54 protein-coding genes (2 of these 54 running past the window's edge) are annotated in these 57,144 nt (G+C 54.5%); 21 read left to right on the top strand and 33 right to left on the bottom strand.

What is annotated here, in order from left to right; all coding sequences use genetic code 11:
- Positions 1–727: the 5' portion of an FKBP-type peptidyl-prolyl cis-trans isomerase gene (fkpA, locus tag ACQE3Z_RS12575; RefSeq protein ID WP_426974065.1), read on the bottom strand. 92 nt of this gene lie to the left of the window's left edge; only the first 727 of its 819 coding nucleotides appear in the window; its start codon is at positions 725–727; its stop codon lies off the left edge, out of view.
- 274 nt (positions 728–1,001) lie between these two features.
- Here fkpA and ACQE3Z_RS12570 point away from each other — a divergent pair, with 274 nt between their 5' ends.
- Positions 1,002–1,220, top strand: a complete 219-nt coding sequence (locus ACQE3Z_RS12570) for a protein SlyX (protein WP_085068499.1) — start codon at positions 1,002–1,004, stop codon at positions 1,218–1,220.
- Between the two features lie 299 nt (positions 1,221–1,519).
- On the opposite strand, the gene slyD is transcribed toward ACQE3Z_RS12570, so the two are convergent.
- The 4 genes from slyD to kefG form a co-directional block, all read right to left on the bottom strand.
- The gene (slyD, locus tag ACQE3Z_RS12565) at positions 1,520–2,065 is read right to left on the bottom strand and encodes a peptidylprolyl isomerase (protein ID WP_426974064.1); all 546 of its coding nucleotides are present in this window, start codon (positions 2,063–2,065) and stop codon (positions 1,520–1,522) included.
- 198 nt (positions 2,066–2,263) lie between these two features.
- Positions 2,264–2,458: a YheV family putative zinc ribbon protein gene (locus ACQE3Z_RS12560; RefSeq protein ID WP_085068503.1), complete on the bottom strand. Its 195-nt coding sequence runs from the start codon at positions 2,456–2,458 to the stop codon at positions 2,264–2,266.
- Between the two features lie 44 nt (positions 2,459–2,502).
- A complete protein-coding gene (gene kefB, locus ACQE3Z_RS12555; protein ID WP_426974063.1) occupies positions 2,503–4,308 on the bottom strand; it encodes a glutathione-regulated potassium-efflux system protein KefB in 1,806 nt (601 codons plus the stop codon).
- A complete protein-coding gene (gene kefG / locus ACQE3Z_RS12550; protein WP_426974062.1) occupies positions 4,309–4,860 on the bottom strand; it encodes a glutathione-regulated potassium-efflux system ancillary protein KefG in 552 nt (183 codons plus the stop codon).
- Positions 4,861–4,983: 123 nt separating this feature from the next.
- Between kefG and ACQE3Z_RS12545 the strand changes: the two genes are divergently transcribed.
- Together ACQE3Z_RS12545 and ACQE3Z_RS12540 are read left to right on the top strand one after the other, a co-directional pair.
- The gene (locus ACQE3Z_RS12545; RefSeq protein WP_426974061.1) at positions 4,984–6,885 is read left to right on the top strand and encodes an ABC transporter ATP-binding protein; all 1,902 of its coding nucleotides are present in this window, start codon (positions 4,984–4,986) and stop codon (positions 6,883–6,885) included.
- A gap of 289 nt (positions 6,886–7,174) precedes the next feature.
- The gene (locus tag ACQE3Z_RS12540; RefSeq protein ID WP_426974060.1) at positions 7,175–9,361 is read left to right on the top strand and encodes an EAL domain-containing protein; all 2,187 of its coding nucleotides are present in this window, start codon (positions 7,175–7,177) and stop codon (positions 9,359–9,361) included.
- 5 nt (positions 9,362–9,366) lie between these two features.
- Here ACQE3Z_RS12540 and tauD read toward each other — a convergent pair whose 3' ends face one another.
- The 4 genes from tauD to tauA are packed head-to-tail and all read right to left on the bottom strand — an operon-like array spanning position 9,367 to position 12,791.
- Entirely contained in the window at positions 9,367–10,218 is an 852-nt protein-coding gene (tauD, locus tag ACQE3Z_RS12535) for a taurine dioxygenase (RefSeq protein WP_426974059.1), read from the bottom strand.
- On the bottom strand, positions 10,215–11,036 hold the full coding sequence (gene tauC / locus ACQE3Z_RS12530; RefSeq protein WP_426974058.1) for a taurine ABC transporter permease TauC: 822 nt from the start codon (positions 11,034–11,036) through the stop codon (positions 10,215–10,217). The genes tauD and tauC overlap by 4 nt, the downstream gene beginning before the upstream one ends.
- Positions 11,033–11,800, bottom strand: coding sequence for a taurine ABC transporter ATP-binding subunit (tauB, locus tag ACQE3Z_RS12525; RefSeq protein ID WP_426974057.1), 768 nt, complete (start codon positions 11,798–11,800; stop codon positions 11,033–11,035). The genes tauC and tauB overlap by 4 nt, the downstream gene beginning before the upstream one ends.
- Positions 11,801–11,810: 10 nt before the next feature.
- Entirely contained in the window at positions 11,811–12,791 is a 981-nt protein-coding gene (tauA, locus tag ACQE3Z_RS12520; protein ID WP_426974056.1) for a taurine ABC transporter substrate-binding protein, read from the bottom strand.
- Positions 12,792–13,025: 234 nt separating this feature from the next.
- Between tauA and ACQE3Z_RS12515 the strand changes: the two genes are divergently transcribed.
- Complete coding sequence (locus ACQE3Z_RS12515) at positions 13,026–14,006, top strand: LacI family DNA-binding transcriptional regulator (protein ID WP_426974055.1); 981 nt, start codon at positions 13,026–13,028, stop codon at positions 14,004–14,006.
- Here ACQE3Z_RS12515 and ACQE3Z_RS12510 read toward each other — a convergent pair whose 3' ends face one another.
- The gene (locus tag ACQE3Z_RS12510; RefSeq protein ID WP_250651540.1) at positions 14,007–14,609 is read right to left on the bottom strand and encodes a LysE family translocator; all 603 of its coding nucleotides are present in this window, start codon (positions 14,607–14,609) and stop codon (positions 14,007–14,009) included.
- A 79-nt stretch (positions 14,610–14,688) separates the two neighbouring features.
- Here ACQE3Z_RS12510 and ACQE3Z_RS12505 point away from each other — a divergent pair, with 79 nt between their 5' ends.
- The 5 genes from ACQE3Z_RS12505 (at position 14,689) to ACQE3Z_RS12485 (ending at position 19,982) form a co-directional block, all read left to right on the top strand.
- Complete coding sequence (locus tag ACQE3Z_RS12505; protein WP_250651539.1) at positions 14,689–15,678, top strand: hydrolase; 990 nt, start codon at positions 14,689–14,691, stop codon at positions 15,676–15,678.
- A gap of 3 nt (positions 15,679–15,681) precedes the next feature.
- On the top strand, positions 15,682–15,903 hold the full coding sequence (locus tag ACQE3Z_RS12500) for a YheU family protein (protein ID WP_426974054.1): 222 nt from the start codon (positions 15,682–15,684) through the stop codon (positions 15,901–15,903).
- A 123-nt stretch (positions 15,904–16,026) separates the two neighbouring features.
- Positions 16,027–16,896: a phosphoribulokinase gene (locus ACQE3Z_RS12495; RefSeq protein WP_085068519.1), complete on the top strand. Its 870-nt coding sequence runs from the start codon at positions 16,027–16,029 to the stop codon at positions 16,894–16,896.
- 315 nt (positions 16,897–17,211) lie between these two features.
- Positions 17,212–17,844 (top strand): cAMP-activated global transcriptional regulator CRP, encoded by a 633-nt coding sequence (gene crp, locus ACQE3Z_RS12490; protein WP_017803012.1) that lies wholly within the window; start codon positions 17,212–17,214, stop codon positions 17,842–17,844.
- Positions 17,845–17,906: 62 nt separating this feature from the next.
- Positions 17,907–19,982, top strand: coding sequence for a YccS/YhfK family putative transporter (locus ACQE3Z_RS12485; RefSeq protein ID WP_426974053.1), 2,076 nt, complete (start codon positions 17,907–17,909; stop codon positions 19,980–19,982).
- A gap of 29 nt (positions 19,983–20,011) precedes the next feature.
- On the opposite strand, the gene argD is transcribed toward ACQE3Z_RS12485, so the two are convergent.
- The 5 genes from argD to ppiA form a co-directional block, all read right to left on the bottom strand.
- Positions 20,012–21,235: a bifunctional acetylornithine/succinyldiaminopimelate transaminase gene (argD, locus tag ACQE3Z_RS12480; protein WP_426974052.1), complete on the bottom strand. Its 1,224-nt coding sequence runs from the start codon at positions 21,233–21,235 to the stop codon at positions 20,012–20,014.
- 91 nt (positions 21,236–21,326) lie between these two features.
- Complete coding sequence (locus tag ACQE3Z_RS12475) at positions 21,327–21,914, bottom strand: aminodeoxychorismate synthase component II (protein ID WP_426974051.1); 588 nt, start codon at positions 21,912–21,914, stop codon at positions 21,327–21,329.
- A 40-nt stretch (positions 21,915–21,954) separates the two neighbouring features.
- Positions 21,955–22,548, bottom strand: coding sequence for a putative adenosine monophosphate-protein transferase Fic (locus ACQE3Z_RS12470; protein ID WP_426974050.1), 594 nt, complete (start codon positions 22,546–22,548; stop codon positions 21,955–21,957).
- Complete coding sequence (locus ACQE3Z_RS12465) at positions 22,538–22,708, bottom strand: YhfG family protein (RefSeq protein ID WP_085068529.1); 171 nt, start codon at positions 22,706–22,708, stop codon at positions 22,538–22,540. Before ACQE3Z_RS12465 ends, ACQE3Z_RS12470 begins: the two co-directional genes overlap by 11 nt.
- A 97-nt stretch (positions 22,709–22,805) precedes the next feature.
- Positions 22,806–23,378 (bottom strand): peptidylprolyl isomerase A, encoded by a 573-nt coding sequence (gene ppiA, locus ACQE3Z_RS12460; protein WP_426974049.1) that lies wholly within the window; start codon positions 23,376–23,378, stop codon positions 22,806–22,808.
- Between the two features lie 273 nt (positions 23,379–23,651).
- On the opposite strand from ppiA, the gene tsgA reads away from it, so the two are divergent.
- Positions 23,652–24,833 (top strand): MFS transporter TsgA, encoded by a 1,182-nt coding sequence (gene tsgA / locus ACQE3Z_RS12455; RefSeq protein ID WP_426974048.1) that lies wholly within the window; start codon positions 23,652–23,654, stop codon positions 24,831–24,833.
- A 135-nt stretch (positions 24,834–24,968) separates the two neighbouring features.
- Here the strand turns inward: tsgA and ACQE3Z_RS12450 are convergent, their stop codons facing one another.
- Complete coding sequence (locus tag ACQE3Z_RS12450) at positions 24,969–26,255, bottom strand: cytosine deaminase (protein WP_426974047.1); 1,287 nt, start codon at positions 26,253–26,255, stop codon at positions 24,969–24,971.
- Positions 26,256–26,481: 226 nt separating this feature from the next.
- Between ACQE3Z_RS12450 and nirB the strand changes: the two genes are divergently transcribed.
- From nirB to cysG, 3 genes are all read left to right on the top strand, one after another.
- Positions 26,482–29,025 (top strand): nitrite reductase large subunit NirB, encoded by a 2,544-nt coding sequence (gene nirB / locus ACQE3Z_RS12445; RefSeq protein WP_426974046.1) that lies wholly within the window; start codon positions 26,482–26,484, stop codon positions 29,023–29,025.
- A complete protein-coding gene (gene nirD / locus ACQE3Z_RS12440) occupies positions 29,022–29,351 on the top strand; it encodes a nitrite reductase small subunit NirD (protein ID WP_250651531.1) in 330 nt (109 codons plus the stop codon). Before nirB ends, nirD begins: the two co-directional genes overlap by 4 nt.
- A 113-nt stretch (positions 29,352–29,464) precedes the next feature.
- Positions 29,465–30,835, top strand: a complete 1,371-nt coding sequence (gene cysG, locus ACQE3Z_RS12435; protein WP_426974045.1) for a siroheme synthase CysG — start codon at positions 29,465–29,467, stop codon at positions 30,833–30,835.
- Positions 30,836–30,969: 134 nt separating this feature from the next.
- On the opposite strand, the gene trpS is transcribed toward cysG, so the two are convergent.
- From trpS to pilM, 12 genes are all read right to left on the bottom strand, one after another.
- Positions 30,970–31,974: a tryptophan--tRNA ligase gene (gene trpS / locus ACQE3Z_RS12430; RefSeq protein WP_085068543.1), complete on the bottom strand. Its 1,005-nt coding sequence runs from the start codon at positions 31,972–31,974 to the stop codon at positions 30,970–30,972.
- Positions 31,975–31,992: 18 nt separating this feature from the next.
- Positions 31,993–32,670 carry a phosphoglycolate phosphatase gene (locus tag ACQE3Z_RS12425; protein WP_426974044.1) on the bottom strand — a complete coding sequence of 226 codons (678 nt, stop codon included), beginning with the start codon at positions 32,668–32,670 and terminating at the stop codon, positions 31,993–31,995.
- Positions 32,654–33,340, bottom strand: coding sequence for a ribulose-phosphate 3-epimerase (gene rpe / locus ACQE3Z_RS12420; protein ID WP_426974043.1), 687 nt, complete (start codon positions 33,338–33,340; stop codon positions 32,654–32,656). Before rpe ends, ACQE3Z_RS12425 begins: the two co-directional genes overlap by 17 nt.
- Before the next feature lie 66 nt (positions 33,341–33,406).
- A complete protein-coding gene (gene dam, locus ACQE3Z_RS12415; RefSeq protein ID WP_250651528.1) occupies positions 33,407–34,219 on the bottom strand; it encodes an adenine-specific DNA-methyltransferase in 813 nt (270 codons plus the stop codon).
- A 176-nt stretch (positions 34,220–34,395) separates the two neighbouring features.
- Positions 34,396–35,379, bottom strand: a complete 984-nt coding sequence (locus ACQE3Z_RS12410; protein WP_426974042.1) for an SPOR domain-containing protein — start codon at positions 35,377–35,379, stop codon at positions 34,396–34,398.
- 59 nt (positions 35,380–35,438) lie between these two features.
- A complete protein-coding gene (gene aroB, locus ACQE3Z_RS12405) occupies positions 35,439–36,527 on the bottom strand; it encodes a 3-dehydroquinate synthase (RefSeq protein ID WP_426974041.1) in 1,089 nt (362 codons plus the stop codon).
- A gap of 40 nt (positions 36,528–36,567) precedes the next feature.
- A complete protein-coding gene (aroK, locus tag ACQE3Z_RS12400) occupies positions 36,568–37,089 on the bottom strand; it encodes a shikimate kinase AroK (protein ID WP_085068555.1) in 522 nt (173 codons plus the stop codon).
- Between the two features lie 359 nt (positions 37,090–37,448).
- Positions 37,449–38,672, bottom strand: coding sequence for a DNA uptake porin HofQ (gene hofQ / locus ACQE3Z_RS12395; protein WP_426974040.1), 1,224 nt, complete (start codon positions 38,670–38,672; stop codon positions 37,449–37,451).
- Entirely contained in the window at positions 38,617–38,997 is a 381-nt protein-coding gene (locus ACQE3Z_RS12390; RefSeq protein WP_426974039.1) for a HofP DNA utilization family protein, read from the bottom strand. The genes hofQ and ACQE3Z_RS12390 overlap by 56 nt, the downstream gene beginning before the upstream one ends.
- The gene (locus ACQE3Z_RS12385) at positions 38,978–39,487 is read right to left on the bottom strand and encodes a hypothetical protein (RefSeq protein WP_426974038.1); all 510 of its coding nucleotides are present in this window, start codon (positions 39,485–39,487) and stop codon (positions 38,978–38,980) included. The genes ACQE3Z_RS12390 and ACQE3Z_RS12385 overlap by 20 nt, the downstream gene beginning before the upstream one ends.
- A complete protein-coding gene (locus tag ACQE3Z_RS12380) occupies positions 39,477–40,025 on the bottom strand; it encodes a PilN domain-containing protein (protein ID WP_426974037.1) in 549 nt (182 codons plus the stop codon). The genes ACQE3Z_RS12385 and ACQE3Z_RS12380 overlap by 11 nt, the downstream gene beginning before the upstream one ends.
- Positions 40,025–40,849, bottom strand: a complete 825-nt coding sequence (gene pilM / locus ACQE3Z_RS12375) for a pilus assembly protein PilM (protein WP_426974036.1) — start codon at positions 40,847–40,849, stop codon at positions 40,025–40,027. The genes ACQE3Z_RS12380 and pilM overlap by 1 nt, the downstream gene beginning before the upstream one ends.
- Before the next feature lie 121 nt (positions 40,850–40,970).
- Between pilM and mrcA the strand changes: the two genes are divergently transcribed.
- Positions 40,971–43,520, top strand: coding sequence for a peptidoglycan glycosyltransferase/peptidoglycan DD-transpeptidase MrcA (gene mrcA / locus ACQE3Z_RS12370; protein ID WP_426974035.1), 2,550 nt, complete (start codon positions 40,971–40,973; stop codon positions 43,518–43,520).
- Positions 43,521–43,573: 53 nt separating this feature from the next.
- Here the strand turns inward: mrcA and nudE are convergent, their stop codons facing one another.
- Positions 43,574–44,140, bottom strand: a complete 567-nt coding sequence (gene nudE / locus ACQE3Z_RS12365) for an ADP compounds hydrolase NudE (RefSeq protein ID WP_426974034.1) — start codon at positions 44,138–44,140, stop codon at positions 43,574–43,576.
- A gap of 407 nt (positions 44,141–44,547) precedes the next feature.
- Here nudE and ACQE3Z_RS12360 point away from each other — a divergent pair, with 407 nt between their 5' ends.
- From ACQE3Z_RS12360 to hslO, 4 genes are read left to right on the top strand one after another with little or no spacing between them, the layout of a single operon-like run.
- Positions 44,548–46,686 (top strand): intracellular growth attenuator family protein, encoded by a 2,139-nt coding sequence (locus ACQE3Z_RS12360; protein ID WP_426974033.1) that lies wholly within the window; start codon positions 44,548–44,550, stop codon positions 46,684–46,686.
- A 47-nt stretch (positions 46,687–46,733) separates the two neighbouring features.
- Complete coding sequence (gene yrfG / locus ACQE3Z_RS12355) at positions 46,734–47,405, top strand: GMP/IMP nucleotidase (protein WP_426974032.1); 672 nt, start codon at positions 46,734–46,736, stop codon at positions 47,403–47,405.
- A 25-nt stretch (positions 47,406–47,430) separates the two neighbouring features.
- On the top strand, positions 47,431–47,832 hold the full coding sequence (gene hslR / locus ACQE3Z_RS12350; protein ID WP_250651519.1) for a ribosome-associated heat shock protein Hsp15: 402 nt from the start codon (positions 47,431–47,433) through the stop codon (positions 47,830–47,832).
- A 26-nt stretch (positions 47,833–47,858) separates the two neighbouring features.
- Positions 47,859–48,737 (top strand): Hsp33 family molecular chaperone HslO, encoded by an 879-nt coding sequence (hslO, locus tag ACQE3Z_RS12345; protein ID WP_426974031.1) that lies wholly within the window; start codon positions 47,859–47,861, stop codon positions 48,735–48,737.
- A 652-nt stretch (positions 48,738–49,389) separates the two neighbouring features.
- Here the strand turns inward: hslO and ACQE3Z_RS12340 are convergent.
- Complete coding sequence (locus ACQE3Z_RS12340) at positions 49,390–49,611, bottom strand: hypothetical protein (RefSeq protein WP_250651517.1); 222 nt, start codon at positions 49,609–49,611, stop codon at positions 49,390–49,392.
- A gap of 426 nt (positions 49,612–50,037) precedes the next feature.
- Between ACQE3Z_RS12340 and pckA the strand changes: the two genes are divergently transcribed.
- Positions 50,038–51,657, top strand: a complete 1,620-nt coding sequence (gene pckA, locus ACQE3Z_RS12335; protein ID WP_426974030.1) for a phosphoenolpyruvate carboxykinase (ATP) — start codon at positions 50,038–50,040, stop codon at positions 51,655–51,657.
- Positions 51,658–51,725: 68 nt separating this feature from the next.
- Here pckA and envZ read toward each other — a convergent pair whose 3' ends face one another.
- Positions 51,726–53,102 (bottom strand): two-component system sensor histidine kinase EnvZ, encoded by a 1,377-nt coding sequence (gene envZ / locus ACQE3Z_RS12330; protein WP_250651514.1) that lies wholly within the window; start codon positions 53,100–53,102, stop codon positions 51,726–51,728.
- A complete protein-coding gene (gene ompR / locus ACQE3Z_RS12325; RefSeq protein ID WP_038629697.1) occupies positions 53,099–53,818 on the bottom strand; it encodes a two-component system response regulator OmpR in 720 nt (239 codons plus the stop codon). The genes envZ and ompR overlap by 4 nt, the downstream gene beginning before the upstream one ends.
- Before the next feature lie 538 nt (positions 53,819–54,356).
- Between ompR and yjbE the strand changes: the two genes are divergently transcribed.
- A complete protein-coding gene (gene yjbE / locus ACQE3Z_RS12320; RefSeq protein WP_426974029.1) occupies positions 54,357–54,596 on the top strand; it encodes an exopolysaccharide production protein YjbE in 240 nt (79 codons plus the stop codon).
- A gap of 132 nt (positions 54,597–54,728) precedes the next feature.
- Here the strand turns inward: yjbE and greB are convergent, their stop codons facing one another.
- Positions 54,729–55,229 carry a transcription elongation factor GreB gene (gene greB, locus ACQE3Z_RS12315; RefSeq protein WP_426974028.1) on the bottom strand — a complete coding sequence of 167 codons (501 nt, stop codon included), beginning with the start codon at positions 55,227–55,229 and terminating at the stop codon, positions 54,729–54,731.
- 201 nt (positions 55,230–55,430) lie between these two features.
- Between greB and ACQE3Z_RS12310 the strand changes: the two genes are divergently transcribed.
- Positions 55,431–57,144, top strand: partial view of a Tex family protein gene (locus ACQE3Z_RS12310; RefSeq protein WP_426974027.1) — the 5' portion only. 611 nt of this gene lie beyond the right edge of the window; the window shows 1,714 of its 2,325 coding nt (coding positions 1–1,714); the start codon lies at positions 55,431–55,433; the stop codon falls past the right edge of the window.

The following is a 57,144-nucleotide window of genomic DNA, read 5'->3' as shown; positions in this document are numbered from 1 at the left end:
CCAGCGTGGAGTTAGCCGGAATTCCCGGCACGCCATTTTTACCATAAGCGAGCTGCGGTGGAATAACCAACTTGATTTTCCCGCCTTTCTTCACGTGCTTCAGGCCTTCGGTCCAGCCCGGGATCACGCCGTCAAGACGGAAAGAGAGCGGCTCGCCACGCGTGTAAGAGTTATCGAACTCCGTACCGTCAATCAGCGTGCCTTTATAGTTAACCACAACGGTATCGCTATCTTTCGGCGCGTCGCCGCTACCCGCTTTTTCTACCAGATAGAGCAGGCCGCTGTCGGTTTTCTTCACGCCCTTCTGTTTAGCGAATTTCGCGGTGTAGGCATCCCCTTTCTCCGCGTTTTCTTTCGCATCTTTTTCCATCTTCGCCTGAGCGGCACCCTTCACACGGCCTTCAAAAGACTGCAGGGTTTGTTCAATTTCCTGATCGGATAATTTGCTCTTACCGGCGAAAGCGTCCTGAACGCCAGCAATCAGCTGTGCTTTATCTAACTGAATGCCCAGTTTTTCCTGTTCTTTCAGCGAATTTTCCATATAGCGGCCCAGCGATGCGCCCAGTGCATAAGCGGACTGCTGGTCTTCGTTATTGAAAGCCGCATTTTTAGGGGCCTGAGGCGCAGCTTGTTCAGCCGGTGCGGAGTCTGCTGCCAATGCCACTGGTGCATTGAGCGTGGCGGCCATCGTGGCGGCTAACAGCGTAATTTTAAACAGTGATTTCATCCATTATCTCCAAAACCGAAGCCTCTCACCTCGGCAATCGTTGCAGACCATCAGGTCTGTACTATAACTGTGCGGAACAACTTATCATGCCCGCCCGGCAAACTTAAGTGTACATCCGACCCTTTTTTGTGTCGGGAAGTTCCAACGGATATGACGATAAGACTGTGCTTTTTCAACCATCGCGGGCAAAATCGGACAATCTAACGTTGGATATGCGGTTTTATCTTACACAAGGCAAGCCGACATGTCTGGCATGGGCAACAGGGGAACAGCTATGCAGCAATATACCTTTGAACAACAGTTGGAACGGCTGGAAAGTAAACTCGCCTTTCAGGAACAAACCATTGAAGATCTGAACCAAACGGTTGTACAGCACGAAATGGAAATGGCGAAGATGCGTGAGCAAATACGGCTGCTGATAGATAAACTTAAAGCTGCGGCACCTTCAATGGTCGCACATCCATCGGAAGAAACGCCGCCACCGCACTATTAACTGTCCCGCAGTCACTAACGCTGCGGCACCTTATTACGGGGTCGCTGCATAGCTTGCTTGCTGCCAGCTCTGTTAGTTAGCGGTGGTAGGTTTTCTTTCAGAGGAGGCCAACGGCGGGCATAAAATGGAAGGATCGATGCGGCCTGACGCATTTTCTTGCGTTTAATGCGAGGGATATACTGAAAGGAAACCGTACTATTGGGCTGTGCAAAATGCCCCCGTTCTGGAAAGCGTTAAGGCAAAAATAATAAGGGCAGAGCGCGCACCGCACTCTGCCCCCTGTCATGCTGTACGTACGATTAGTGACAGCCGCAGCCGCCAGTACCGCAGCCGCCTTTACCATGTTCATGACCGTGGTCATGGTCATGATGGTGATCGTGTTCGCCGTGTACATGACCATGAGCCAGTTCTTCCGGCGTCGCTTCACGGATAGCAACCACTTCTACGTGGAAGTTCAGGTCCTGACCCGCCAGCATATGGTTACCATCAACCACAACGTGATCGTCTTCCACTTCGGTGATTTCTACCGGTACCGGACCCTGATCGGTTTCAGCCAGGAAGCGCATGCCAACCTGCAGTTCATCCACGCCCATAAACACATCTTTAGGCACACGCTGAACCAGGTTGTCATCATACTGGCCGTAAGCGTCATTGGCGGCAATATGCACGTCAAAGTTGTCGCCGACTTCATGATCTTCCAGTGCCTTTTCCAGACCAGAAATCAGGGAACCATGACCGTGCAGATAGTCCAACGGCGCGCTCACCGGAGACTCGTCGACCAACACACCGTCTTCTGTACGTACCTGGTAAGCCAGGCTGACCACCAGGTCTTTTGCTACTTTCATGATATCTCCTAACCGTTGAGAGCTTTGATCCCGACTCATTGGTCTATTTTTGCGTGCAATAACACCAACCAGAAAGATCCAGATGCTGACCCTTTGCGTGCCATACAGGCAATACGCTCAGGCAATGTTAACGATGCCGATTGTAACGGAATTCAGTGCCGCTGTAAGGGTAAGCTTAAAAAAAGCTGCGCTGTTCCGCTACTCTGGATGAAAAATTCCGATGACTTGCTCCTGACTGCGGATCTGATCGCGTACCTGCTTATCCGCCTCGCGCATTTGATGACCGCATTTCACGCACTCCACCACATCGACATTATTTTCACGCCACATTGCCAACGTATCTTTCTGTTGGCAGTGCGGGCAGGTTGCATCAGCAATAAAACGTTTACGCATTTCTCTTTCCTGCAGTTTTGGGTCAACGCGCTCAGCAGCGCCAGTTATTCAAATTCATCCCAGCTGTCCAGCTGGCGCTTCTCCTGCTGCATCTCGCGCTGGAAAATATCTTCAAGCTCGCGCCGCGCCTCACGCGCACGGGAGATTTGCGCATTATCCGTATGGACAGGCATCAGCTCGCGTAGCATACGCATATCCAGCCGCCGGAAGTGCTCCTGCGCGCGGTGCGCCTGATGCGGATGCATGCCCAACGACATCAATGTTTTACGTCCCAGCTCCAGTGCGCTGGAGAACGTCTCGCGGGAAAATTGCGTCACCCCCGCCTGCAGCAGTTCATGGGCCTCAACGCGCCCGCGCGCCCGCGCCAGAATATGCAGGTGGGGGAAATGCTGCTGACAGAGATGAACAATATTCATGGTGTCTTCTGGCGTGTTACAGGTAATCACGATCGACTGCGCGCTGGCAGCGCCTGCGGCCCGTAGCAGCTCCAGTTCTGTTGCATCTCCATAGTATACTTTATAACCATAATTGCGCATCAGACTCACGGCGCTGATGTCCCGCTCAAGCACGGTAATGCGTTTTTTATTCGCCATCAGCAGACGTCCAATCACCTGACCGAAACGACCAAATCCCACCACAATCACCTGCGGCTGATCGTCATCTACCCAGGGTTTTTCCGTTTGCTCATCCCCATCGTTAAAGCGCCGCACCAGAATGCGGTCTACGCCCCGCATCAGTAACGGCGTGGTCATCATAGAGAGGGTAACGGTCACCAGCAGCAGCGGCAGTTGATCGTCATGAAACAGCCGCACTGCCGAGGCGGCAGAAAACAGTACAAACGCGAACTCACCGCCCTGACTCAGCACGCTGGCGAACTGCAAACGCTCCGAGCTACCCAGGCCATAAATCCGCGCCAGCAGATAAAGCACCAGCGTTTTGACCGCCACCAGCACCAGCACACCGAGCAGCACCGTAAAAATATGCGTATAGAGCACGCCCAAATTCAGCGCCATGCCAACGGAAATAAAAAACAGCCCAAGCAGCAAACCTTTAAATGGCTCAATGGCGATCTCCAGCTCATGGCGATATTCGCTTTCCGCCAGCAGAATGCCGGAAATAAAGGTGCCCAGCGCCATCGACAGCCCCAACGCATCCATAAACAGTGCCGAACTCAGCACCAGCAGCAGCGCCGCAGCGGTAAAAACTTCGCGTACGCCGGAAGCGGCGATATAGCGGAAGATCGGTCGCAGCAGTAGCCTGCCGCCAATCAGCATGCCCGCAAAAGCCAGCACCTTGATGCCTACCTTCATCCAGTCGGTATGGCCGCTATCAGTGCCAGCCAGCAGCGGCACCAGCGCCAGCGCCGGGATCACCGCCAGGTCCTGAAACAGCAGTACGGAAAAGCCCAGTTGCCCCGCCTCGCTGCGATTCATTCCCTTATCGCGCATCAGCTGTAAAGCCATCGCCGTTGAAGACATCGCCAGGCCGATCCCGCCAACCACTGCCGCCTGCCATGAAAAATCGGTTAACAGCAGCAGCCCGGCCAGCACCGCAGTGCTAAAGATAACCTGAGCGGCACCTACGCCGAAAATCGAGCGGCGCAGCGCCCATAGCTTGGAAGGATTCAGCTCCAGGCCAATCAGGAACATCAGGAATACCACGCCGATTTCCGAAAAGTGCAGGATCTCGTCAACGTCACTGATAAAGCCCAGGCCCCAGGGACCAATCGCAATACCCGCCAGCAAATAGCCCAGTACCGCGCCAATTCCCAGCCGGGCGGCGATGGGGACAGCGACCACGGCGGCGAACAGATAGACCACGCCCGCCGACAGTAAAGTATGCCCTTCCATTTATAATGCTCCAGCAGACAAAGGAGAGGAAAGCCAGCTGCCATAGGCCTCGGCATAATTTTTCATGATTTCCGGCGGTTGACGACGCGCCCAGTAAACAACCATCGGCGATAACCAGTGCATACGACACATCTGAGCCGTCAGCTCAAAGGGCCGCATAATCTCCGTCATGGGATAGCGATTAAGGCCATCCTGATGATAGGCCGTCTCCGGTTCGCCGGTGGTAATCACGCTGCGCCAATATTTTCCCTTTAGCGCATCACCGCCGACGCCGCTGGCAAAGCCACGCGAAAGCACGCGATCCAGCCACTCTTTCAGCAATGCCGGACAGCTCCAGGTATAAAGAGGATGCTGGAAAATAATGATCTGATGCTCCCGCAGCAACTGCTGTTCAAAATGAATATCGATAAAAAAATCGGGATAGTGTGCATACAGGTCGTGTACGGTAACGTGGGATAATTGCTGCGCCGGCTGCAGCAAGATCCGATTGGCTATCGAATCTTGTGATTCCGGATGGGCATACAGCAGCAAAACCTTAGGCGGCTGCGCCATCTCTCTCCTCCAAATCGTCGTCATGATGCAGGATTTCCGCTACCATGCACGACATAACGGAATCTATGATTCCTGACTGATTATGATGACAATAAATTAACATATTCTGACAATACGGCGCTTATGATTGTATTCTCTTCGTTACAGATCCGACGCGGTACCCGCGTGCTGCTGGACAATGCCACTGCCACCATCAATCCTGGTCAAAAAGTTGGGCTGGTGGGTAAAAACGGCTGTGGCAAATCGACGCTGCTGTCGCTGTTAAAAAATGAGCTCAGCGCCGATGCGGGCAGCGTCACCTTTCCCGGCACCTGGTCGCTGGCCTGGGTTAACCAGGAAACGCCAGCGCTGTCAGTGGCCGCCATTGAGTACGTTATTGATGGCGATCGTGAATATCGACAGCTTGAAGCCGAGCTACAGCGCGCCAATGAAAAAAACGACGGCAACGCAATCGCGCTGCTGCACGGCAAGCTGGATGCGATACAGGCATGGAGCATACAGGCGCGCGCTGCCAGTCTGCTTCACGGTTTGGGTTTTAGCCAGCAACAGCTGCAGCGCCCGGTCAGCGACTTTTCCGGCGGCTGGCGCATGCGTCTCAATCTGGCGCAGGCGTTGATATGCCGTTCCGATCTGCTGCTGCTGGATGAACCCACCAACCACCTCGACCTGGATGCGGTTATCTGGCTGGAGCGCTGGCTGAAGAGTTACGACGGCACGCTGCTTCTGATTTCGCACGATCGCGATTTTCTCGATCCGGTGGTGGATAAAATCCTGCATATCGAACAGCAGTCCCTGTTTGAATATACCGGCAACTACAGCTCTTTTGAGCAGCAGCGAGCCACCAGGCTTTCTCAGCAGCAGTCGCAGTATGAGCATCAGCAGCGTAAAGTGGCGCATCTGCAAAGCTATATCGATCGTTTCCGCGCCAAAGCCAGTAAAGCGAAACAGGCGCAGAGCCGTATCAAAATGCTTGAGCGCATGGAGTTTCTCTCCCCCGCACATGTGGATAATCCCTTTAGTTTCAGCTTCCGCCCGCCGGAAAACTTGCCTAATCCGATACTGAATATGGAGAAGGTCACCGCTGGCTATGATGATCGTGTTGTGCTGGATTCGATCAAACTGAATCTGGTGCCCGGCTCGCGTATTGGCCTGCTCGGCCGCAACGGTGCGGGGAAATCCACGCTAATTAAACTGCTGGCAGGCGAACTCGCGCCGCAAAAAGGGGAGATCGGCCTGGCGAAAGGCGTCCAGCTGGGTTATTTCGCCCAGCATCAGCTGGAATTTTTACGCGCCGGAGAGTCTCCTCTACAGCATCTGGCGCGTCTGGCGTCAAAACTGCCGGAGCAGCAGTTGCGCGATTACCTGGGCGGCTTCGGCTTCCAGGGCGATAAAGTCAGCGAACCGACCGAGCGTTTCTCCGGCGGCGAAAAAGCGCGTCTGGTGCTGGCGCTAATCGTCTGGCAGCGTCCCAATCTGCTGCTGCTGGATGAACCAACCAACCATCTCGATCTTGATATGCGGCAGGCATTAACCGAAGCGCTGATCGATTTTGAGGGCGCGCTGGTGGTGGTTTCGCACGATCGTCATTTGCTGCGTTCCACCACTGACGATCTTTATCTGGTGCATGACGGCAAAGTGGAAGTGTTCGCCGGCGATCTGGATGATTACCAGCAGTGGTTAAACGATTTACAAAAACGGCAGACGCAAGAGAGCGAGCCAAAACAGGATAACGGCAACAGTGCTCAGGCGCGTAAAGATCAGAAGCGTCGCGAAGCCGAGCTGCGCGCGCAAACGCAACCGCTGCGTAAACAGATAGAAAAGCTGGAAAAAGAGATGGAGACGTTTAACGCTCAGCTCTCCGCTGCAGAGGCGAAGCTGGCCGATGCGGCTATTTACGATGCGAGTCGTAAAACCGATCTGACCGCCGCGTTACAGCAGCAGGCCGCGGCGAAATCGGCGCTGGAAGAGTGCGAAATGGCCTGGCTGGATGCTCAGGAACAGCTGGAAGCCATGCTGACTCATTAACTCTTGCTACGGCCTTATTTTGCTGAGGTTTTTAAATGCAAAATAAGGCCGGGCTTTCGACTGGCGAGCAGCGCCTGTTAACAATTCAAAGCGGCGAAGCGCTTTTCAAATAAAAAGAAACGGTTCGCTGAACTTCACCTGGCTGCGTTGTACCTTTTCCGCATCATTTTCTTCATAAACAACCAACGTTTATCAAATTTTTTACGTTCTGTTTCCTTGTGCGCAGAGTTCAATGTTTTTACTATTGCGCCCTGCATAAATTGCTTATTTTTTGAACTCAGGGTAAACCGTGTCAGAGCGCTGCGTAAATCTGCTGAAAAAAAAACTGACGGCTTTTGGGCTGTTGATTTTTTTCACGCCCCTTGCCCATTTTTTATCACCTTTGTACCTGGTTGCAGATCGCACTGTTTACCTTTGCTATTTGCCCTACGGTTTAGCGATCGCCGCCATCTATATTTTCGGCCGCTCCGCCGTGGTTCCCCTTTATCTGGCTTTCTTTATTACGTTCCAGCTCTGCTTTTCGCTATTCTCGCTGGCGGCGGCGCTCGCCTTTGCTTTTTTAACGCCATTGTTTGTTAGCTGTTGGCTGATTCGCCGCTGGTCTGGCCGCCGCTGGCGCTATAACCTCGGTAACCAGGGACTGGGTGTCCGGCTGCTCCTGCTGAATACGCTGGCCCCTGTCCTGACGATGCTGCTGCTGGCAGCGCTTGGGCAAAAACTGCCGGTGATCCCAGAGATGCCCGGCAGCTATTTTACCGGCAGGCTGGATATGTTCAGCATACTCAGTCTGCAAAACCTGATGCTCTCTGCGACGCTATTTACCATTCTTTTTTACTTTCCGCTGCGTATGCTGGCCGCGCCGCGCAGCGGCTTTACTTTCTGTCGTCGGGCCAGGCATGCCCTGTATGGAAACTGTCTGAGCGCGCTTTGGTGGGGCTGCCTGCTGGCCGCGCTGATGCTGCTGCTTTGTTTTCCGGTGCGCCATATGCTGATTTCCAGCTATCTGGTCCCGCTGGTTTTCGTTATCTTCACTTACGGCATTATGCGCTTCACCTCACGGAGCGTGCTCTGGCTCTGGGCGCTCTGCTGTCTGTTGCTGATGCACTTTAACCTTGATGTGCTGCCGTTAAAGTCCATCTTTTCCGCCACCTTTTTATCCTCAGCGTTTATCGCTTTTACCATCAGCCTGCTTTATATCGCGGCGGGATACTGGAAAAGTCGTCGCCTGCAGCGCATTGCGCTTAACCTTGCCGTGACCGATCCGGTGGTCCAGCGGCTTAATCTGCGAGCGCTACAGAAAAAGCTTAAACAGCACCCATCGGGCACCCTTTGCTATCTCTATCTGCATCAGCTGAAATTTCTTGGCTGCCATTATGGCCTGATGATGAAAACCTATACCAAACGCTGCATCATTGATGAGATTGGCACGCAGCTGCGGGAAAATGAAGGGGTTTACCAAATCACCTGCGACGGCGTTATTGTGCTGCTACAGGGTGAAGGCATCGGCGAGCGTCTGTCGCAGCTACGCACGCGCCTAAAGCAGCAACAGATTTTCTGGCACAACCAGCTGATAGATATCGATTATGCTTTTGCCGCCGGTAAATTCACCAGGGAAAACAGTAATCTTTACCGTCTGGCAGGGCAGCTGAATTATCTGGCAGAACAGGCCCTGATGTTGGGCGGCGTAGCGCTGCTGGATAAGGATAATTCACGCTTGCTTGGTCATGTCTCCGACCAGGTTTTACTGCTACAAAAAATCAAACAGGCGCTAACCGGGCAGGATATCGTGCTGTTTGCACAGCCGATTGTCCCCTGTAAACAGGGTTGCCTTTATTACGAAGTGCTGACGCGGCTACGTTCGGCAGACGAACTTATTATGCCGGATCGGTTTATTCCGCTGATTGCAGAGTTTCGCCTTAGCGCCCAGTTTGATCGCCTGGTAGTAAAGGAAACCGTGGCGTTTATTCATCAGCGTCAACGCGTGAATAACCCGCCGCCGCGCCTGGCCATTAATCTGTTGCCAATGACGCTGACCGAGCCGGGAGTAGCAGAGGAGATCATTGCCCTTTTTCAGCGCTTTTCCGTCTCCTCTGAAGCGGTTATTTTCGAAGTGACCGAGCAGCAGGGATTGATCAATAATCTGCAGGTCAATAATGCGATTGCCACGCTGCGTCAGGCAGGCTTTCGTATTGCGATAGATGATTTCGGCACCGGTTTCGCCAACTATGAGCGCGTGAAACATCTTAGCGCCGATATTATTAAAATTGATGGCCTGTTTGTTAAAAACAGCCTTGATGACAATATCGATCGCATTATTATTAAATCGATCTGCGCCATCGCCCAGGAAAAACGCGTATCCGTTGTGGCGGAATATGTGGAAACCGAGGCGCAAAAAGCGCTGTTAACCGAGCTGGGCGTTGATTATATACAGGGCTGGCTAACCGGTCAGCCAGCCCCGCTGCTTTCCCTGCCCTGATCGGCTCAGGCGGGACGATAAAACGGCTTATCCCCCAAAATGGTGGCGCGGTGCATGATGCGTCTGGCGGGCAGGTAGTCGGCATTCGCATAGTGCTGCGTGACCCGGTTATCCCAGATGGCGACATCGTTAGCCCGCCAGCGCCAGCGCACCTGGAACTCTGGCTTGTTTATATGGGCAAACAGAAAGCCCAGCAGCGCATCGCTCTCTTTCGGTGTTAAATCGACAATTCGCGTTGTAAATCCCTGATTCACAAACAAGGCCTGCTGGCCGCTAACCGGATGGGTGCGTACCACCGGATGCAGCAGCGGTGGATGGTTCGCCGCCGCCTGACGCCAGCGCGCATGCTCTTCCGGCGAGGCACGGTGCTTATATTCCGGAAAGGATTTGGTAAAGTCATGTTCAGCCTGCAGGCCGCTTAGCAGCGTGCGTAGCGGTGGAGAAAGCGCCGCGAATGCCGCAATGCCGCTGGCCCATAATGTATCGCCGCCATGCTCCGGCACCTGCTTTGCCGCCAGAATCGCCCCGGCCGGTGGCGTAGCAATAAAGGTAACGTCGGTGTGCCAGTTATCGTTATCGGGGGGATTATCGTTATGCGTATCCAGCACAATAATCTCTTCCACACCTTCGGCGTGTGGATAGACCGGGTGGATATGCAAATCACCGAAGCGCGCGGCCAGCGCTCTCTGCTGCGCTGGCGTCAACGGCTGGTCGCGCAGAAACAGCACCTGATGACGGATTAGCGCATGCCACAGCTGTTCGAACTGACCATCGCTCAGCGGACGGGAAAGATCGAGATTATCAACGGTGGCGCCGATGTAAGGTCCCAGCGCGGTAATAACCAGACGTTCATTCATTGTGATTCTCCATGCCAGGGCGTTAACTGACGCTGTAACGTCCGCAGGGCCAGTTCTAAACCGAATGCGATTAACGCAATCACCAAAATGCCGGCCAGCACCACATCCGTTGCCAGAAACTCACCGGCAGACTGCACCATAAAACCCAGCCCGCGCGTAGCGGCGATCAGCTCCGCCGCCACCAGCGTTGACCAGCCGACGCCTAAACCGATGCGCAGACCGGTAAGGATTTCCGGCAGCGCGCCGGGTAAAATAACCAGACGTAGCAGCTGCCAGCGGCTGGCTCCCAGCGACAGCGCCGCCCGCAGCCGTACCTGCTGCGCGTTTCTGACGCCCTGAAGCGTCGATAGCGTGACTGGCGCGAAAATAGCCAGATAGATCAACAAGATCTTGGAGGTTTCACCGATGCCGAACCAGATCACCATCAGCGGCAGATAGGCCAGCGGCGGCACCGGGCGGTACAGCTCGATCAGCGGATCGAGAATGCCACGCGCCGTTGCGCTTAACCCCATCACAATGCCGGTCGGCACTCCGATCAGCACCGCCGCCAGCAGCGCCAGCAGGATCCGCCCAAGGCTGGCGGCCAGATGCTGCCAGAGCGTGGCATCCATAAATCCCTGTGCGCTGGCGATCGTCAGTAACTGATGTAATACCTGCTGCGGCGGCGGTAAAAACAGCGGCGCAATCAGCTGCAGCGCAGTAACCAGCCACCACAGCGCCAGCAGCAGCGTTAAGGTTGTCAGGCTCAGCGTCAATTGACGGGGAAGCGGCCAGCGCCAGCGTCGTGCGCCCGGTTTATCCAGCGCCTGTAAACTCATGAGAAGGCCTCGCGCTGTTGGAATACCCGGCTCAGCACATATTCGCGCTGGGCAATAAAGGCGGGATCGGATTTAATGGCGCGACAGGATCCTCCGGCGGCAAAGCGGCGGCCAAAATCCAGCGTCAGACGCTCGCTGATGCGTCCGGGCCCCGGCGTCATCAGCACCAGCTCGCTGGCAAGAAACACTGCCTCTTCAATATCGTGGGTAATCAGCAGAATCCCCTTACCGCTGTCACGCCACAGGCGCAGCAGTAGTTCTTGCATCTGCTCGCGGGTGAACGCATCCAGTGCGCCAAACGGCTCATCCAGTAGTAACAGCTGTGGATCGGCGGCCAGCGCGCGCGCAATGCCGACGCGCTGGCGCATACCGCCGGAAAGCTGCCAGATAAAGCGTTTTTCCGCGCCTTCCAGCCCAACTTTTTTTAATATACTGCCCGCTTTCTCCCGCCGCGTTTTAACGTCCACGCCCGCCAGCTGCAGACCAAACGCCACGTTATCCAACACATTGCGCCAGGGAAGTAATCCTTCATGTTGAAAAACCACCCCGCGATCGGCGCCCGGCCCGGTTACCGGCTCTCCAGCCAGCGTAATCTTGCCCTCTTCCGTGGGTAAAAAACCGGCTATCAGGTTCAGCAGCGTGGTTTTCCCACAGCCGGACGGCCCCAGCAGTACCACCAGTTCCCCTGCGTTCAACATCAAGTTGATGTCCTGCAAAGCAAGCTGCCCGTGGTAACGCGCACTGACATGAGTAACAGCAAGCATGGTTAACCCCCTACGGCTGAACCAAAGGATGAATAAAACGGTCGGTCACATAGTCGCGGTAATCCGTATCAACCTGCGCCACTTTGCCCTGCTGCTTCAGAAACTGAGCCGTGTCGCCAATCGCCTTATTGACCGGCTCTGCCAGTTGGGCAAGCTGCTGCTGTGCGTTAAGGTAGGTGTTGCCCTGTACCAGACCGGCCACCTGATCCGTCGGCACGCCGCTCAGTCGGGAAAGTTTATTAAGATTTTCAGGCTGCTGTAGCCATTGCTGCGGATGATCAAGATAAGCCTGCTGCGCCGCCAGCGCGCTGCGGGCAAAGGCGGTGACAATCTCCGGATGCTGCGCAGCAAAATCTTTGCGCACCACCCACACATCCAGCGTCGGCGCGCCCCACTGGCCCACCTGTGCCGAGTCGGTCAGCACCTTGCCGCTTTTAGTCAGCTCATTGACGGCTGGCGCCCAGACATAGGCGCCGTCGATATCGCCTCGCTGCCAGGCCGCAATAATCGCTGGCGGCTGCAGATTAATGATCTGCAGCTGGCTGGGTTTAATTCCCCAGTGCTTCAGTGCCGCCAGCAGACTGTAATGAGTGGTGGAGATAAACGCCACCGCGATACGCTTGCCAATCAAATCCTGCGGCGAGTTCATCGTTTTCTTTACGACCAGCGCTTCCGAGCTTCCGAGCTGCGAAGCCAGCAGGAAAACTTCAATCGGCAGCTTCTGACTGGCGGCGACCGCCAACGGACTGGAGCCGATATTGCCGATTTGTACATTCCCGGATGCCAGCGCACGAACTACACTGGAGCCACTGTCAAATTTACGCCAGTTAACCTGCGCGCCGCTTTGCTGAGCGAAAGTGTTATCCGCCTGAGCAACTTTCGCCGGTTCCGCCGAGGTCTGATAAGCCACTGTAACCTCAACGGCGTGCGCCTGGGTCGCCAGCAGCGATAACGTCGCTGCCCATGCTAAAAACCGCGAGATCCTCACCATCTTACGTTCCGCCTGTTGCTATCATCGTGATGGCTCAGTTGTAACTGAGAGGCGGATACAACATGAAGTAATTAAAAATTATGTTTAATCGCTAAATTGCCTTAGAAGAGATATCGCTATCTTTATCTGAAAATTAAAAAAGTCTGATTTTTCTGATGAAAAATGGACCTGAATCGGCCACTGTATAACGATGTTTTACAGGCTATTCATTGGTGAGTTGTCAGAGGGTTTTCCATGTCGATTGAGAAAGTTGCCCGTTTCGCTGGTGTATCGACCGCGACCGTTTCACGTGTGCTGAACGGTTATAAGGGCGTTCGGCCTGCAACCCGTGAACGCGTTTTAGCTGCTATTGCCGCCTGTCAATACCAGCCTAACCTGCTGGCGCGCCAGCTACGCACCTCTCAGAGCCATATGTTACTGGTGCTGGTTTCCAATATTATCAATCCTTTCTGTTCACGCGTGGTGCGCGGCATTGAGGCAGAAGCGGAGGCGCACGGCTACCATATTCTGCTGTGCAATTCCGATTCACAAACCCAGCGCGAATCTGCTTATCTCACGCTGCTGAGCGGCAAAGTGGTGGATGGCGTTATTACCATGGATGCGGCAAGCAACCTGCCTGAACTGCGCCGAATGATTGGCGATTCCCCCTGGGTACAATGTGCCGAAGGCGATCCTGATGTCGCTGGCTCATCGGTCACTATTGATAATCAACAGGCCGCGCGGGCGGCAGTGCAGCATCTGGCGCAGCGCGGACGGCGACGGATTGCGATGATCAACGGCGATCCACGCTATCTCTATGCGCAACAGCGTGAGTTGGGATATCGATCGGCGTTAGCCGAACTGGGTTTGTCATGGTCCGGCGTTGAATATGCTAATGAAGTAGAGTGCGAGGCGGGCTTTGCGGCCATGAAACGGCTGCTGGAAACAAAAGAGCCGCCAGACGCCGTGTTTACCGTATCTGATGTGCTGGCAGTAGGCGCGATACACTGCGCACGTCAGTACCAGCTCGCCATCCCTGAGGATATCGCCGTGCTGGGCTTTGACGGCCTGCCGTGGAGCGCAATGCTGTCGCCGCCACTCAGTACGCTGGAACAGCCAATGCATCAGTTGGGCACGCGCAGCGTACAGCTGCTGTTACAGCGCATTCAGGATCCGCTGACGCCACAGGTTCATGAGCGGCTCCCCTGTGAGCTGGTGGTACGCGCCTCCAGCTAATCAGTGCCATATCAACAGTACGCAGGCGGCAGTCAGCACGCCCATCGTCAAATTAAAAATTTTCCATGCGCGGCGGCTACGCAGCAGACGGCCTATCAGGGTGCCAAAGCCAAGCCAAAGAATGCCAGCGACCAGATTAACCAACGCCATACCCATGCTGATAGCCACAACTGAACTGCGATAGGCTTCACCTGCCAGGCTAAAGCTGGCCACGGCCCCCAGCGCCATTAACCAGGCTTTGGGATTAACCAACTGCAGCAGTCCTCCCTGCCATAAAGGCATAGGACGAGGCGGCGCTTTACCCATCTCAATCTTTTCATAGGCCGCCGTTGCAATTTTCCATGCCAGCCACAGCAGATAGAGACTACCCACAATTTTCAAAAACAGGTGCAGAGAGGGGTAAACCAGAATCAGCCCGCCCACGCCAAACGCCACCAGCAACAGCATAAGCTGCATACCGAGCATAATTCCTGCCATTAAAGGGAGCGAACGCAGAAAACCAAAATTGGCGCCAGCCGTGGTCAATAGCGTATTATTTGGCCCTGGCGTAATCGCCGCCACCCAAAGAAAACCAAGCATCGATAAAAACAGACTGAGTTCCATAAAATGGGTGCTCCTCACCCGGTAAAATGTTAACCCGTTAAAACTAACAGTGCGCCTGAATGCGTACAAGCGTGAAACGATGAGCTTTGATCACAGTCAGGAATCCTTTATTCCCTTGAAAGGGCTGCATAATCCCCACCTGCAAACGGTGCTGCCGCGTCTGTTTCGCCGTCGGGTCTCTTTACGCCCTCACTGGCAGCGTCTGGATCTGCCGGACGGCGATTTTATCGATCTTGCCTGGAGCGAAGATCCCATGCAGGCGCGGCATAAACCGCGTGCGGTGTTGTTTCACGGACTGGAAGGAAGCTTCCATAGCCCTTATGCGCACGGCCTGCTGCAGGTGTGGCAACAGCGCGGCTGGCTGGGCGTGGTGATGCACTTTCGCGGCTGCAGCGGCGTGCCTAACCGCATGGGGCGCATTTATCACTCCGGCGAAACCGGGGACGCCAGCTACTTTTTACGCTGGCTGCGAACCACTCTGGGCCATGCGCCGACCGTGGCTGTCGGCGTGTCGCTGGGCGGAAACATGCTGGCCTGTTTGCTGGGCCAACAGGGCGATGATTGTCCGCTGGATGCCGCCGTTACGGTCTCGGCGCCGCTAATGCTGGAACCGTGCAGCGCCAAACTTGAGCAGGGATTTTCCCGCGTCTATCAGCGTTATCTGTTAAGCCAGCTCAAGCTCAACGCCCGCCGCAAGCTACAGGCCTGGCCCGGCACGCTGCCGGTAGATCTGTTACAGCTGAACGCGCTAAAGCGCCTGCGTGACTTTGATGATGCCATCACCGCCCGCGCCCACGGTTTTTCCGATGCCGGTGACTATTACCGACGGGCCAGCGCCATGCCGCTGCTGCCCGGCATACGTAAACCGCTGTTAATTATCCATGCGCAGGACGATCCCTTTATGACCGATGAGGTGATCCCGGATATGGCGCGGTTACCTGCTAACATTGAATATCAACTAACGGAATATGGTGGCCATGTCGGTTTTGTCGGCGGCACGTTACGTCGTCCGCAAATGTGGCTGGAGCAGCGTATTCCTCAATGGCTATCACCTTATCTGGATAACTAAGCTGTGATTATTCCCTGGCAAGATCTCTCCCCGGAAACTCTGGAAAACCTGATTGAAGGTTTTGTATTGCGCGAAGGCACGGATTATGGCGAGCAGGAGCGCTCCCTGTCGGAAAAGGTGGAAGATGTCCGTCGCCAGCTGAAAAGCGGCGAAGCCGTGCTGGTCTGGTCGGAACTGCATGAAACGGTCAATATTATGCCGCGCGGTCAGTTCCGCGAGGGATAGTGATGCGGTCAGCTCTGTGCGGCTCGTCACATTAACGTGGTCTGGCGGACCTGCCCGATGATGACACCTCTGACCGAAACGTGATAACAATGCTCATCGCCCGATTTAATCCAGAGAGTATTTATGTCAGCCAGACATCCGATCATCGCGGTGACCGGCTCCAGCGGAGCGGGAACCACCACCACCAGCCTTGCCTTTCGTAAGATTTTTCAGCAGCTTAATCTGCATGCCGCTGAACTGGAGGGTGACAGTTTCCATCGCTATACGCGCCCGGAAATGGATATGGCGATCCGCAAAGCCCGCGATTTGGGGCGTCATATCAGTTACTTTGGACCAGAAGCCAACGACTTTGGCCTGCTTGAGCAAACCTTTGTTGAATATGGCGAAAATGGCCGTGGCCAGTCGCGTAAATACCTGCATACCTATGATGAGGCGGTGCCGTGGAATCAGGTGCCTGGTACCTTTACGCCGTGGCAGCCATTGCCGGAGCCAACGGATGTGTTGTTTTATGAAGGACTGCACGGCGGCGTGGTGACGCAGCAGCATAACGTGGCAGAAAAAGTGGATTTGCTGGTTGGCGTGGTGCCCATCGTGAACCTGGAGTGGATTCAGAAGCTGGTGCGCGATACCAGCGAGCGCGGCCATTCTCGCGAAGCGGTGATGGATTCCGTGGTGCGCTCAATGGAAGATTATATTAACTACATTACGCCACAGTTCTCACGTACCCATCTTAACTTCCAGCGCGTACCCACAATAGACACCTCAAACCCTTTTGCCGCACGCGCTATTCCTTCGCTGGATGAAAGCTTTGTGGTGATTCATTTTCGCGGGCTGGAAGATATCGATTTCCCCTACCTGCTTGCCATGCTGCAGGGCTCCTTTATTTCACATATTAATACGCTGGTGGTGCCGGGCGGAAAAATGGGACTGGCGATGGAGTTGATTATGCTGCCGCTGGTGAAACGCCTGATAGAAGGCAAAAAAATTGAATAAGAGGCTTACCACTGTCTCTTGTCTGACTCCTGATAAGTAAGCAAATTGTCAGCCGGGGCGTTCATCAGCTAAACGGCAATTGTCCGATTCAGCACAAGCTGAAGCGAGACAACAGGAGACAGTAAGATAAAGCTGTGCTACAAACAAAGCTGTAATATTTTCGTTCTATGAAACGAAAACGGGACGACGGCACGCCTTGAGGCCTCGCAGTTGCCCGTATAAATTTCCAGCAGGAAACGCTTGAAGATTTCAACGCCTGACAGGGAAAACTGCCCCCTGTATTTAGGGCACGATTACAACAGAGGATAATAGCGAATGGTTCTCGGCAAACCGCAAACAGACCCTACACTCGAATGGTTCCTGTCACATTGCCATATTCACAAATATCCATCAAAAAGCACATTGATTCATCAGGGTGAAAAGGCCGAGACGCTCTATTACATTGTAAAAGGTGCGGTTGCGGTACTGATCAAAGATGAAGAAGGCAAAGAGATGATCCTTTCCTATCTTAATCAGGGTGATTTCATTGGCGAGCTTGGCCTGTTTGAAGAAGGTCAGGAACGCAGTGCATGGGTACGCGCGAAAACCGCCTGTGAAGTGGCTGAAATTTCGTATAAAAAATTCCGTCAGCTGATTCAGGTTAATCCTGACATTCTGATGCGTCTCTCTTCCCAGATGGCTCGTCGCCTGCAGGTGACTTCAGAGAAAGTAGGCAATTTAGCTTTCCTTGACGTGACCGGCCGTATTGCACAGACGTTGCTCAACCTTGCTAAACAGCCGGATGCGATGACGCACCCGGACGGGATGCAAATCAAGATTACCCGTCAGGAGATCGGCCAGATCGTCGGCTGCTCACGTGAGACGGTGGGCCGTATTCTGAAAATGCTGGAAGATCAAAACCTGATCTCCGCTCACGGTAAAACGATTGTCGTTTACGGCACCCGTTAAGCTACGCTGAAGACACGGCGTGGTGCCTGGCATCACGCCGTGTCTGTTTTGGTGATGTAGCGATGTGGCGGAGAATTATTTATCATCCCGAAGTGAACTATGCCCTGCGTCAGACGCTGGTGCTCTGTTTACCGGTGGCCTTTGGCTGGCTGCTGGGGGATTTGCAAAAAGGATTGCTCTTCTCGCTGGTTCCCGCCTGCTGCAATATTGCCGGACTCGATACCCCACACCGCCGCTTCTTTAAACGCCTGATCACAGGCGGCTCGCTGTTCGCACTCAGCAGTTTTCTTCTTCAGTGGCTATCGCTACAGCAGGTGCCCCTGCCCGCGACGCTGTTTGTCATGGCATTATTGCTGGGCGTTACCGGCGAAATCGGCCCGCTTCATGCACGTCTGCTGCCAGCTTCCTTGATTGCCGCTATTTTTACGCTCGGTCTGGTGGGCAATATGCCGATCTGGGGGCCGCCGTTGCTCTATATCGGCGGCACATTCTGGTACGGGCTGTTTAACTGGTTCTGGTTCCGGCTGTGGAAAGAGCAGCCGATGCGGGAAACGCTCAGCCTGCTCTATCGCGAACTGGCGGATTACTGCGAAGCTAAATATACCCTGCTGACGCAGCTTACCGATCCGGAAAAAGCCTTGCCTCCGCTGCTGGCGCGCCAGCAGAAGGTGGTTGATCTGATTAACACCTGTTATCAGCAAATGCATATGCTGGCCGCCAACCGCGATCATAACCATCGACGCCTGACGCGCGCTTTTCAGGTGGCGCTGGATCTGCAGGAGCATATTGCCGTTAGTCTGCATCAGCCGGAAGAGGTGCAAAAGCTGGTAGAGCAAAGCCATGCGGAAGCGGTCATCCGCTGGAACGCGCAAACCATCGCCGCACGGCTACGCGAGCTGGCGGACGATATGCTTTATCACCGGCTGCCAGCACGTTTCACCCTGGAAAAGCCGCTGCTGGGACTGGAGAAAATTGCGCGTCGGCATCCGGAGAATCCGGTCGGCCACTTCTGTTATTACCATTTCAGCCGCATCGCTCGCGTGCTGCGTACCCAGCGCCCTCTTTATCGTCGCGATCTTATGGCCGATCGCCAGCGCCGGCTGCCGCTGCTTTCCGCACTGCGCAGCTATCTGTCATTTAAATCTTCCGCTCTGCGTACCGCGGCTCGCTTTGCGGTGATGCTGGTATTCGGCAGCGTGCTGGCGCTGGCGTTCAACGTACCGAAACCCTGGTGGATCTTAATGACCATCATGTTCGTCAGTCAGAATGGCTACAGCGCAACGCGTGTGCGTATTCAGCACCGCGCGCTTGGCACGCTGGCTGGGCTGATTATCGCCGCTGCAGCCCTGCGTCTTGCGGTACCGGAATCGCTGGTGCTGTTAATCATGCTGATCATTACCTTAGTCAGCTATCTGTTTATCCGTAAATATTACGGCTGGGCGACAATCGGTTTTACCGTGACCGCCGTTTATTCATTACAGCTGCTGTCGTTGAACGGCGCGCATTTCCTGTTGCCGCGTCTGATGGATACGCTGATGGGATGCTGCATCGCTTTTGGCGGCATGGTCTGGCTGTGGCCGCAGTGGCAAAGCGGGCTGCTGCGACAGAATGCGCATGATGCGCTGGAAGCGTATCAGGATGCTTTACGGATGCTGCTGGGGAGCGAGGCATCACCGCAGAAGCTTGCCTGGCAGCGGGTACGCGTTAATCAGGCGCATAATGCGCTGTTTAACTCCCTGAGCCAGGCGATGCAGGAGCCAGCGTTTAATACCCGCTATCTGAATGATATGAAACTTTGGGTCACGCACAGCCAGTTTATCGTTGAGCATATCAATGCGATGACTATTCTGGCCCGTGAGCACACCATGCTGACGCCTGCGCTGGCGCAAAGTTATCTGCAGTCGTGTGAAATTGCGCTGCAGCGCTGTCAGCAGCGGCTGGCATATGACGGGCCGGGACAGGATACCAATATCCTGCAAGGAGATGCAGAGAACCAGGAAGGGCCGATGACCATTATGGAGCGTCATGTAAAGCGTATCCTTGAGCACCTTTCAGTGATGCATACTATCTCATCTCTGGCGTGGAGCCAGCGGCCGCACCACGGTAAATGGCTGGTTCGCCGCCTGCGTAAAGGATAAGCGCGCCCTGACATCGGGCGCGCCCTGAATCATGCAGGTTTTAATACTTTTTCGGCAGCCCTGGCCAGACGCGCCATGCCATCACCAATATCCGCCAGCGGAATCACCAGCGAAGGCGCAAAGCGCAGAACATCGGTGCCCGCCGTTAAAATCATCAGGCCCTCCGCAGCGGCGGCGTTAAGAATATCGCGCGCTTTGCCTTTATGCTGCGGCTGAAGCTCCGCCCCGATCAGCAACCCTTTGCCACGGATTTCGCTGAAGATATCCAGTTTGACATTGATGGCTTCCAGTGCCTCAATAAAGCGCTGACGACGTTGCTCAATGCCATCCAGCACCGAAGGCGTATTAATCACATCCAACGCCGCTTCCGCTACTGCGCAGGCCAGCGGATTACCGCCATAGGTGGTGCCGTGTACGCCAGGCGCCATCGCCGAGGCGATCTCATTAGTGGTCAGCATCGCACTAATGGGGAAGCCGCCGCCCAGCGCTTTCGCTGAGGTCAGAATATCGGGCTGCACGCCATAATGCTGATAGGCAAACAGCTTACCGCTGCGCCCCATCCCACTCTGGACCTCATCCAGTACCAGCAGCGCCTGATATTGATCGCACAGCTGGCGCAGGCCCTGCATAAATTCCTGCGTGGCGGGCATAACGCCGCCTTCGCCCTGAATCGGCTCAACCACAATGGCACAGGTGTGATCGTCGATCACGGCCTTCACCGCCGCAAGATCGTTAAAAGGTACGTGGACGATATCGGCCGGTTTGGGTCCAAAACCATCAGAGTATTTCGGCTGCCCGCCGACGGAAACGGTAAACAGCGTGCGGCCATGAAACGCGTTATGGAACGCGATGATTTTGCTTTTATAAGGGCTGTGGCGCGTGGAAGCATAGTAGCGCGCCAGTTTGAAGGCGGCCTCGTTGGCTTCAGCCCCTGAGTTCGCAAAGAAAACGCGCTCAGCGAAAGTCGCGTTAATCAGCTTGCTGGCAAGACGCAGCGCGGGTTCATTAGTGAAAACGTTGCTGGTATGCCACAGCATTTCGCCCTGAGTTTTCAGCGCCTCTACCAACGCCGGATGGCAGTGACCCAGCGCGGTTACGGCGATACCGGCGGTAAAATCGATATATTCGTTGCCCTGCTGATCCCACACCCGGCTGCCTTTGCCTTTTACCGGCACAAACTGTGCTGGTGCATAAACCGGCAATATAACCTCATCAAAGGTCTGCCGCCTAACCGCCATTTTTTCCGCTGCCATTCGCTACCTCATTTAATTTCACACAGATACCCAGTGAAAAAATAATCATTAAATATGCATAATAAGTCAAACGGAATCGCAGCGTATGCAATTAAACAGCGGCCTGTCTACGCAAAAAATTAGCCAGCAACGCATGCCCCTGCTGGCTCAGGATGCTTTCGGGATGAAACTGCACGCCCTCAACATCCAGCGTCTTATGACGTAATCCCATAATTTCATCCGGCTTGCCATCACGCAGGCTCCATGCGGTAACCTCCAGACAGGCTGGCAGCGTCTCTTTTTCCACAATCAGCGAGTGATAGCGCGTCACCGTCAGCGGCTGCGCCAATCCGGCAAATACGCCAGCCTGCTGATGAGCAATCGCGGAGGTTTTACCGTGCATAACCTGACGCGCGCGGATCACGCGTGCGCCGAAAACCTGCGCCAGCGCCTGATGGCCCAGGCAAACGCCAAGCAGCGGCAGCCGCCCGGCAAAGGTGCGGATAGCGTCCAGAGAGATACCTGATTCATCAGGCGTGCAGGGACCAGGAGAGATCACCAGATGCGTCAGCGGCAGCGCGTGCATTTCCGCCAGCGTAATTTCATCGTTGCGGCGCACCAGTACTTCCACTCCCAGCTCGCAGAAGTACTGGTACAGGTTCCAGGTAAAAGAGTCGTAGTTATCAATAAGCAGCAGCATTTTTACTCCGGGCTGACCAAAACGCCGCTATTCTACGCGCTTACTTCGGCTCGCTCACTACGTTACTAAAGATATCGGTCAGCCTCTGCAGATCGCCGTTCACGCTCTCTTCATTTGCCCGCAGCCAGGCTGCGCGTTCAGTCTTGCTCCAGTCAATGTCATAACCTGCATGAATAATTAACTGTTCAAAGAAGAGGCGCTGCGCGCGGCCGTTGCCGTCGCGAAAGGGATGCAGCATATTGATTTCGCAGTAATAGTGCGCCAGCCGCGCCACAAACTGCTCAAAAGGAAGATCGGCCAGGCCATTCTCTTCCTCAAGCGCTTCCATCAGGGCGTTACCCTCTTTCTCAATATATTCAAAGTGGCAGAAAGGCGTATCGCCGAGATAGAGATCGATTTTGCGAATTTCTCCAGCCCAGTCATAGAGATCCTGAAACAGCGTCCGGTGGATAGCGCACAGATAAGGAAAACCCAGATTGCGTGGCCCCAGCTCAATGGTTGCCGCCCGCAGCGAAGTAAAGGCGACCTCCGCTTTTTGCAGTTGGGCGGTATCATGTAAATTGAACCGGTTGCGCAGTACGTCATCGTTCTGCCAGTAGTAAGGATCGCGCCCGTTCATTGCATTAGCCGCCATATTGCCTCCGTAATGCCTCTAAGCGCTGTGCGGCCTGTTCAGCATCCAGCGTCACTTCCGCAAAAGATAAGCCTTCCAGTTTACTACTGGCCAAAAAATTCGCGTTGCGCCGCTGTTGCCATAATGTGGCTTTCTGCTTTTCGGTCAGTTTTGTTGGCATACCGCCTCCGGTCAGAGAATAAGTGACCTAAGTATAAGCAGCAAATTACTGCTCTGCAGAAGGCTGGCGTGCCGCCGCAGACGCGACGGCAGAGAAATCAGGGCAGGACTTTTGCGGAAAGGATAACAACCGGCTTGCTGGGGACATTTTGATAAGGCCCGATATTTTTGGTCGGTACCTGAGAAATTTTGTCGGCTACATCCATGCCTTTTACTACTTTACCAAACACGGCATAGCCAAAATCACGCTGCCCATGATCCAGGAAAGCGTTATCGGCAACGTTGATAAAGAACTGGCTGGTAGCGCTGTCTTTTTCAGCGGTACGCGCCATAGCAATCGTGCCGCGCGTGTTACGCAGGCCGTTATCCGCTTCGTTTTTGATCGGCGCGTTGGTGGGCTTCTGCTGCATATCGGTCAGGAAGCCGCCGCCCTGAATCATAAAGCCGGGGATCACACGATGAAAAGTCGTATTGTTATAAAAACCGTTATTGACGTAATCAATAAAGTTCTTAACAGAGACCGGTGCTTTCTGATTATTCAGTTCAAGTTCAATATTACCGGCTGACGTGGTCAGGAGGATGTGCGTATCGCCCTGCGCAGCGAAAGTTGGGGCAGAAAAAGTGGACAGCGCCAAAAGTGCCGCGACCGCTGTCAAAGTACGTTTCACCATGATAATTCCTTACTGAGGCCACAAAAACTAAACGAAATTGATTGTAAAGAGCATGTCAGGCAAGAGCCAGCGTTTTACCTTTATTTACGTAAACAAACCTGATAAGCAAACGTTAACGTCACACAAATAAAGGGTGATTTAAGTCACATTATTGATGAAATCAATGAATGTGATTTCATCGTTGGTTTGATCGCGGCTGAAATTTCTTTACACTTCCGGCGACAACCCCTGCGCTGCTTCAGCCAGGCCCTTTGGCTCAAGGTTTCTCCAACTATGACTAATCGTAACCGCATTGGACTGACGTGGATCAGTTTCTTTTCCTATGCGCTCACCGGCGCACTGGTAATTGTCACCGGGATGGTTTTAGGCGATATCGCTAACTATTTCCAGCTTCCGGTCTCTGAAATGAGCAACACCTTTACTTTCCTCAACACCGGCATCCTGGTGGCGGTATTTCTAAACGCCTGGCTGATGGAAATCGTGCTGCTGAAACGCCAGCTGATTTTTGGTTTTGTGTTGATGGTGTTAGCGGTGCTGGGCCTGATGACCAGCCATAGCCTGAGTGTTTTCTCGCTGTGCATGTTTGTACTGGGCGTGGTCAGCGGTATTACGATGTCGATCGGCACCTTCCTAATCACCCATCTTTATGAAGGACGTCAGCGCGGATCGCGCCTGCTTTTTACCGACTCCTTTTTTAGCATGGCCGGTACGATTTTCCCGGTTATCGCCGGGATATTGCTGGCGCGTCATCTGCCCTGGTACTGGGTTTATGTCTGCATCGGCGTGATCTACCTGGCGATCTTTGTGCTGACGCTGAGCGTTGAGTTCCCGGTATTAGGCAAGAAACAGCATAATGCACAGCCGGTAGTTAAAGAGAAATGGGGCGTGGGCGTCCTGCTGCTTTCCATTGCCGCGCTCTGCTATATCCTCGGCCAGCTCGGCTTTATTTCATGGGTGCCGGAATACGCCACTAAAACCATGGGCATGGATATTAGCGCTGCCGGACAGCTGGTGGGTAACTTCTGGACCTCCTATATGATCGGCATGTGGGTGTTCAGCTTTGTGCTGCGCTTCTTTGATTTGCAACGCATTCTGATGGTGTTGGCTGCGCTGGCGACGCTGCTGATGTACTGGTTTGTCAGCAGCAGCGAGCCTGACATGCTGAAGTGGATCATTATCGCTCTTGGCTTCTTCTCCAGCGCGATCTATACCACCATTATCACGCTCGGCTCGCAGCAGACCCGTGTTTCCTCACCGAAACTGGTGAACTTTATTCTGACCTGCGGCACCGTTGGCACCATGCTGACCTTTGTGGTCACCGGCCCGATTGTGGCAAAAGGCGGCGCACATGCCGCGCTGTTTACCGCTAACGGGCTTTACGCCGTGGTGTTTGTAATGTGTCTGCTGCTGGGCTTTGTCACTAAGCATCGTCAGTTCGGTCACGCCGATCATTGATCTTTACGGGCGGAACGGATGTTCCGCTCTTTAATTCAAGGTGCCGGCGCGGGACGCTTTACTCTTCTGCCTGCACCTCCCGCGCTTTGAGTTCATGCGTCGTCTGGTAGTAAAACGCGAGTTCCGCCTGCCCCCTTAATTGCGTTTAAAACTCACCTCTTCCGCCTCATTGAGCCAGATCTGCGTACGCGCCGGTTCGGTGGCGGCAATCACTCTTCCCTGCCGGATTGAGTAACGCACCGGCACCTGACGCCGTACCGCATCAAAGCCGTTTTCCGCTGGCAAAATAATCAGGCTGGCGCTGTTGCCGACCTGGATGCCGTAATCGGTTAGCTGCAGAGTTTTTGCACTGTTGTGGGTAATTAAATTGAGTCCCTGTTCTATTTGCTCATAGCCCATCAGCTGACAAACATGCAGCCCCATATGCAGCACCTGCAACATGCTGGCGGTGCCAAGCGGATACCAGGGATCAAACACATCATCATGGCCAAAACAGACATTAATGTCTGCCTCCAGCAGCTCTTTTACCCGCGTCACGCCGCGTCGTTTGGGATAATCATCAAAGCGCCCCTGCAGATGAATATTCACCAGCGGGTTGGCGACAAAATTAATACCGGAGAGCGCCAGCAGCCGAAACAGACGCGAAGTGTAAGCGCCGTTATAAGAGTGCATCGCCGTTGTATGGCTGGCGGTAACGCGTGCGCCCATGTTTTCCCGGTGCGCCAGCGCCGCCACGGTTTCTACAAAGCGCGACTGCTCATCATCAATTTCATCGCAGTGAACATCGACCTGGCGCTGATATTTCTGTGCCAGCGCAAAGGCGATATGCAGTGATTCAACGCCATACTCGCGAGTAAATTCAAAATGCGGAATAGCGCCTGCTACATCGGCACCCAGTTGCAGCGCCTCTTCCAGCAGCTTCGCGCCGTCAGGATAAGAAAGAATGCCTTCCTGCGGAAAGGCGACAATCTGTATATCGATCCACGCCGCCATCTCCTGCTTTAATGCCAGCATCGCTTTCAGTGCCGTCAGGCTGGGATCGGAAACGTCCACATGCGTACGCACATGCTGAATACCGTTGGCGATTTGCCATTTCAGCGTTTGGGCGGCCCGTTGTTTCACATCTTCCGGCGACAGTAGCGCCTTACGCTCGGCCCAGCGCTCAATGCCTTCAAACAGCGTGCCGGATTGATTCCAGGCGGGCTCGCCGGCGGTTTGCGTGGTATCAAGGTGGATATGCGGCTCGACAAAAGGCGGCAGAGCCAGTCCGCCTTCCGCATCAAGGGCGTTAGCGCTACGATCGGCCAACGCTGGCTGCGGCCTGATCGCGGCAATTTTCCCGCCAGCGATTTCAATTTGCCACAGACCTTCACGCTGGGGCAGACGCAGATGATTAATCCATTGCAGTTCAGTGGAAGCCATACCGGACTCCTGAAGAAAAGAGGGGGACATTCAGGCTAGCATGGATTAGGACCAACGACGTAGACAACGCTTCGCTAAGTTACAGATATTACAAATATTCCTGAAAAATCCCATAATTCAACTACATACCACCTTGGAGGTATATTGCGCCTCAATTGATGCATATCAATAAGCTTGCTAATAATCGCGTTATTGTGGCGCCAATTAGATCAATTTTGAGGCAAAAATGAGCACTGTCAAACTCGCCATCATTGGTAATGGCATGGTTGGCCACCGCTTCATTGAAGAACTGATCGATAAAGCCGAGCCTGGCCAGTTCGAAATCACTGTCTTCTGTGAAGAACCTCGTGTGGCATATGACCGCGTCCATCTCTCCGCATACTTTTCCCATCATACCGCTGACGAACTCTCGCTGGTTCGCGAAGGCTACTATGAAAAACATGGCGTCCGCGTGCTGCTTGGTGAACGCGCCATCACCCTGAACCGTCAGGAAAAGGTGATTCACTCCAGCAGCGGCCGCGCCGTTCAGTATGACAAGCTGATTCTGGCGACCGGTTCTTATCCGTGGATCCCGCCGATTCAGGGCTCTGATGGCCCGGACTGCTTTGTCTACCGCACTATTGAAGATCTCAACGCCATTGAAGAGTGCGCGCGCCGCAGTAAAAGCGGTGCGGTCATCGGCGGTGGTCTGCTGGGTCTGGAAGCGGCCGGCGCGCTGAAAAACCTTGGTATTGAGACCCACGTTATCGAATTTGCGCCAGTGCTGATGGCTGAACAGCTTGATGTGCAAGGCGGCGGCCAGCTGCGTCAAAAAATCGAACAGATGGGCGTGCGGGTGCATACCAGCAAAAACACTAAAAATATTGCTCATCATGCGTCAGGCAAAACCCTGGAGTTTGCCGACGGCACCAGCCTGGATGTCGATTTTATCGTGTTCTCTACCGGCATTCGTGCGCAGGATAAACTGGCGCGCCAGAGTGAACTGCCGGTAGGGCCACGCGGCGGCGTCCAGATTAACGATTGTTGCCAGACCGCCGATCCGGATATTTACGCCATCGGCGAATGCGCATCCTGGAACGAGAAAATTTTCGGTCTGGTGGCACCAGGTTATAAAATGGCGCAGGTCGCCAGCGATCACCTGTTAGGCCGTGAAAACCAGTTCAGCGGTGCGGATCTCAGCGCCAAACTGAAGCTGCTGGGCGTTGACGTAGGCGGCATCGGCGATGCGCATGGCCGTACGCCGGGCGCACGCAGCTACGTTTACCTGAATGAGCAAAGCGGCGTCTACAAACGTCTGGTGGTCAGCCCGGATAATCAGTATCTGCTGGGTGCGGTGCTGGTTGGCGATACCAGCGACTATGGTCAGCTGCAGCAACTGGTGCTTAACCAAATCACGCTGCCGGAGCATCCGGACAGCCTGATTCTGCCTGCGCATGCCGGCAGCGAGAAACCGGCGCTGGGCGTGGAATCGCTACCGGACAGCGCGCAGATCTGCTCCTGCTTCGATGTCTCGAAAGGCGATATCATTCAGGCCGTGGCGAAAGGTTGCCATACCGTTGCCGCTATCAAAGCGGAAACGCGTGCCGGTACCGGCTGCGGCGGCTGCATCCCACTGGTTACCCAGGTACTGAATGCCGAACTGAGCCGTCAGGGCATTGAAGTTAACAATCATCTGTGCGAACACTTCGCCTGGTCGCGCCAGGAGCTGTATCACCTGATTCGTGTGGAAGGCATTAAAAGCTTCGATGAGCTGCTGAAAAAATATGGTAAAGGCTACGGCTGTGAGGTCTGTAAGCCCACCGTTGGTTCTCTGCTTGCCTCTTGCTGGAACGACTATGTGCTGCAACCCCAGCACGCGCCACTGCAGGACAGTAACGATAACTTCCTCGGCAATATCCAGAAAGATGGTACCTATTCGGTGATCCCGCGCTCGCAGGGCGGCGAGATCACGCCTGAAGGGCTGATGGTGATTGGGCAGATTGCACGTCAGTATAACCTTTACACTAAAATCACCGGTTCACAGCGTATCGGCCTGTTCGGCGCACAGAAAGATGATTTGCCTGCGATTTGGCGTCAGCTGATTGACGCCGGATTCGAAACCGGCCACGCCTACGCGAAAGCATTGCGTATGGCGAAAACCTGTATCGGCAGCACCTGGTGCCGCTATGGCGTTGGCGACAGCCTTGGCTTCGGGATTGAGCTGGAAAACCGCTATAAAGGCATCCGTACCCCGCACAAAATGAAGTTCGGCGTTTCCGGCTGTACGCGTGAATGCGCCGAAGCCCAGGGCAAAGATGTCGGTATTATCGCTACCGATAAAGGCTGGAATCTCTATGTGTGCGGTAACGGCGGGATGAAACCGCGTCATGCCGATCTGCTGGCAGCCGATCTCGATAAAGAAACGCTGTTACGCTACCTCGACCGCTTTATGATGCTCTATATCCGCACTGCGGATAAGCTGCAACGCACCTCAACCTGGCTGGAAAGTCTGGAAGGCGGTATCGGCTATGTACGCAGTATCGTTATTGATGACAAGTTAGGCCTGAATGAACAGCTGGAAAGCGATATGGCCCAGCTACGCAGCCGCGTTATTTGCGAATGGAAAGCCACGCTTGAACAGCCTGAAGCGCAAAACCGTTTCGCTCACTTTATCAATAGCCCGCAGCGCGATCCTTTGGTGCAGGTTGTTGAAGAACGTGGACAGCATCGTCCGGCGCGTCCCCACGAGCGTATCGCGATTAAACTGGTTGAAGAGGAGGAACAGGCATGAGCCGCTGGCAAACCGTCTGTAAATTAGAAGCGATCCTGCCTGCTACCGGCGTCTGCGCTCTGGTTGATGGTGAACAGGTTGCGATTTTCCGCCCGCGTGCGGACGAAGAACTGTACGCTATCAGCAATATCGATCCTTTCGCCGAAGCCAGCGTGCTGTCGCGTGGCATCATAGCTGAGCATCAACAGGATTTATGGGTCGCCAGCCCGCTGAAAAAACAGCGTTTCCGTCTGCGCGATGGGCTCTGCATGGAAGACGCCAGTCGCTCTGTACGCAGCTGGCCAGTGCGCGTGCGTGAAGGCCAGGTCGAGGTCGCCTGCGGCTAAAGCTTGGGCTCAGCGCAAGCGTGGTTAAAATAAGTTTGTTCCTGCCCGCGGCGCACCCTGTGCGCCGCATCACCTGCGAATCACGATAAAAACCGGCAAACCGGGAGAACACCATGGATTACCTACCGCTATTTTGTCAGCTGCGCGGCAGAACCTGCCTGCTGGTTGGCGCAGGCGATGTCGCCGCACGTAAAGCGCGGCTGCTGCTGGATGCCGGCGCTCAGCTTCGGGTTTGCGCGCTTGATTTCAGTACGCCATTTTATGAGTGGCAGCAGACTGGCGAAGTCACGCTGTTGCCCCAGCCTTTTTCCGCCGAGCTGCTGGATGAGTGCTGGCTGGTTATCGCCGCAACCAGCGATGAACAGGTTAATCGGCTGGTGAGCGAGGCAGCAGAAGCGCGTCGTCTGTTTTGTAACGTTGTGGATGCCCCCGCGCAGGCCAGTGTGATTATGCCTTCAATTATTGATCGTTCTCCGCTAATGATTGCCGTTTCCTCTGGCGGGCGTGCGCCCGTGCTGGCCCGCCTGCTGCGGGAAAAGCTGGAGGCGTCGCTGCCGCAGCATTTAGGCCGGTTGGCCGCGCTGGCAGGATCGCTGCGTCAGCGGGTTAAACAGCAATATGCAACCGGAGCTGAGCGCCGTCGCTTCTGGGAAAAGCTGTTCGTCAGCGATCGTCTGGCGCAATCGCTGGCCAATAATGATACAGAACGGGCGGCTGCATTAACCGATGAACTCTTTAGCCAGCCGCTGGATAAACGTGGCGAACTGGTGCTGGTGGGTGCCGGTCCGGGCGATGCTGGCCTGTTGACGCTGAAAGGGTTACAGCAAATCCAGCAGGCGGACATTGTGGTTTACGATCGACTGGTTTCCGATGATGTCCTGCAGCTGGCGCGTCGCGATGCGGAGAAGATTTTTGTCGGTAAGCGCGCTGGTCATCACTGCGTGCCGCAGGAAGAGATCAATCAGATCCTGCTGGAGCAGGCACGGCGCGGTAAACGCGTAGTGCGCTTGAAAGGCGGCGATCCCTTTATCTTTGGACGCGGCGGAGAAGAGCTGGAGGCGTTAAAGGACAGTAATATCCCCTTTTCCGTCGTGCCGGGTATTACTGCCGCCTCTGGCTGCTCCGCTTACAGCGGGATCCCATTAACCCATCGCGATTACGCTCACAGCGTGCGCTTTGTTACCGGCCACCGTAAGCAGGATTACCAGCCCGACTGGGCTAACCTGGCGGCAGAACAGCAAACGCTGGTGTTTTATATGGGGCTGGCACAGGCAGGTGAGATTCAGCGTCAGCTGCAGGCGCACGGCATGGCTGCATCAATGCCGGTCGCGCTGGTTGAAAACGGTACCAGCACGCGCCAGCGTGTGGTCAGCGGTGAGCTGGCCCAGCTGGAAACGCTGGCGACACAGGTGGTCAGCCCCAGCCTGATTATCGTTGGACGGGTGGTTGCGCTACGCGATAGCCTGAACTGGTTCTCTTCATAGTCAAACATGTGTTCAAACACGCTTTCTGATATGACATAAACTGTCAGCGGTCTTGCAAAGAGCCCTTTGCAAGACGCTATTTTTTAGTGATGCCCTGCCCGCCGGGGTGGGATAACGCAGGCAGGGATTTTTGCTTAAGGCTGAGCGACGAAGCCTACCGCCTCATAAACTTTTTTCAGCGTTTCCTGCGCGTGCGCGCGCGCTTTTGCCGCACCATCACGCATTACCTGCTCAAGGAAAGCTTCATCTTCGCGATAACGCTGATAGCGCACCTGAAGCTCGGTCAGCATGCCGGAAACCGCCTCTGCTACCTCGCCCTTGAGATGACCATACATCTTGCCTTCAAATTCCTGCTCAAGCTGGCTGATGCTTTTGCCTGAAATGGCGGAGAGAATATCCAGCAGGTTAGAAACGCCCGCTTTGTTCTGCACGTCGTAACGCACCACCGGCGGCTCGTCGGAGTCGGTAACCGCACGCTTGATCTTTTTCACTACTGCTTTCGGATCTTCCAACAGGCCGATAACGTTATTGCGGTTATCGTCCGATTTGGACATCTTTTTCGTCGGCTCAAGCAGCGACATCACGCGCGCGCCTGATTTGGGAATAAACGGCTCTGGCACCTTAAACACGTCGCCATACAGCGCGTTAAAGCGCTGGGCAATATCACGGCTCAGCTCCAGATGCTGCTTTTGATCTTCGCCAACCGGCACCTGATTGGTTTGATACAGCAGAATATCCGCTGCCATCAGTACCGGATAATCAAACAGCCCGGCGTTGATGTTCTCTGCGTAGCGAGCAGATTTATCTTTGAACTGGGTCATGCGGCTCAGCTCGCCGAAATAGGTGTAACAGTTCAGCACCCAGCTCAGTTGAGTATGTTCTGGCACATGTGACTGGACGAAGATCGTGCTTTTTTCGGGATCGATGCCGCAGGCAAGGTAAAGCGCCAGCGTATCCAGCGTTGCTTTACGCAGCGCGGTCGGGTCCTGACGTACGGTGATGGCGTGCAAATCGACAATACAGTAGATGCAGTGATAATCGTCCTGCATCTGTACCCACTGACGCATCGCACCCATGTAGTTACCAATGGTCAGTTCGCCGGAGGGCTGTGCGCCGCTAAATACGATGGGTTTGCTCATGCTTTTAAATCCTGATAATTACCGCCCCAATGCGGGCAAAAGGTCGTTGAAATCGTCCAGAACAAGGTTTGGTTCACTGGTGGCAATCGGCTCGCCATAGTTATAGCCGTATGACATCCCCACGCAGGGACAACCCGCCGCCTGCGCTGCCTGGATATCATTGCGTGAATCGCCAACAAACAGCAACTCCTGCGGCAGCAGACCAAACTTGCCTAACACTAAAAACAGCGGCGCCGGATGCGGCTTTTTCGCTGCCACGTCATCGCCGCCGATCACTAACGAAAAGTAGCTTTCGATACCAAGCGCGTTTAGCAGCGGCGCAATAAAAGGTGTCGGCTTGTTGGTCACCAGCGCCAGCGGCAGCCCAGTGGCGCTCAGCTTTTCCAGCGTCTGCGCCACGTGCGGAAAGAGCGTCGTGCCCGACTCCGCCGTTTCGGTATAAAACCGATCAAACAGCGCTCTGCCGTCGCGCAGTTCGTTCGCTTCGGGCTGACGCTGCAGCGCCCAGCTTAGCGCTCGCTGCACCATAATATCGGCGCCGTTTCCTATCCAGGTGGTAACGCGCGGGACACCGGCCGCAGGCAAGTTTAAAGCAATCAGCGCCCGATCCACTGCCGCTGCCAGCCCCGGCACGCTATCAACCAGCGTGCCGTCAAGATCGAAGGCCAATGCGCGAATATTAGTGAAAGGCGCCATGACGACTTTTCTCCAGTTCATTACGCATATCATCAATCACTTTTTTATAGTCTGGCTGACCAAAGATGGCCGACCCGGCAACAAACATATCCGCGCCAGCGGCAGCGATTTCGGCAATATTATCCACTTTCACGCCGCCATCGACTTCAAGCCGAATATCGTAACCGCTATCGTCAATGCGCTTACGCGCCTCGCGCAGTTTATCCAGCGTACCGGGAATGAAAGACTGACCGCCGAAGCCCGGATTGACCGACATCAACAGGATGATATCCAGTTTATCCATCACATAATCGAGATAGCTCAGTGGAGTGGCAGGATTAAAGACTAAACCGGCTTTGCAACCATGCTCTTTAATGAGCTGCAGGCTGCGGTCGATATGTTCGCTGGCTTCAGGGTGGAAGGTAATAAAGCTGGCGCCCGCTTCGGCAAACTGAGGGATCAGGCTGTCGACCGGCTTCACCATCAGATGAACATCGATCGGCGCGGTAATACCATAATCGCGCAGGGCTTTTAACACCATCGGCCCCATGGTCAGGTTGGGAACATAATGGTTATCCATAACGTCGAAATGCACCACGTCTCCTCCCGCTGCCATAGCTTTCGCTGTGTCTTCGCCCAGACGGGCGAAGTCTGCAGAGAGGATTGAAGGGGCCAGCAAAAATTGTTTCATCCGTATCTCCCACTGTATGCGCCAGTAAAAATACTGACAGATTGCGCTGGTCGCGGACGAAACTGCCTAGCAAAAAAGGGCCAGTAGCTCGTCCACTTTAGTACGACCGCTAATGCTTCTGCTGATCGAGCGGCGCGCTTTAACCACGTGCAGCACCGCATCCTGATACCACAGCCGGGTCAGCTCGGTATCGTGGTTAGAAATCAGTACTGGAATCGCGCTTTCCTGCGCCAGTTTTACCGCCAGCTCAGCCAGATGTTGCTGCTCGCGCAGGCTAAAGCTGTTGGTATGATAGGCGGTAAAGTTCGCTGTTGTCGAAAGCGGCGCATAAGGCGGATCGCAGTAAACCACCGATCCTGCCTGCGCCTTACTCAGGGTAACATCGTACGATTCACAAACAAAAACCGCTTTTTGCGCGCGTTCGGCAAATCCGTAGAGCTCTTCTTCCGGAAAATAGGGCTTACGGTAACGCCCAAAAGGAACGTTAAATTCACCGCGCAGGTTATAGCGGCACAGACCGTTGTAACCGTGACGATTCAGATAAAGAAACAGCAGCGCCCGGCGATAAGCATCGTCGCTGGCATTAAATTCGCTGCGGTACGCGTAGTAAGCATCCGCCTCATTGTTGCGTGGCGTAAAGAGCTGGCGCGCATCGCTGACAAACTCGACGGTGCGCCCTTTTACAATGTTATACAGGCCGATCAGATCGTTATTGATATCGGCCAGCACATAGCGCGGATAATCGGTGTTAAGGAACACGGAGCCGGCGCCGACAAAAGGCTCGACTAAGCAGTCACCTTGCGGCAAATGGCGGCGGATATCCTCCAGAAGAGGATATTTACCGCCAGCCCATTTCAGGAAAGCGCGATTTTTTTTCATGCTGTCGTTTTGGTTACTTCTGTTCATCTGGCTGTGGCTATAGCGACAGCATATCTGCGCTTATGAATCTGACTTACGACAAAAATGGCAACCAGGTTGCCATTTTAAAGCCGTTGCAACGGCTGTGATAATTCGCTGCCAGAGCACATTATCACAGTAATATGGAGGTGAACGGCTTAGCGTCCCGCCTCTTTTTTCACCTGGCTAACCGGCTTAACCCAGGGCTTTTTCGCCTGGACTTCCACTGGCAGCGAGGCGACAGCACGCTTAGCATCCGCTGGCGTAGCATAAGAACCACTTACCAGCACATACCACGGCTGTCCGTTGCGTGTGGTCTGATAGACATGGTAGTTGCTCAGGTTCTGTTTCTTCGCCCAGGCATTCAGCGTATCTGAACGCGAGGCGCTGCTCAGCTGTAACGTATAGCTGCCGCCGGGCACGCTTTGTTGCGCAGCAGGTGCCGCATGGCCAGTGGCAGGCTTGCTGCTCTGCTTAGCCGCTGGCTGATGACTCTGTTTAACTGGCGGCTGGCTGGCAACCGGCTTGCGCGTCGGCGCTGGCTTGCTGCCTGGTACGATCGGCGCAACGTGAGCATTGCTGCTATCGACGCCGTTTCCGCTCACTGTGGCGGGCGCAGTCGGCAGCGAACTGGTGCTCATCGCATCCTGGGCTGCAGAATCAACCTGCCCCTGTTGATTGGTCAAGGCATTATTAAGATCGCCCGGCAGCTCTACGCGCTGCTGATTTTGCGGCGTCTCAATCGGCGCGGCTTGCGTTGGCGTAGAAGAGACTGGCGGAACGGAAACCGACTGCGGCGCCTCGTTTGCTGTGCCATTGTCTAATGCAGCCTCATTACTGCCAGCCGCGCTACCGTTCTGACCGCTCATGGCTGATGAGCCGGAAAGGTCGATATTCTTTTCATTGCCGCCAGAGGTGGCTGCGCCGTTCTCCACCGGAGCGGATGGTTTTTTAGAATCAGGCCCGTTTAAAGCTGAACCAATGCCAATTACCAGCAGCAAAAGGACCAGCACACCGATGCCCATCATCATACGCTGGCGCGATACCGGCGTTTTAGGTGCAGAAGACGTTTTGCGAGGCCGTGTCGGACGGCGATCGCTGGTATCAGGTTTTAACTCGTCTTCCGGTTTAAACTCATCCATTCAACCTCCCCGTCTTACGGCAAACGCCGCCAACATCCCGTTTGCGGCAGACATCACTATCAGGCCTTACGGCAATCATCAATTGCGGCAAGCACAATATCATGCGACACGCCGCTACGCACCTCGGCTTTGCCTATCGCCAGCGGCAAAACCAGACGCAGCTCTCCCGCCAGCACTTTTTTATCCCGCATCATATGCGGCAAATAGTCCTGCGCGGTCATTTCCTGCGGCCCTGTTACCGGCAGGCCGGCACGGACAAGCAACGCGATAATACGGTCAGTATCGGCAGAGCTGAACTGCCCCAGCCTTTCAGCAGTACGTGCAGCCATCACCATCCCGGCGGCTACGGCCTCGCCGTGTAGCCAGTTACCGTAGCCCATCTGCGCTTCAATCGCATGGCCATAGGTATGGCCCAGATTTAACAGCGCCCGTAGTCCGGTTTCGCGTTCATCAGCGGCAACAACCTCCGCTTTCAGCTCGCAGCAGCGGCGAATACAAAAGGCCAGCGCCTCCCCATTCAGCGCCATCAGCGCATCCAGGTTCTGCTCAAGCCAGTTAAAAAAATTGCCGTCAAGGATAATGCCATATTTGATCACTTCAGCCATGCCGGATGCCAGCTCGCGAGGCGGCAGGCTACGCAGGCAGTCGAGATCGATAACCACTGAAGCAGGCTGATAGAACGCGCCTATCATATTTTTGCCCAGCGGATGATTGACGGCGGTTTTACCGCCAACGGAAGAGTCCACCTGCGATAACAGCGTGGTTGGCACCTGAATAAAGCGTACGCCGCGCTGATAGCTGGCGGCGGCGAAACCGGTCAGATCGCCAATCACACCGCCGCCCAGCGCGACCAGTGTGGTATCACGCCCGTGGGGCTTTTGCAGCAGAGCGGTAAAGACCTGATCCATTACCGCCAGGGTTTTATACTGTTCGCCATCGGGAAGGATAACCTGATCCACCTTAACGCCCGCCACCTCCAGCCGCTGTCGCAGCGGCGCGAGGTAAAGCGGAGCCAGCGTCTCATTGGTTACCAACATAGCCTGGTCACCTGCTTTCAGCGGCCAAAAGGCAGCCGCATCATTGAACAGACCGGCAGCGATGGTGATCGGGTAGCTGCGCTCCCCAAGGGTAACGGTGATCCTCTCCATGACGCTGTATAACCTTTTCGCTATGCCCTAAGGCGTTGGATTAATTCTTTTCCAGTAAATTAATGATTTGATTAGCGACGACTTTCGCACTTTGATCATCAGTGCGGATGGTAACATCAGCGATCTCTTCATACAGGGGATTGCGTTCATCCGCCAGCGCTTCCAGCACTTCACGTGGCGGTGCATCGACCTGTAATAAAGGACGCTTTTTATCGCGCTGCGTACGCGCCAGTTGCTTCTCAATAGTGGTTTCAAGATAGACCACAACGCCACGGGCGGAGAGACGATTACGGGTTTCGCGGGATTTTACAGAGCCACCGCCGGTAGCCAGCACGATGCCCTGTTTTTCTGTGAGTTCATTAATGATTTTCTCTTCACGTTCGCGAAAACCTGCTTCGCCTTCAACGTCAAAAACCCAGCCCACATCCGCTCCGGTACGTCGCTCAATTTCCTGATCGGAATCATAAAATTCCATATTGAGTTGCTGAGCTAACTGACGACCAATAGTGCTTTTGCCGGCACCCATAGGCCCAACCAGAAAGATATTGCGTTTCTCTGCCATTTTTTCGGTATTACTAAGACAATGCGTTGATGATACCCCGTCTGCAACGGCCGAGCCGCTGGCGGGACATGAACTGAAACCTCATGAGCGATAGTGCGAGAGTCAGATGAAAAATTATCTCAACACTCAAGGTCGTTTGGCAACCGAATAAATTGCCCGGCTCAGAACGCGCAGTCTGCGCGTCACACAGTTCGCTAAGAGTCAAAACCGCCGCCCTTCAGGCAGCGTCCTGTCACGGTATCCTGGCAACAAACCATAAGTCTGTGCTGCCATAAGTCAAAATCGCTAAACCTTGTAAGCTAATTCCGCTCCTGCGTCAAACGCATATGATACCCGGTCGGGAAAAAAAACGCTGCTGGTTACTCTTCATGCACCAGGCGCGGGGTGATAAAAATTACCAGCTCCCGGCGCTTGTCATTCTGAACTTCATGACGAAAAAGCGCACCCAGCAACGGTATATCGCCCAGGAAAGGGACTTTATCACGATTACGCGCTGATTCCTGTTGAAATATGCCGCCCAGCGTTAATGTCTGACCATCTTTCAGCGTAACCTCAGTGCTAATTTCTTGCTTATTAATAGTCAGAATTTCTCTTTCGCCGTTGTTAATGTTGCGTCCGGGCACGTTTTGACTGATGTGCAACGCCAGACGAATACGCCCGTTGGGCTGCACCGTCGGCGTCACCTCCATCCCTAACACCGCCTCTTTAAATTCGATGCTGGTTGCGCCGTCGCTGCCGCTGGAAACTTCATAGGGTATTTCAGCGCCCTGCTTGATGCTGGCCGGTTGCTGATGTGAGGTAATGAGATGCGGACTGGCAATAATATCAATTTGGTTCTCCTGCTCCAGCGCGCTAAGCTCCAAATCAAGCAGCCGCCCATCTACCCGCGCCAGCGTTAAGCCAGCCGCCAGCGAGGGCGAAGCAGCGGCAAGGCCGATATTGATTGCAGGGTTACGCAACGCCTGGGTAATCACCTCTTCGCCAGAGAGTTGCCAGCTGACGCCCAGCTCATGCAAATGCTCTGCGCTGATGCTAACGATATGGGCTGTCAGCTCAACCTGCTCCCGCGCCACATCCAGCGCCTGAACCCAGGTCTCAACATTTTTTAACGCCGCTGGCGTATCACGTAACAGCAGCATATTCGCACGCGCATCAAGGGTGATGCTGCCGCGCGGCGTCATTAATTTGCCGCGCTCGGCCTGCAGGCTGGCGCTGACGGCTGCGACATCCGCATGCTGCAAGGCTAATGCCAGATCCTGTAAAGGCTGCTGCTGCACTTTTTCCTGTGCTTCTTTCTGCTCCCAGCCCTGCGGGAAAACCAGCAGCACCGAATCTTCCCGCGTAATGTCCAGCCTGGCCATACGCGCCACCAGCGATAACGCCTGCCGCCAGGGGACATCCTGCAGGCGCAGCGTAATGTTTCCCTCCACGCCTGGCGCAACCAACAGATTAAACTGCTGATAATCCGCCAAAGCCTGTAAAACTTGCTCAACCGGCGCATCCTGAAAGGCCAGTGAAAGCGGCTCGTCACTGGCCTGTACCACGGTGCTCAGCAGCAGCAGCGCGACTCCGATCCTTGTCATGATATTTCCCTGTAATGTGCAACGTGACCTGCTGCGGCACGCAACTGTGCGGCGTGCTGAGCGTTAAACGAAATGGGGTAAAGGCATCAATCTGCCATGCCATGAAAGGCGAAGGCTGGTCGCTGGCAATTGCCACCCACTCGCCCTGCGTTGAACGCAGCCATCCCCGATAACGGTTTCCCTTCCCTACCATGCCCTGGAGCTGCCAGCGCTCTAATGACATCACTGACAAAGCACAGGGAGCCTGTAACTGAGCAAAGGGATCGCGCGCTATAGCTGGCGGCAGACAGGCGAAAAACAGCCCGCTAATCAAGAGGTGTTTCATTATCAAACGCCAGATGGAAGGTGGCGTGCAGGCGATCGGCCTTACGCTGCACGATAAAAGAGGTCAGGATGGGAGCTGGTTCACAGCTCACCAGATAAGCAAACAGCCGCTTTAGCTGAGACCAGTCCAGCCAAAGCTCAAGCTGGCTGGTTTGCCGATCAGGATGCCAGTTCGCCAGTTCGCCGCCGCTGTGTTTTAGCAGGGTATAGAGGGAAAAGGGCTGCCCCTGGCGAACAATCTCTGCCAGCAGCTGCTGGTTCCGCATCTCTATCTTCTGCAGCGCAGGCTGTTGCCACAGCGGCGCCAGCAGCCGTTGATAGTGCAGCTGCTGTTGCTGCGTTTTATCCTGCAAACGCAGCTGCCCGGCGCGCGCTGGTGCTATCCACAAATAAACAGCCAACAGCACTACGCTGGTCAACAGACCCATCAGACTCACCCAACGCCATTTCGCCGGCATCAGCAGCCAGCGCAGCACAATGTCATGATTCATGGCTATCGTCCTCTGCTTTTCCCGTGGTTAGCGTAAAACCATATAGCCCCTCAGCGCTCTTCTTTAACGCTCCCGGCAGCCAGATCTGAAAAAAGCGCGATTTCCTGAGCCGATGATGTAACAGCTGCGTTGCCTCTGGCCGCAGGCTTAACCCATCCAGCCGTAATGTTCCCCTCTGATGGGTTAATGAAGAAAGCCAGGCGTCATCCGGTATATCGCTCTCTAGCTGCAGCATAAAGGCCTGCCACTCTGCCAGCCGTTGCTGCTTCCGCTTACTCAGCTCCGCCTGATTACGCAATGCCTGCTGCTGTTTTTGCGCTTCGTTATAGCGCTGATCAAGCTGCTGTGCCTGCCGTGCCGCCTGCTGCCACAGCGTTAACTGGGCTTGCCACCGCTGCGTATGCTCTGCCAGCCCTCGCCACCAGCACAGCAGCACAACATGAACCAATACCAACAACACTCCACTTAACCCCAGCCAGCGCCTTAGCTGGCGTTTTCTGACCTTCTGACGCCAGTTCAGCAGGTTAACCGCAATCATCAGCCCTCCTCCGGGCGCAGCGCTAACCCCAGCGCCAGCGTGAACATTCCGCCATTAGCGGGCAGCGGCGGCTGCATAAACTGCAGCAGGCTTAGCGGCTGAAGAGGCTGCATCCCTGTCAGCAGTTCGCTGGAGATGTTCGCGCTGAACCAGAGGTCATGCGCGTCGGGCAGGTGCTGTCGGAGCTGCTCGCTATCGGTTGATAACAGGCCGGGCACCCAGCCAGAGGCTGCTTCCCGCTCTCCCGGCAAATACCATAACCAGTGGTCGCTGAGCTGATGAATCAGCGCCGCCTCATCAGAGAGCTGCATGGCTTTGCCGACCTGCGCCAGCGCTCCACAGGTGAGTTCGATGACATCAGGGATCAGCCCGGCCAGAGCCAGCGTAGACAGCCATTGCTGCAGCACGCTCTGACGCGCGGCGGTCAGATAAAGACGCGACTGCGGCTGAGCGGCGACCCGATAATCCAGCGCCAGTTCATTGACGGAAAGCGGAAAGAGCCGTTCGGCCGCCGCCGCGGCATAGCGCCCCAGCTCAGGTTCGCGTAGTTGCAGTGAGGGGGCCGCCAGAGCGCGCTGCATGACCGCCTGCGGCGGAAAGCCGACGCGTAATGAGAGGCTACGGGGAAGCTGTTTACGCCAGCGGCGCAAAACGGCAAGCAGCGTCGGCGAGCATTGCAGCGCGCCATAAGATAACGTATCGTGCGGCAGCGCATGTTGCCACCAGTGACGCAGCTGCCAACCGTTACGGCGACGTTGAATACCTAAAGCACAGAGCTGACCATTCTGAATATCCAGCCCTACTTGCCATTTCTGAAAAGCCATGTTCGCGCGATCTCCATATCCACGTAAAAATAAAAGGACGTATCAAAGCGTCTGGCTTGCATTTATACTACCGCGCGATTGTTTATAAACTGCCCAAACGACATTAAATGGGAAATCTCAGGTGAAGTTCGTAAAGTATTTATTGATTCTTGCAGTGTGTTGCATTTTGCTGGGCGTCGGCTCGGTTTACGGGTTGTACAAATACATTGAACCGCAGCTACCGGATGTGAACACGCTGAAGGATATTCGTCTGCAGACGCCAATGCAGGTCTACAGCGCCGACGGCGAGCTGATCGCGCAGTATGGCGAAAAGCGCCGTATTCCTCTGACGCTGTCGCAGATGCCGCCTGAGCTGGTGAAAGCCTTTATCGCCACCGAAGATAGCCGCTTCTATGAACATCACGGCGTTGATCCGATCGGCATCTTCCGTGCCGCCAGCGTGGCGCTGATTTCAGGTCACGCTTCTCAGGGGGCGAGTACTATCACTCAGCAGCTGGCGCGAAACTTCTTCCTCAGCCCTGAGCGCACGCTGATGCGTAAAATCAAGGAAGCGTTTCTGGCTATTCGCATCGAGCAACTGCTCAGTAAAGATGAAATCCTTGAGCTTTATTTAAATAAAATTTATCTGGGCTACCGCGCATACGGCGTTGGCGCTGCCGCTCAGGTCTATTTCGGCAAAAGCATCGATCAGCTAACGCTGAGCGAAATGGCGATGATCGCCGGGCTGCCGAAAGCGCCTTCCACGTTTAACCCGCTCTATTCTCCTGCGCGTGCTCAGGCGCGCCGTAACGTCGTGCTGTCCCGCATGCTGGATCAGAACTACATTACGCAGCAGCAGTATATTGAAGCGCGTAGCGAGCCGCTTGAAGCCAGCTATCACGTGCCGGAAATCGCTTTCTCCGCCCCTTATCTGACGGAGATGGTGCGCCAGGAGATGCTGAAGCGCTACGGCGAGAACGCTTATAGCGATGGTTTTAAGGTTTACACCACCGTGACCCGTAAGCTGCAGCTGGCGGCACAGGAAGCGGTGCGCAATAACGTGCTGGATTACGATATGCGTCACGGCTATCGTGGCCCGGCTAATGTTTTGTGGCGCGTGGGTGAGTTAGCCTGGGATCATACGCGCATTCTGAAAACCCTGAAGGCGCTGCCGGTTTACGGCCCGCTGTGGCCCGCCGTGGTGACCACCGCCAACAGCAATGAAGCCACGGCGCTGATGCGTGACGGCAGCAGCGTTTCGCTGACGATGGAAGGCGTACGCTGGGCGCGTCCTTATAAGTCCGATACGTTGCAGGGCCCGACGCCGCGCAGCGTGACGCAAGTGCTGCAGCCAGGCCAGCAGATCTGGGTACGCAAAGTTGAAAACAGCTGGTGGCTGGCGCAGGTGCCAGACGTTAACTCTTCGCTGATCTCTCTCGACCCGCACGATGGCGCCGTTCGTGCGCTGGTTGGCGGTTTTGATTTCAACCAGAGCAAATTTAACCGCGTAACGCAGTCGCTGCGGCAGGTCGGTTCGAATATCAAGCCTTTCCTCTACACCGCCGCCATGGATCGCGGCCTGACGCTGGCTTCGATTCTTAACGATGTGCCGATTTCGCGCTGGGACGCGGGAGCGGGCTCTGACTGGCGGCCAAAAAACTCACCGGCGACCTATGATGGCCCGATCCGCCTGCGTCAGGGACTGGGACAGTCGAAAAACGTCGTCATGGTTCGTGCGATGCGAGCGATGGGCGTCGATTATGCTGCAGAGTATCTGCAACGTTTCGGTTTCCCGGCGCAGAATATCGTGCACACCGAATCGCTGGCGCTGGGCGCGGCCTCTTTTACGCCGCTGCAAATGGCGCGCGGCTATGCGGTTATGGCAAACGGCGGCTTCCTGGTTGACCCTTATTTCATTAAGAAGATTGAAAATGAAAATGGCGAAACGCTGTTTGAAAACCAGCCGCGCATCGCCTGCCCGGAATGTAATCTGCCGGTGATTTACGGTGAGACGAAAAAATCGGTGGCGCTGGGTGAAGAAAGCGTAGAAAACGTGGCGATCTCTCAGGAAAACCACAATCCAGGCGTGCCGCAGCCAGTGCTGCAAAAGGTAGGGGCCGATAAGCCCGAAGTCACCCAGCAGTATGCGCCGCATGTGATTAATACGCCGCTCTCCTTTTTGATTAAAAGCGCGCTGAACTCGAATATCTTTGGCGAACCGGGCTGGATGGGCACCGGCTGGCGTGCCGGCCGCGATCTGAAGCGGAAAGACATTGGCGGCAAAACCGGTACAACCAACAGTTCGAAAGATGCCTGGTTCTCTGGTTATGGTCCTGGCGTAGTGACCACTGTCTGGATTGGCTTTGACGATCATCGCCGCGACCTGGGCCGTTCGAGCGCGTCCGGCGCGATTGACGATCAGATTTCAGGTTACGAAGGCGGTGCCAAGAGTGCTCAGCCCGCGTGGGATAACTTTATGAAGGCCGCGCTGGATGGCGTGCCGGAGCAGCCGCTAACGCCTCCGCCGGGCATAGTGACTGTCACTATCGATCGCACTACCGGCAAGCTGGCTAACGGCGGCGGCAATACGCGTCAGGAGTACTTTATTGAAGGGACACAGCCCACCGAGTATTCCGTACAAGACGTGGGAACCACGCTGATGGATAACGGCGAAACGCAAGAACTCTTTTAACAGCAAAAGGGGCGATTTTCGCCCCTTTTACTTTTCCGCTACGATCGCCCCGATCAGTAATCAATTCGCTGCTGCTTAGCCAGCCACTCCCGCACCAGGAACAGCGCGCTAACATTGCGAGCCTCGTTAAAATCAGATTCTTCTAACAGCGACATCATGTTTTCCAGCGGCCAGCGGATCACCGGCAGCGGTTCCGGCTCATCCCCTTCCAGCTTTTCAGGATAGAGCCCTTCCGCCACCACAATATTCATTTTGCTGGAAAAGTAAGAGGGAGCCATAGTGAGCTTGCTAAGCGCTTCCATCTGCTGCGCGCCAAAGCCCGCTTCTTCTTTGAGCTCGCGATTAGCCGCCTCGAATACCGTTTCGCCAGCATCGATCAATCCTTTTGGAAAGCCCAACTCATAGGTTTCCAGCCCGACCACATACTCCTGAATCAGCAACAGATGATTATCGATGATTGGCACGATCATCACCGCTTCGCGCTCTGAAGGACGCATACGTTCATAAACGCGCTGCGCGCCGTTACTGAACACCAGATCTACCGATTCAATGGTAAACAGGCGAGAGTGGGCCACAGGCTCAACGTTTAAAATTTTAGGTTTCTCTAATTTTCTTGGCATGGGGGCCCCAGATAAAGCGCGGTTGATCATCGCCTGCCCGTCGTTGTCCTGAACAAAAAGCGGCAAAGAGACATTGTGCGACAGGCCTTACGGGAATCCAATCATCAGATGATTTAATTTACTTTTTTATAACAATCGTTTGCAATATTCGGGAAAAAACTTTATGACAAAGTCAATAAGTGACAAGGAAATAGGATAATGCCGATATTCACCTCGACACTCGCCAGCTAATATTCCGGCAAGGAATTCTGTATAGTAGTTCTAATTTTATGATTTTGTGCGCTATTTTAGTTATCAGGTTGGTTGCCACCACTGCCCAATCCCGCCAAAATTAGTGAACTCCCTATAACTTAGCCCGGAGCGAGCAATCACAGTGACGGCAGCAGTTTGGCTGGAATGAGCATAGCATGAGCACAATTATCATTATTCTGGGTGTAATGCTTACCTGCTCAATTATTGCAGGTATCTGTTTTTGGTACGCTATGCGGCATCGTCCGCCGTTGGCGAAACCGCTGCCGTTTATTAATCCGCCCCATCGTCTTCTGACGGGTGAAGAGCGCGATGCCGTAGAGCGCTATCTCGATCTGCTGGCAAAAAAGCAGCGTGTTATTCAGCCGGGCGGCGCCAGCGCCGCGCCGGAGATGCTGACGCTTAGCTCGCAGAGCAACAAAGTTTATCCTGTTACCCGCGCCATCACCCGCTATGGGCTTTCTACCGACGATCCGCAGAAATGGCGTTACTATCTTGACGCGCTTGAGGTGCATCTTCCTCCGCTGTGGGAACAGTATATCGCCGAAGAAAACTTCGTGGAGTTAATCAAAACCCACTCTATTCCGCTGGTAATCTCCCTTAACGGTCACTCGCTGGTGCACTATGCCGGTGAGCAGAGCATGCTGCCAACGGCGGTGCATCCCAGCGCCACTAACGCCTCGATCCGGCAAGAGCAGAGCGAAAACGTTGAGTTGCTTCAGGTACGTAAAGAGACGCCGGAAGAGCATTGCCTTTCTCGCAGCGACGGCACCCGCGAAGCGGCGGTGATCTGCTGCGGTCTGCTGCTGTTTTTTATTAGCCTGTTAACTCCGTTGCTTCTTATGCCGTGGCTGGTCAGCGCCAGCGTGGTGATGATTCTGGTTAGCCTGTGGTTTATGTATCGTCGGCCCAGCGAAAAGGATTTGCGTGAAATTCATTGCCTGCGCGGCGCGCCGAAACGCTGGGGGCTGTTTAGCGAATCCAATCAGGGGCAGGTCAACAACATCTCGCTTGGGATTATCGATCTGGTTTATCCGCCGCACTGGCAGCCTTATGTTACTCACGATCTTGGCCAGACCACCGAGGTGGATATCTATCTGAACCGTCAGGTGGTGCGCCAGGGGCGTTTTCTGTCGCTACAGGATGAGGTGCGCAACTTCCCTATCCAGCGCTGGAAGAAGAATATGGTGCTGGCCTGCGGCTCTCTGTTGGTGCTGGCCTTGCTGATTAGCTGGGTGCCTCTGGCGATGCCGCTAAAGCTCAGCATGGCGTGGCTGACCGGCTCTGAACGCATTGAAGTTAACTCGGTGGCCGCGCTGGAGCAGGCAACGCTGCATGTGGGCGACAGCCTGAAAGTCAGCGGCACCGGGATGTGTTCCGTGCCTGCCAGCTATCAAAGCAACCGCAGTTACGCTTTTATGCCGTTCGACTGTTCAGCCATTTACTGGAATATGGCGACGCCCCTGCCGCTGCCGCAATCGGAAATCATTGATAAAGCGTCTGCACTGTTGAATTTGACCAATCAGCAGCTGCATCCGCAAAATAATATCGATAGCAAGCTTAACCCGCAGCTTGCTACGGCGATTCAAAAGTCAGGCATGATCCTGTTGGATGATTTTTCTGATCTGGTGCTGAAAACCCAGGAGTTATGCAGCCAGCAGCAGGACTGCGTACGACTGAAAAACGCCCTGGTTAACCTCGGCAACGCAAAGGACTGGGATACGCTGGTCAGCCGCGCCGCCACAGGTTCGTTAGATGGCATGAACGTGCTGTTGCGTCCGGTCAGCGCCGAGGCGCTGGAAAATCTGGTGAATACCGCGACCTCAACCTTTTTTTATCGTGAAACCCATCGCGCCGCCGAGGCGCTCAATAGTCCTCCGCCTGGCGGATTCCTGATTGTCAGCGATGAGGGACGTCAGCTGGTTAGCCATCCTCAACCCACCGTTTCGCTGTTTGACTTCAATGCGCCGGATCAGTGGGACGAACTCCAGCGCCTGGCGGGCATGCTGCTGCATACGCCTTTCAGCGCCGCCGGGATCATCACCAGTATCCATACGGATGCCAACGGCACCCAGCATATCGCTCTGCACAGCGAGCCGGATATGCTGACGCTGTGGCGCTATCTGTGCACTTCGCTGCTGCTGGTTATTCTCAGCCTGAGCGTAGTGGTTAACGGTCTGCTGGCGCTGAATCGCATCCACCGCAACCGCAAACGCATCGTGGAAATTCAGCAATATTACGATAAGTGCTTTAACCATACGCTGTCGCCGATGCCGGATATGCGTCCGCTGTTCTGAGCCACTTTCAACTGTGCTACCCTGTCGCCTTTCTTTTGGAGGGTGGCATGGCAATCAACATTAACTGGCGCGATATTGATACCGTGCTGCTGGATATGGACGGTACGCTGCTCGATCTGGCGTTTGACAGCTATTTCTGGCTGACGCTGGTGCCTGAGAGCATCAGTCAACAGCGCGGCATCTCGCTGGAGAAAGCCAGCCAGTTAATCATGGCGAAGTATCAGGCGGTTCAGCATACGCTAAACTGGTATTGTCTGGATTACTGGAGCCGTGAACTGGATCTGGATATCCGTACCATGACCTGGGAAATGCGCAGCCGGGCGCGTTTACGCGATGATACCCTTCCCTTGTTGCAGGCATTACGCGCCAGCGGCAAGCGCACCATCCTGCTTACCAACGCGCACCCCTGGAATCTGGAAGTAAAGCTAAAGCAAACCGGCCTTGGGCAGCACCTTGATTTATTACTTTCGACCCATACATTTGGCTTTCCGAAAGAAGATCAGCGCCTGTGGCAGGCCGTGCAGCAGCATACCGGTTTTGAAAACCAGCGAACGCTGTTTATTGATGACAGCGAGCCGGTGTTGGATGCGGCAAAGCGCTGGGGAATAGCCTGGTGTCTTGGTGTCAGCAACCCCGACTCCGGTATGCCGACCAAAACCTTCGCCCACCATCAGAGCGTGAGCGATTACCGAACGCTTCTCGGCGCGCTGGCGCGTTAAGCGCGGTAAACCGACGGGAGCAGTGATGAAAGAGAAAACCGCAGAAGGCGTCCGACTCGACAAGTGGCTGTGGGCCGCGCGCTTTTATAAAACCCGCGCGCTGGCGCGTGAAATGATCGAAGGCGGAAAGGTTCACTATAATGGCCAGCGCAGCAAACCCAGCAAACTGGTTGAGCTGAATGCCGAAGTGAAATTACGTCAGGGCAATGATGAGCGCACGGTGGTCATCTGTGCCGTTACCGATCAGCGTCGCCCCGCCGCTGAAGCACAGCTGCTATACAGCGAAACGGCAGAAAGCGTGGAAAAGCGCGAAAAGGTGGCGCAGGCGCGCAAGCTGAACGCGCTGACTATGCCGCATCCGGATCGACGACCTGATAAAAAAGAGCGCCGCGACCTGATGAAATTCAAATTTTCTGGCGACGAATAACGCGCCGCCAATACGAGAGAAAAACTATGGCTCATCAAGACCAAATGCATCGTTACCTGTTCGAAAACCACGCGGTCCGTGGCGAACTGGTTAATCTGTCCGCGACATGGCGCGAAATTGTCGCCGGCCACGATTACCCACAGCCGGTACAACAGCTGCTGGGCGAACTGCTGGTGGCAACCAGTCTGCTTACCGCCACGCTGAAGTTTGAAGGCGATATCACCGTGCAGCTCCAGGGCGACGGTGCGTTAACGCTGGCGGTGATTAACGGTAATAACCGTCAGGAAATGCGCGGCGTTGCGCGCGTTCAGGGTGAGATCGCCCCTGGCAGCTCGCTGAAAGAGATGGTGGGCAACGGCTATCTGGTGATCACCATTTCGCCGGAAAAAGGCGAACGCTATCAGGGCGTCGTTGGGCTGGAAGGCGATACGCTGGCAGCCTGCCTGGAAGATTACTTTATGCGTTCTGAGCAGCTGCCGACGCGTCTGTTTATCCGTACCGGCGAGCATGAAGGCCAGGCGGGCGCTGCGGGTATTCTGCTGCAGGTGTTGCCGGCGCAGGATACCGATAAAGAAGATTTCAACCATCTGGCCACGCTGACGGAAACCATCAAAACCGAAGAGCTGATCGGCCTGCCGGCGAATGAGGTGCTGTGGCGTCTCTATAACCAGGAAGAGGTGACCATCTATGAACCACAGAATGTCAGCTTCAAATGTACCTGCTCGCGCGAGCGCTGCGGTGAAGTGCTGAAAACGCTGCCTCAGGAAGAAGTGGATCAAATCCTGCAGGAAGATGGTCAAATCGATATGCACTGTGACTATTGCGGCAGCCACTACATTTACGATGCGGTAGATATTGCGGCGATTCGTAATGATTCCGGTAGCGGCAGCGCCCAGATTCATTAAGATATCCGGCAAATTTATAAAGGCGACGCAGGTCGCCTTTATTTTGTGCTAAAGTCCATTCTTCACCTTCCCTTCTTATTGACTCGCCTTACTGATTAACCCCACTGCGCCAGGTAGGCGTTGATGAAAAACTACTAGCGGCGGCGCATATAGGGAGGATCAATCTTTCTTTTACGGTTCAGTCTCCAGTGCAGAATAAAGGCGGCGATTGCCAATGCAGTGAGGAATACAATAACTATTAATTTAATCATTATAATCTGTTGCTTTAAGAGTTTATTGAAAGGTTTTAAATAGCATTTAAACGCCTGAGTTGGAATTAACCTTTGTTTAATTACGACTAAAAATTATGACATCACTCTGGTGTTTATTCACCAGCTCACTTTCTGGCAAAAGGGAGAAGGTGCGGCAACGCATGCTGAAGCCTTCTGTCTGAGAATATTTTTGTTGTTAACAGTAAACGTTAGCCTTCCCACTTAGTGCCAGTTTTATCGCCGAGCAAATCGATGTTGGCCTGAAAGAAGGTTACCGCATGAAATTTAGTCTGATTAATTTGTAGAGCAGCAAAAACTTAAGGATGCTTATCCCAACGATTTTGAGGATTAAGGCTTATGGTGGAGAGCAGAAACAGCATCAATAGTCCCTGCCAAATAGATCACCAATCCTCGGGGCTTTCATCATAGATTTTACGCACAGCAAATTTAAAGATGTAGTAACCCATAACAAGCCCCAGCAGGGAAAAGACAGAAAGCAAATATCGGTAATCGCTGTATGAGAAAAACAGAAACCAACCCGCATAAAGCAGGGACAAACCACATATGCCTATGCCTATGCCCTGCACTAAGCGAGATGAAACAACAAGCAGTAATTTTTTCATATTTTAATTTTCTCAAAAAAATAGCAGCAGGTTTGGTGAAATTTTTAAGCTCATCAGTAAAAGAGGTAGTCTGGCTCGCGTTTTTCATTAACAAACTACAACGGCGCGGCCAGCAGAGTCTTAGCCAGGCGGATCGGTTGGAGATTGCGCTTAACCCAGCGGACAAACGCCACGTTTCGCCAGAAAATTAAAATGATGTTTCATAATCCTTCGGCAATAGTCATAACTTTTCATCAGATTTTGATGAATTTCTATAAAAAAACGTTTCGTCTCTCATTTCTGTCACTCTCTCCTTCCGCTGCTTGTTCACAGTAGTAGACTGCCGCAATTGTAAAGCAGCGTGAATCGCTTCGTGCTGTTTTACGACAAGTGGCAGCAAGTCACCCCAACATTTGTTGCAGTACAAACCGATAAAGGAACAGTAATATGCGCCCTAATGGCCTGACGCCACAGGACCTCGTCGCTTATGGCATCACTGATACGGTTGAAGTCATCCATAATCCCGATTATGAAACTTTATTTAAGGAAGAAACCCTGCCCGGCCTCACCGGTTATGAGCGCGGCACGCTAACGCAGTCCGGGGCGATCGCCGTGGACACCGGCATTTTTACCGGCCGCTCGCCGAAAGATAAATATATTGTGCGTGACGACACGACGCGCGATACCTTGTGGTGGAACGACCAGGGCAAAGGCAAAAATGATAATCAGCCTTTGTCGCAGGAAACCTGGCAAGCGCTAAAGAGTTGTGTAACACAGCAGCTTTCCGGTAAGCGCCTGTTTGTGGTTGACGCCTGGTGCGGTGCCAATCCTGATACCCGCCTGAGTGTGCGCTTTATTACCGAAGTCGCCTGGCAGGCACACTTCGTCAAAAACATGTTTATTCGCCCTGATGAAGCTAGCCTGGCCAGCTTCACGCCTGATTTTATCGTGATGAACGGCGCAAAATGCACCAACCCCAACTGGCAGCAACAGGGCCTGCATTCAGAAAACTTTGTCGCCTTTAATCTCACCGAAAAGATGCAGCTCATCGGCGGCACATGGTACGGCGGCGAGATGAAGAAAGGCCTGTTTGCGGTGATGAATTATCTGCTGCCGCTGAAAGGCGTGGCCTCGATGCACTGCTCGGCTAACGTTGGCGAGCAGGGTGACGTCGCGGTGTTCTTTGGCCTTTCCGGCACCGGGAAAACCACCCTTTCCACCGATCCGAAACGTCAGTTGATTGGCGATGATGAGCATGGCTGGGATGATGACGGCGTGTTTAACTTCGAAGGCGGCTGCTACGCAAAAACCATTAAGCTGTCAGAGCAGGCGGAGCCGGAGATTTATCATGCCATCCGGCGCGATGCGCTGCTGGAAAACGTGGTGGTACGCAGCGATGGGTCTGTCGATTTCGATGACGCCAGCAAAACGGAGAATACGCGCGTCTCCTATCCGATTTACCATATCGATAATATCGTTAAGCCAGTATCAAAAGCGGGTCATGCGAAAAAGGTTATTTTCCTCACTGCCGATGCGTTTGGCGTGCTGCCGCCGGTTTCGCGTCTCTCTTCCGATCAAACTCAGTATCACTTCCTGTCGGGCTTTACCGCCAAGCTGGCGGGCACTGAGCGCGGTATTACCGAGCCGACGCCAACCTTTTCCGCCTGCTTTGGCGCGGCGTTTTTAACGCTGCATCCAACAAAATATGCCGAAGTGCTGGTGAAGCGTATGCAGGATGCGGGCGCGGAAGCCTGGCTGGTCAATACCGGCTGGAACGGCACCGGGAAGCGTATCTCACTGAAGGATACGCGAGCGATCATCAACGCGATTCTTAGTGGCGAGCTGGCACAGACGGAGACGCAGACGCTGCCTGTATTCAATCTACAGATGCCGGTCGCGGTGCCAGGCATCGATCCGCATATTCTCGACCCGCGCAATACCTGGCAAGATCCGGCGCAGTGGGAAAGCCGCGCGCTGGATCTGGCGCAGCGCTTTATCACTAATTTTGAGAAGTATACCGATACGCCTGCGGGCGCCGCGCTGGTGTCAGCCGGACCGCAAATTTAATCCTGTCGCAGTAAAGAAAACCCCCGCCGTTTGGCGGGGGTTTTTATTTTTCTGACGCAGGCTTTCAGCTATTCGCTCTTAGGCAATGGCAACGGGCTCACCGGGCCGCCGGTTGGTGACGCCGATGCAGATAAGGGCAGCCAGGCGCGAATACGCAGGCCGCCACGCTCACTGACGCCCATCTCCAGCGACCCCTGATGCGCATCGATAATACGCTGTACAATCGCCAGCCCCAGTCCGGTGCCGCTGGTGCTGCGGGCGCTGTCGCCGCGAACAAAAGGCTGTAGCAGATGCTTTAACTGTTCCGGCTTAATGCCCGGCCCATCATCTTCCACCTGGAACCAGGCTCGCTGTAGCTCATAGCCGCTGCTGACCTTGATCCAGCCGTTGCCGTAGCGCGCCGCGTTCACCACCATATTCGCCGCCGCTCGCTTGATAGAAAGCGGATTGATATCCAGTATGAGTTCTTCAGGCATGATGGCGTCTTCAATTTCACGCTCGTAGCCGCTCTCCGCCGCAACAACTTCGTTCAGCACAACGTTCAGATCGGCGCGTTCGGTCTGCATCTCCTGCCCGGTACGCAGATAATCGATGAACTGTTCGATAATCGCATTGCACTCTTCAATATCCTTATTAATCGATTCCGCCAGATAGCCATCTTCTTCGCTCATCATCTCCGTGGCCAGGCGAATACGCGTCAGCGGCGTACGCAGATCGTGACTTACGCCCGCCATCAACAGCGTACGATCGTCCGCCAGCTGTTTAACGCCTGACGCCATCTGGTTAAAGGCGCGCGTCACCGAGCGCACCTCCGATGCGCCATATTCCCGCAGCGGCGGCGGGATGATGCCTTTCCCTACCTGTAACGCCGCATGCTCCAGATCCACCAGCGGACGGTTCTGAATACGGATAAACAGCCAGGCGCCGCCTATCGCCAATAGCATAATCGCCAGCGTATAGCGGAACAGCGGCGAGAAGTCGCCCTGATGAATTTCGGTCAGCGGCACGCGTACCCAGATATCGGGTGAGAGCCAGGTTTTCAGCCACACTACAGGCGAGTTTTTATTGACTTCGACCCGTACATCCGTTGGCCCGCCGAGCTGGCGCGCCATTTGATCGCTTAAAAACTGGTAATGCTGTGCCCAGCGTAATCCGCTCTCCTCCGCCGCCGCGTTGGTATAAAGAGAAATTCCCAGCTCGCGGTAAATTTCACGCCGAAACGCAGGCGGCACTTCCAGTTGCGTGCCATCTTCTAACTGCAGCCGATCGGTCATTAACATGCGCACTTCATACGCCAGCACCTTGTTAAACTGCTGCAGGCTGGGAAGAATGGCAAAGTTAAGCACCACCAGATAGGTGGTTACCAGGCTGACAAACAGTAGCGTGACAATCAGCAGCAGCGTGCGCGCAAAGGAACTGCGGGGAGAAAAGCGGAGCCGCCTCATGCTTTAGTGCCGTCCGGAACAAACACGTAGCCCAGGCCCCAAACGGTCTGGATATAGCGCGGATGCGCAGGATCTTCTTCCACCATGCGGCGCAGGCGTGAAATCTGCACGTCGATGGAGCGTTCCATCGCGCTGTACTCGCGACCACGGGCAAGGTTCATCAGCTTATCGCGTGACAGCGGCTCACGCGGATGGCTCACCAGCGCTTTCAGCACGGCAAATTCGCCGCTGGTTAACGGCATCGGCTCATCTTCGCGGAACATTTCACGGGTACCAAGATTCAGCTTGAACTTGCCGAAGGCGATAACCGCTTCTTCCTGAGAAGGCGCGCCCGGCAGTTCATTCGCCTGACGACGCAGCACGGCACGAATACGCGCCAGCAGCTCACGCGGGTTGAACGGTTTTGGAATGTAGTCATCCGCGCCGATCTCCAGCCCAACAATACGATCGACCTCTTCGCCTTTTGCCGTCACCATAATGATCGGCATCGGATTACTTTGGCTACGCAAGCGACGACAAATCGACAGGCCATCTTCGCCCGGCAACATTAAGTCGAGCACCATCAGGTGAAAGGATTCGCGGGTTAACAGGCGATCCATTTGCTCGGCGTTAGCGACGCTGCGCACCTGAAAACCCTGTTCGGTCAGATAACGCTCCAGCAGTGCGCGCAGGCGCATGTCATCATCGACGACCAGAATTTTGTAGTTTTCTTGCATTTCGATACTCCCAAAGGCGCTATTGCCCGAGCTGGTATTGTTAAAAAAGAAGCGTAACTGTGACAGCCATTAATGGTTTATATTCTAGCCGAAATTGTTACAAAGCATATTAAACAGCAGCTTATATCGCATTTATTTTGCTTTTACCCTGCCCAATTGCCCGTCATCGCCCGATCCGTCTTTTCTGAAATACGTCCATAAACTCTGCTCATCGCTGGCTCAGAATAGTGAATGTAAACTTTTGTCATGGCAAAACAGCGGGTTAGCTTAATGGATCTTGCTGGTTTGATTGTGATGCTGCTTTAACAGGCTATTAAGTGTCAGATTACTGCGCCCTGAGTCCAACTATTAGCAGAAAAAACTGGCATTTATTTTTTTCTCTTTACGCTAAGCCAGGAATATTCGCAGCACACGAAAGATCGATCCAGTAATAAATCAAGTTAACCTTATTCGTTAGAAAACAACGCTTTTCAGCGCGGCCCTGGCAAACCTATATTCTCCCCGACAAACGTTGTTTATTTATCAGCCGGGAATAAATATGAACAAGATAATGTTGATTTGCTCGCTGGCACTGTTTATCAGCGGATACGTAATGGCTAACGAACCCGCAGGCGGCGTGGCCGCAGGGGCTCAGGCAACCACCGAAGCGAAAGGCGCTTCTGATGCGGAAGGCGTTGCCGTTGTGGGCGCGCTACTGGGCCTGGCCCTTGCTACCGCAGGCGGCGGCGATGGCTCCAGCACGGCAACCACCACCACAACCAGCACCATTCCACATTAAAATTGGTTAGGCACTACCTCAGGTCAAAAATTATAAGAACTTTGTTGCTGTTGTCTTTCGCCACCGGAGAATAAGCGTTGCCCGGGCTTTCTTAAAAAAGTCATTATTCTCCGCTTCTTTTTCAAGCGCAGGTTAAACGGCGTCGCTGTCATTTTGTTCCTGCCGATAATCAATCCGGTTAATAAACCAGATTTTTTCCCCTTCCGGCGTATTCACGCTCACTTCGTCATCCACTTCTTTTTTAATCAACGCGCGCGCCATCGGCGAATCAACAGAAATATAATTTTTCGCGTCCCCGTAGATTTCATCCGGGCCAACAATACGAAAGCTCTTTACCTCACCCTGTTCGTTTTCCACCTCCACCCAGGCGCCAAAAAAGACCTTGCCCTCCTGCTGTGGTGAATAATCAACAATTTTCAGTTCGGCAAGACATTTACGCAGATAGCGCACCCGTCGATCGATCTGACGCAGCAGGCGCTTGTTATAGGTGTAGTCTGCGTTTTCGGAACGATCGCCCAGACTGGCCGCCCAGGAGACAATTTTGGTGATCTCCGGGCGCTTTTCTTTCCACAGATAATCGTGTTCCGCCCTGAGCTTGTTATAACCTTCACGGGTAATCAGTTGCGTCTTCACACACCCATCCTGTCAGCTAAAACTAATGGTCCGGCAGCCTTACGCCGCCCTTTGGCGCTAATGGTACAACATCAAAAACCACCTGTGGTAAAACGCGCTCGGAATATGGCCTAAAGCGCGCCGCATCGCTGGTAATTTCGCCCTCCAGTCCGTATAACTGTCCGCTATTTCTCAAACTCTGTTAGCAAGATAGTTGAACCGATGATGAATGATTCACTGAACCGCATTATTGCAGGTGAACTTCAGGCGCGGGCTGAACAAGTTGATGCCGCAATCCGCCTGCTGGACGAAGGGAACACCGTGCCGTTTATTGCACGTTATCGTAAAGAAGTCACCGGCGGGCTTGATGATACCCAGCTGCGACAGCTGGAGACCCGCCTCGGTTACCTGCGAGAGCTGGAAGATCGCCGCCAGGCGATCCTGAAATCCGTTGCGGAACAGGGCAAACTCAGCGATGAACTCGCCGCCGCAATTCACGGTACGCTGAGCAAAACCGAACTCGAAGATCTTTACCTTCCCTATAAGCCGAAACGCCGTACCCGTGGACAGATCGCTATTGAAGCCGGGCTGGAACCGCTGGCGGACACACTGTGGCAGGATCCTTCTCATGAGCCAGAGCAGCTGGCCGCCCGCTTTGTAAATGCCGATAAAGGCGTAGCCGACGTGAAGGCGGCGCTGGATGGCGCACGCTATATCCTGATGGAGCGTTTCGCGGAAGATGCCGCTCTGCTGGCGAAAGTGCGCGACTATTTGTGGAAGAACGCGCATCTGGTGTCACGCGTGGTGGAAGGCAAAGAGGAACAAGGCGCGAAATTCCGCGACTATTTTGATCATCACGAAGCGCTGGCGACGGTGCCTTCGCATCGTGCGCTGGCGATGTTCCGTGGCCGCAACGAAGGCGTGCTGCAGCTGGCGCTCAATCCCGATCCGCAGTTTGATGAGCCGCCGCGTGAAAGTTACGGCGAACAGCTTATCAGCGAGCATCTGAACCTGCGTCTGAACAACGCGCCGGCAGACAGCTGGCGTAAGGCCGTGGTGAGCTGGACGTGGCGCATTAAAGTGCTGCTGCATCTGGAAACCGAGCTGATGGGCAGCGTGCGCGAGCGGGCGGAAGAAGAAGCGATTAACGTCTTTGCCCGCAACCTGCACGATCTGCTGATGGCGGCACCGGCTGGCATGCGTGCCACAATGGGCCTCGATCCGGGCCTGCGCACCGGGGTAAAAGTTGCCGTGGTGGATGCCACCGGCAAGCTGGTCGCCACCGACACCATCTATCCGCACACCGGCCAGGCAGCGAAGGCAGCGGCGGCGGTTGCGGCGCTCTGCACCCGTCATCAGGTTGAACTGGTGGCGATTGGCAACGGCACCGCGTCACGTGAAACCGAGCGCTTCTTCCTGGAAGTGCAAAAACAGTTTCCTCAGGTTACGGCGCAAAAAGTTATCGTCAGCGAAGCGGGCGCATCGGTTTACTCAGCGTCTGAGCTGGCGGCGCTGGAGTTCCCCGACCTTGATGTTTCCCTGCGCGGCGCGGTTTCTATCGCACGTCGTCTGCAGGATCCGCTGGCAGAGCTGGTGAAAATCGATCCGAAATCGATCGGCGTTGGCCAGTATCAGCATGACGTCAGCCAAAGCCAGCTGGCGAAAAAGCTGGATGCGGTAGTGGAAGACTGCGTAAACGCCGTTGGTGTCGATCTGAATACCGCTTCCGTAGCGCTGCTGACGCGCGTAGCCGGACTGACGCGCATGATGGCGCAAAATATTGTGAACTGGCGTGATGAAAACGGTCGCTTCCGCAGCCGTCAGCAGCTGCTGAAAGTCAGCCGTCTCGGTCCAAAAGCCTTTGAACAGTGTGCTGGCTTCCTGCGCATTAATCAGGGCGATAATCCACTGGATGCCTCAACGGTGCATCCGGAAG

The sequence above is a fragment of the Pantoea sp. FN0307 genome (genome assembly GCF_050113815.1).
Lineage (GTDB): Bacteria > Pseudomonadota > Gammaproteobacteria > Enterobacterales > Enterobacteriaceae > Mixta > Mixta alhagi.
The sequence above is the reverse complement of the archived record's forward strand: the minus strand, read 5'-3'. Positions and strand labels throughout refer to the sequence as shown.

Coding starts and splice junctions, on each gene's coding strand:
- ACQE3Z_RS12570 (WP_085068499.1), top strand. CDS start 1,002: ATGCAGCAATATACCTTTGAACAACAGTTGGAACGGCTGGAAAGTAAA.
- slyD (WP_426974064.1), bottom strand. CDS start 2,065: ATGAAAGTAGCAAAAGACCTGGTGGTCAGCCTGGCTTACCAGGTACGT.
- ACQE3Z_RS12560 (WP_085068503.1), bottom strand. CDS start 2,458: ATGCGTAAACGTTTTATTGCTGATGCAACCTGCCCGCACTGCCAACAG.
- kefB (WP_426974063.1), bottom strand. CDS start 4,308: ATGGAAGGGCATACTTTACTGTCGGCGGGCGTGGTCTATCTGTTCGCC.
- kefG (WP_426974062.1), bottom strand. CDS start 4,860: ATGGCGCAGCCGCCTAAGGTTTTGCTGCTGTATGCCCATCCGGAATCA.
- ACQE3Z_RS12545 (WP_426974061.1), top strand. CDS start 4,984: ATGATTGTATTCTCTTCGTTACAGATCCGACGCGGTACCCGCGTGCTG.
- tauD (WP_426974059.1), bottom strand. CDS start 10,218: ATGAATGAACGTCTGGTTATTACCGCGCTGGGACCTTACATCGGCGCC.
- tauC (WP_426974058.1), bottom strand. CDS start 11,036: ATGAGTTTACAGGCGCTGGATAAACCGGGCGCACGACGCTGGCGCTGG.
- tauB (WP_426974057.1), bottom strand. CDS start 11,800: ATGCTTGCTGTTACTCATGTCAGTGCGCGTTACCACGGGCAGCTTGCT.
- tauA (WP_426974056.1), bottom strand. CDS start 12,791: ATGGTGAGGATCTCGCGGTTTTTAGCATGGGCAGCGACGTTATCGCTG.
- ACQE3Z_RS12515 (WP_426974055.1), top strand. CDS start 13,026: ATGTCGATTGAGAAAGTTGCCCGTTTCGCTGGTGTATCGACCGCGACC.
- ACQE3Z_RS12510 (WP_250651540.1), bottom strand. CDS start 14,609: ATGGAACTCAGTCTGTTTTTATCGATGCTTGGTTTTCTTTGGGTGGCG.
- ACQE3Z_RS12505 (WP_250651539.1), top strand. CDS start 14,689: ATGAGCTTTGATCACAGTCAGGAATCCTTTATTCCCTTGAAAGGGCTG.
- ACQE3Z_RS12495 (WP_085068519.1), top strand. CDS start 16,027: ATGTCAGCCAGACATCCGATCATCGCGGTGACCGGCTCCAGCGGAGCG.
- crp (WP_017803012.1), top strand. CDS start 17,212: ATGGTTCTCGGCAAACCGCAAACAGACCCTACACTCGAATGGTTCCTG.
- ACQE3Z_RS12485 (WP_426974053.1), top strand. CDS start 17,907: ATGTGGCGGAGAATTATTTATCATCCCGAAGTGAACTATGCCCTGCGT.
- argD (WP_426974052.1), bottom strand. CDS start 21,235: ATGGCAGCGGAAAAAATGGCGGTTAGGCGGCAGACCTTTGATGAGGTT.
- ACQE3Z_RS12475 (WP_426974051.1), bottom strand. CDS start 21,914: ATGCTGCTGCTTATTGATAACTACGACTCTTTTACCTGGAACCTGTAC.
- ACQE3Z_RS12470 (WP_426974050.1), bottom strand. CDS start 22,548: ATGGCGGCTAATGCAATGAACGGGCGCGATCCTTACTACTGGCAGAAC.
- ACQE3Z_RS12465 (WP_085068529.1), bottom strand. CDS start 22,708: ATGCCAACAAAACTGACCGAAAAGCAGAAAGCCACATTATGGCAACAG.
- ppiA (WP_426974049.1), bottom strand. CDS start 23,378: ATGGTGAAACGTACTTTGACAGCGGTCGCGGCACTTTTGGCGCTGTCC.
- tsgA (WP_426974048.1), top strand. CDS start 23,652: ATGACTAATCGTAACCGCATTGGACTGACGTGGATCAGTTTCTTTTCC.
- ACQE3Z_RS12450 (WP_426974047.1), bottom strand. CDS start 26,255: ATGGCTTCCACTGAACTGCAATGGATTAATCATCTGCGTCTGCCCCAG.
- nirB (WP_426974046.1), top strand. CDS start 26,482: ATGAGCACTGTCAAACTCGCCATCATTGGTAATGGCATGGTTGGCCAC.
- nirD (WP_250651531.1), top strand. CDS start 29,022: ATGAGCCGCTGGCAAACCGTCTGTAAATTAGAAGCGATCCTGCCTGCT.
- cysG (WP_426974045.1), top strand. CDS start 29,465: ATGGATTACCTACCGCTATTTTGTCAGCTGCGCGGCAGAACCTGCCTG.
- trpS (WP_085068543.1), bottom strand. CDS start 31,974: ATGAGCAAACCCATCGTATTTAGCGGCGCACAGCCCTCCGGCGAACTG.
- ACQE3Z_RS12425 (WP_426974044.1), bottom strand. CDS start 32,670: ATGGCGCCTTTCACTAATATTCGCGCATTGGCCTTCGATCTTGACGGC.
- rpe (WP_426974043.1), bottom strand. CDS start 33,340: ATGAAACAATTTTTGCTGGCCCCTTCAATCCTCTCTGCAGACTTCGCC.
- dam (WP_250651528.1), bottom strand. CDS start 34,219: ATGAAAAAAAATCGCGCTTTCCTGAAATGGGCTGGCGGTAAATATCCT.
- ACQE3Z_RS12410 (WP_426974042.1), bottom strand. CDS start 35,379: ATGGATGAGTTTAAACCGGAAGACGAGTTAAAACCTGATACCAGCGAT.
- aroB (WP_426974041.1), bottom strand. CDS start 36,527: ATGGAGAGGATCACCGTTACCCTTGGGGAGCGCAGCTACCCGATCACC.
- aroK (WP_085068555.1), bottom strand. CDS start 37,089: ATGGCAGAGAAACGCAATATCTTTCTGGTTGGGCCTATGGGTGCCGGC.
- hofQ (WP_426974040.1), bottom strand. CDS start 38,672: ATGACAAGGATCGGAGTCGCGCTGCTGCTGCTGAGCACCGTGGTACAG.
- ACQE3Z_RS12390 (WP_426974039.1), bottom strand. CDS start 38,997: ATGAAACACCTCTTGATTAGCGGGCTGTTTTTCGCCTGTCTGCCGCCA.
- ACQE3Z_RS12385 (WP_426974038.1), bottom strand. CDS start 39,487: ATGAATCATGACATTGTGCTGCGCTGGCTGCTGATGCCGGCGAAATGG.
- ACQE3Z_RS12380 (WP_426974037.1), bottom strand. CDS start 40,025: ATGATTGCGGTTAACCTGCTGAACTGGCGTCAGAAGGTCAGAAAACGC.
- pilM (WP_426974036.1), bottom strand. CDS start 40,849: ATGGCTTTTCAGAAATGGCAAGTAGGGCTGGATATTCAGAATGGTCAG.
- nudE (WP_426974034.1), bottom strand. CDS start 44,140: ATGCCAAGAAAATTAGAGAAACCTAAAATTTTAAACGTTGAGCCTGTG.
- ACQE3Z_RS12360 (WP_426974033.1), top strand. CDS start 44,548: ATGAGCACAATTATCATTATTCTGGGTGTAATGCTTACCTGCTCAATT.
- yrfG (WP_426974032.1), top strand. CDS start 46,734: ATGGCAATCAACATTAACTGGCGCGATATTGATACCGTGCTGCTGGAT.
- hslR (WP_250651519.1), top strand. CDS start 47,431: ATGAAAGAGAAAACCGCAGAAGGCGTCCGACTCGACAAGTGGCTGTGG.
- hslO (WP_426974031.1), top strand. CDS start 47,859: ATGGCTCATCAAGACCAAATGCATCGTTACCTGTTCGAAAACCACGCG.
- ACQE3Z_RS12340 (WP_250651517.1), bottom strand. CDS start 49,611: ATGAAAAAATTACTGCTTGTTGTTTCATCTCGCTTAGTGCAGGGCATA.
- pckA (WP_426974030.1), top strand. CDS start 50,038: ATGCGCCCTAATGGCCTGACGCCACAGGACCTCGTCGCTTATGGCATC.
- envZ (WP_250651514.1), bottom strand. CDS start 53,102: ATGAGGCGGCTCCGCTTTTCTCCCCGCAGTTCCTTTGCGCGCACGCTG.
- ompR (WP_038629697.1), bottom strand. CDS start 53,818: ATGCAAGAAAACTACAAAATTCTGGTCGTCGATGATGACATGCGCCTG.
- yjbE (WP_426974029.1), top strand. CDS start 54,357: ATGAACAAGATAATGTTGATTTGCTCGCTGGCACTGTTTATCAGCGGA.